Origin of the sequence: Jeotgalibacillus sp. R-1-5s-1 (assembly GCF_004405105.1) — a bacterium.
Taxonomy (GTDB): Bacteria; Bacillota; Bacilli; order Bacillales; family Jeotgalibacillaceae; genus Jeotgalibacillus.
On the sequence record NZ_SORW01000023.1, the window covers coordinates 66,304 to 123,974 of the forward strand.

The window sequence follows — 57,671 nt, forward strand, 5'->3', positions numbered from 1 at the left end:
TCCCCGGCGTTCGCCGGGATTCTTCACGAAAGTGTCCAAGTTCTGACGAAAAGTGTCCAAACTGCATTGGAAAGTGACCAAGCTCAGGCCGAATGTGTCCAAGCTCCGAAGTAAAGTGACCAAACCCCGCCCGAAAGTGACCAAACCCCCGCCGCCCGCCCAGCCGCGACACAACAAAAAACCGGAGCACAGCCCCGGCTTTCAATCAGACCTGCTTTCCAAGCAGAGTCTCCATATGGTCCAGACCTTTTTTCGTTAGGCGGTAATGCATTTGGCCTTCAAACTTAATCTTTTCCACCAGGGGACGGGAGCGGCTGAGTGCGATTTGAATCGCTTTGGCAGAATGCTCCGTGTTGAAATGCTGGCTCAGCACCTCATGTACATCCCGTGCTGATAAATGCTCCACATCGAATTCCTTACGATAAATATAAAGAATACTTAGCGCCTGGTCCTCAATTCGCTCCAATCGACGCGGATCAGGGTTGTTCTCAAGATTGAAATCTTCAATTGTTCGTTCAGGAGCCTGCTTTACATTTTCAACCGCAGCGTGGTCACCTGACGCTTTTACTTCGGCACTGCTATTCTGCAATGCCTGGATGTAAGCGATGCCGGACTCTGTGATTTCATAAGTCTTCTGAAGATCGGCCTGACCCGATTCCTGCAGATAGCCTTTTTTAACACACGTATGGACACTCAAATGGATATTGTTTGGGACGGTATGACGCGCTTCACGGAATTGTTTCCGGACGGTTTTCGCGGTGAATGAGGGCTGCAGCTTATGTTGAAATAAATAGTAGGCCATGGCAAGTGTGAATTGCCATTCAGAGTGCAGAGGTAATTCCTCCAGGTAGCGCTGAATGTCGGGCTTATTTGCAGGATCGGCTGTTGGAAGCGGTTTTGGAGCGGGAGACTGTTTTTCGATTTCAAATGTGCTTGAAATTCTTTCAAGTCCACGTGTGCTTTTTGGTTGGAGTTCGTCCCGCATTAGTTTTGACAAATAACTTTTAATCTCTTGATGGTGCTCATCAACATAAGCACGATCCCCTGATACGGTATACTCGAAATCTTTATAACGAACACTTAAATGATACGATTCCTGACCCATTTTAGAACCCTCCTAAAGGATTTTTTATCTATTTATCCTGTTTGTTAGTTTTTATTATAGTCCTTTCATCAGAGAAAGACAACCTTTTTTGTTCTTTATAAAGAACTTTTTTATAACCAATATGTTCTCAGTATGTTCTCATTAATATAATGTTATGCAGCATCTTGGAATGTTTAGCAAAACTAAAAACAGGTCATACACATAACAAGCAAAAGTGAAAGGGGATCTTATCATGCAACTGGACCCGATTGGAAAGATGTTATTCATGGAAATATGCAAAAAATTACGTGATCAGAAATGGACGGTGGATGACCATCGCTTTTATGATGATAAAGATATAACAGAGGCAGTTTTTTTGCTGCCGGATCATTTTGTCGAAACAGAAGACAATCCCGAGCTTGAGAAAGTTATTGCAAGTGTGAGCTATGCAGGGGAGATAGATAAAATGAAGGAGAATCATATAGACGGTGTCCATGTAACTTTTTATGCAAAAAGGCTTAAAGCATTGGACTTAACAAAGGCTATTGGTTCTGTCACACCTTTTCAACAAAAGAAAAACGCGACAACAATCGAGTACTTCATTGATCAGCCATTTGCTGATGAAAAAGTGCAAAAGTGGATCGAGGAACTATTTTCAGTACTGGAAAATAAAATGACGGAATTATACGGCGATGAGATAAAGCAAATTCCAATCGTTTTGTTACCTGCAAGACTTCAGGATTTACCGATTCATCACACATAAAAAAGATGGCAAAGCGCATGCAGCGCTTTGCCATCTTTTTAATAATCTTCTTCCTCAGCTTTCCAACTCCGAAAAGTATGTAAGCCGATCACCATAAAAATGAGAAGAAACTCCAGTATAAACGAGTCACTAAAAGCGGGTGAAAAGAGATCTGTGAAAAATTTCATAAATATATAAGAGACTAATAAGACCGTGGATAATAAAGTGGCGACATTTAGCAGTTTCACTGAAGTACACCTCCTGTAAATCTTTTGAAATAATGATTATTGTAAACGTATTTGGCTGTTGACTGATTTTTTCCAACGGGATCCTTCAGGTGAAATCTGAATCGGATGGTCAATACGTACGTGAGAAGGCTTGAGCGAATGGATAAAAGTGAACCGTTCTTCTAGGTGAAAAAGCGTTTCTTTATGCATAACCGCGCCTCCTTTTGACAATATCATACGACCGGGAAGGCCGCAGTTCAACAAAATCATCATTTTTTAATCACCCTGTTACACAAATAATATATGTAGACATTATTCGACAAAGTATGTGTTCTACCATGACATTCGGGTAACGAAAAAGATTCCCGAAACTGCCGTTTAACTCTATAATAAAAAGGGTAAAGTTTTTAAGAAATTTCATAATTTTCATGTTTGAAAGGGGTCGCCCATGGCTGAACAAATTGATCAGACATTAGAAAAGCTAACGGATTATATTCTGGACCGGAGAATACAGTTGGCTGAACAAATTACTGAAGAACAAAACAGACGATATTCCCGATTGCGAAGTATTTCTGAAAATTTATTACCATTAAGAGTCGAACTCGTCACCCTTTATGGAGAAGCACTTTCCATGGATCCGATAGAGAGAGCAATCCGCATTGAAAAATGGGGACTTGAAACAGGTAAACAATGTGCAGAAATGGGTACCACGCTCGATTCCATGCTAAAAGAGGTTCCTTTATATAGAAATACAATTGGGGAATTAATTAAAGAAATAGCGATTACATATGATTATTCAGTAGCAAAATTATACGATGTTATTTCCATTCTCGATCAGACCGTCAATGAAATAGTCTATTACTTCTGCTTACCGTTCGTAGAAGTCCAGACTAAGAGCCTGCAGGCTTCTCAGGAACAGATGCTTGAAATGTCCGTTCCGGTCGTACCTGTGGACAATGGAGTAGCAGTATTGCCGCTTGTCGGGACGATTGACACTCATCGTGCGAAGTTAATCATGGAAGAGTCGCTTACCAAATGCCTTGAACTGAACGTGGATCAATTTGTCATCGACTTATCAGGAGTCGCCATGGTTGATACATTTGTAGCTCAAAAGCTTTTCCAAGTCATTGACTCATTAAAATTAATCGGTGTTGTGCCGAAAATCAGTGGGATCTCACCGGAAATGGCGCAAACCATTGTACAGTTGGGACTTGATTTTAAAGATGTTCCTTCATATGCCACGCTTAAATCAGCACTTAGTGAAATCGGTTTTAAAAGATAAGAAAAAAGCCACTCCATTTTCGGAGTGGCTTTACCTATATGGTTAACCTGATTAGTCCAGGATTTTAACGTCGACTGTTTTAACGCCCCAGTTAAGAGCTGCATCCTGAGATGGGATGAATACGTCGATTTTGTTACCTTTAATAGCGCCGCCAGTATCTCCTGCGATCGCTTCACCATAACCTTCAACCCATACACGTGATCCTAATGGAATAACGTTAGGGTCTACTGCGATTACCTTCTGGTTAGGATTTGAACGAAGATCAATACCTGTAGCAGTGACACCTGAGCATCCTGCACAGTATGCAGTATAAGCTGTTGCAGTTACAGTCAATTCCTGAGTAGCTTCAGCAGATGGAGCTTCTCCACCAGTACCTTCAACGCCCTCAGCTGACTGAGTCATGCCTGTGTCTTCTGCTGGAGCTTCTTCAGCTGGTGCTGAAGTTTGTGCAGGGGCTGCTGCCTGAGCAGTTCCACCAGCTACAACGAATTCCTGTCCAGGGAAGATCAGGTCACTTGATAGACCGTTCCAGCTCATAAGCTGATCTACTGAAATTCCGTTTGCAGTGGCAATCTTGTATAGAGTGTCACCTTTTACAACAGTGTACGTTTCTTCAGAAGATGCTTCTTCAGAAACTGTAAGTGTTTGATTTGGATATATAAGTGTTGATGACAGGTCATTCCACTCTTGAATTTGTTCTACCGTGACATTGTTCTTTTGAGAGATGCTCCACAGTGTATCTCCTCTTTGTACTGTGTGCTCTGCTGCTGACGCCTGTGCGGCTGTTCCAGCTGATAATGCTGCGATTGCGGTTAGTGCAACGATTTGTTTTTTCATAAAATGAATACCCTCCTTCTCACTAACGAGACCAATCATAACATCTGTAGATTTCAGTGGAGTGTCATTCAAGTTAGAATGCAGTGACAATTAGATTACGAGGTTAATTGTCCTTGTCTCGTTGACATGTGTATACAGGAGGCATATACTATAACCTATCTTTTAGGAAAAATCTTTTATTGATTTAACGTGGAAGAGAGGAGCAATAGAAGAATGGATCGAGTCGTCAATTTCTCAGCAGGACCTTCGGCTATGCCGCTCGAAGTCTTGATACGAGCGAAGTCTGAGCTTATTAATACAAATGGTTCAGGCATGTCAGTTATGGAGATGAGTCACCGCTCACAACATTTTGAAGAAATTTTACAGCGAACCAAGGACCTTTTGAAAAAAAGTTTAAACATCCCGGAAAACTACAAAATTTTGTTTTTGCAGGGGGGCGCATCGTTACAATTCAGCATGATTCCTTTAAATTTATTACAAAAAGATCACGAGGCAGCCTATATTATTACAGGTTCATGGTCCCAAAAAGCATTTCAGGAGGCGACAAAAGCCGGAAATGCTTCGGTACTCGCAACATCTGAAGACACATCATTTACTTCTATTCCCGAACTATCAAATCTTACACTTAAAAACAACACATCCTACGTGCACGTCACGGGAAACAATACAATAGAAGGAACACGGATTACGAGATTACCTGATTTCGGCGTACCGGTTATCAATGACTGGTCATCCGGTATCCTGTCAGAGAAAATCAACGTCAGTGATTACGGTATGATTTACGCAGGAGCCCAGAAAAATCTCGGACCCTCAGGTGTAACCGTCGTGATCATCCGTGACGATCTCATCGGACAGGCTCCTGACTGGGTGCCAACAATGCTCAACTACAAAACACATGTAAAAGCCGATTCTCTCTATAATACACCGCCGACGTTCGGCATCTATATGATCGGTCTCATGCTTGAATGGCTGCAGGAGCTCGGTGGCGTGGAAGAGATCGAACGCCGCAACCTTGAAAAAGCTTCTCTATTATATAGCGTCATCGATGAATCACCGATTTTCAGTTCACCTGTCAAAAAAGAAGACCGTTCACTCATGAACATTCCATTTAAAACTGACAGCGAGGAACAGGATCGTGCCTTTCTTCATTTCGCTGCATCCAGACAGCTCGTGGAACTGAAAGGCCACCGTTCTGTAGGCGGCATGAGAGCGAGCATGTACAACGCCATGCCGCTTGAACACGTGGAACGCCTGGCAGACGCCATCAAAGAATTCGAGAAAATTGCTGTGGGAGGTACTTACCGTTGACGTATCAGATTAAAACCTATAACCAGATTGCCAAAAAAGGACTCGATTTACTCGACAGCCAGTATGAAATCAACTCAGATCAGGACCCGGACGCCATATTACTCCGCAGCCATAAGCTGCACGGACAGCCGATCCCGAACTCCGTCCAGGCAATCGCCCGCGCCGGAGCAGGCACCAACAATATCCCGATCGACCAATGCACCGAACAGGGTATCGTCGTCTTCAATACACCAGGAGCTAACGCCAACGCAGTAAAAGAGCTCGTCATCTCCTGTCTCATCGCAAGCGCACGAAACCTGTTCGACGCCATTAAATGGACCAGCACGCTAAACGGGGAACAAAACATCGCAGAAAAAGTAGAAGCCAACAAAAAAGCCTTTATCGGGCATGAAATCAGCGGTAAAAAACTCGGCGTCATCGGACTTGGCAACATCGGCTCCGTCGTAGCTAATGATGCACTCGCGCTCGACATGGACGTCATGGCGTACGATCCATTCGTCTCCGTCGACGTCGCCTGGACCATTTCACGAAACGTCCAGCGCGTTCATCAGCTTGAAGAACTGCTGGCAGTGTGCGATTACATCACCATCCACGTCCCGCTCAGCCCAAAAACAACCGGTCTGATCGACGCCAAAGCATTTAAAGCGATGAAAAAAGGCATCCAGTTCATCAACTTTGCCCGCGGAGAACTCGTTGATGAAGTCGCATTAAAAGAAGCACTCTTAGATGGAACCGTCGGGAAATACATTACCGACTTCCCGAACGACGAAATCTTCGGCCTTGATAACGTAGTGGCAACACCGCACCTCGGTGCATCCACCACCGAATCCGAAGAAAACTGCGCCGTCATGGCAGCGCGCCAGCTCAAAAACTATCTCGAAACCGGCAACATCAAAAACGCGGTCAACTTTCCAAACGTCAGCCTGCCACTCACATCACCCGGCCGCCTGACCATCATGCACCGCAACATCCCAAACATGGTTGGACAATTCTCCAACCTGCTGGCCGAACGCAACTTCAACATCGCCGACATGCTCAACCGAAGCCGCGGCGACTGGGCCTACACCCTGATCGACATCGACAACAAGCTCAACGACTCTGAAGCCAACGACATCATGGCACGGCTTCAGAATATTGAAGGTGTTGTGAAGGCAAGGCATATTGCAAACGGCTGGCATTGATGAAAAGCCCCTTTCTGCGGAGAGGGGTTTTTTGGTTTGTTAAGGTCTTTAAGAGCTCCGGCGTGCGCCGGATTGTTCATGAAAGTGTCCAAGTTGGGGCGGGAAGTGACCAAATAGAGTGGGGAAGTGTCCAAGCTCGGGCCGAATGTGGTTAAGCTACGGAGTGAAGTGTCCAAACCGCGGGTGAAAGTGACCAAGTGTCGTTCGGGTGCTACATTTGTTTTTTGTACAAGCGAAGCGTCCAGTCAAGCAGCCCTTAGGTACCTAAAGGCAACAAGAGCCCCGGCGTGCGCCGGATTGTTCATGAAAGTGTTCAAGTTGGGGCGGGAAGTTACCTAACAGAGTGGGGAAGTGTCCAAGCTGGGGTCGAATGTGGTTAAGCTACGGAGTAAAGTGTCCAAACCGCGGATGAAAGTGACCAAGTGTCGTTAGGGTGCTACATTTGTTTTTTGTACAAGCGAAGCGTCCAGTCAAGCAGCCCTTAGGTACCTAAAGGCAACAAGAGCCCCGGCGTGCGCCGGATTGTTCATGAAAGTGTCCAAGTTGGGGCGGGAAGTGACCAAACAGAGTGGAGAAGTGTCCAAGCTCGGGCCGAATGTGGTTAAGCTACGGAGTGAAGTGTCCAAACCGCGGGTGAAAGTGACCAAGTGTCGCCACTGCGCCTCACCAGTTTTCAGTCCAAGCGAAGCGTCCGGCCAAGCAGGTTTTGGGTACCTAAATGCACTGAGAGCCCCCGAGCTTCGCCGGGATCTTTCGTGAAAGTGTCCAAGTGTGGGGCGAAAGTGACCAAACAGCATTGGATTGTGTCCAAGCTCGGGCCGAATGTGGTTAAGCTACGGAGTAAACTGTTCAAACCGCGGGTGAAAGTGACCAAGTTCAGTCGCGACCTTGCGGTCCCGTACGATAAATTTTGTCTATCCTGTAAACACCTAAACACTTCCAGACAACAACATAAGCATTTTCCCTTTATCTTTTACATAAAATATACGATAATAATATTAAATAACTGAATATTTCAAATTTAAGTGACGGGGGGAGGGTCCAATGTTGCTGACAGTCAAGATGATGAAGCCGTTTTACACACTCCAGGAAGGCAACGAGCTAAAGCTTGTCTTTGCGTACCAGTATTTCTCCGTTGTCAAAGGTGAGGAAGTCTATCAGTTTATCCCGGTCGAATCGAATGAGATCCGCATCAATCTGAAAACAAAACAGATTGAAAATCTCACCGATATCTTTGTGTTCCAGCGAGGCACAAGAATTTTCAGAGTCCCATTATTTCAATTGCTGCAGATATCCGATCTGCTTGAACATCTTCAGGCCATCGCCCAATTTTACATCCAACAGATACAGTCAGAAGAGGAGGAAGAAGCCATGAATGAAGAAATTACGAACCTAGAACTGCAAAACCTCTACCGGCTGATTGACAAGGCGCTACTCGAAGGTGACCGTGATCTGTTTATGGAGTTGACTGAAAAACTCAAAACAGAGGAGGCGGCACAGTAATGGTTCCGCAGCGATGTCCATAAACCCGCATTTCATGAGCAAGAGATGAAATGCGGGTTTTCATATGGTTTTATATCCAAGTAATATACTTGGGAAAATTCTTAAAAAACATGCCAAACGACCCTCAAAAAAAATTTCTTCTATCCGAACTGGATCCTCAAATCCACTTATCTCGAATTAAAAACATTTTTCTAATCAAATAATTCATAAAAAAGTTCATCTGATTAAAGAACAAGTGTCTTTACATATGTAAAATGAAATAAATGATCTGTAAATCTTACAAATCCCGATCTACCGCCAAAAGCATAAAAAAAGACCACCTGATTGTTCAGGTGGTTAATGAGAGGGTATTGCTGGGTCATTTCATAATCTTATTTTAGTATAAAATCAGCTAAAAGTCTATTGGGAAAATTGAATTTACATTAATAGCCAGGTGGTCTGTAGATGTGTTCAGGAGATCTCATGATTTCATAAGTTGCCGGTGCTGCTAAATGATCTTCCAGGTTTACATCTTTTTCTACGTTTCCAGATGTTAAGTAAACGCCACTTACTAAAGTGCTGAAAGCGATTGTGCATGAAATCAGTAGTTTGCGTGATTTAGTCATATAATGTTCTCTCCTTTTCGATCAATGATCTCCATTGATCGTAATATTCCTTGGCTTGGACTGGATCGCCGACTTGATTGTAATAATCGATGATGGCTTCAATGACTTCCCGGGCGTCACTATAGTTTTTGCTTTTGATCAAGTAGGGATATAACCATTTTACAGCATACTTCACTCCATCAACTTGGGAAAATTCGAACTTTTCCAAATAAACAGAGTAATGATAGTAATACTTACTATCTATCATTTCAGAAATTTTTCTTAGCACATGAATCCTGCTATGCCATTGATCGTTAACTCTGTTTCTTTTTAGAGTGTTTTCAAGCCAGATGAGTAGAGAAGTTGCATGTGCAGGACTATACTGTTCGACGATTTCCAAAACCTCATCAATGTATCGTTGAACTTTAACGTATTCTTTTGAAAGGTAAAGACATCTTGAATAGTTGATCAATATACTAAAGTACAAACTATCCCTGTAATGCATACGAGTATTTCTTAATAAAGGTTTATATATACCTAAAGCTTCATTATACAACCCTAATCTCATGTAACATATGCCGATAATCATTTGTGAATGGATTTGACGTGTGAAATTGCATTCAGATACGTATATGTCGTATGCTTTTTTACTTGCGATGAGACCTGCTTCATTTTGATTGATACTGATGTGTGCATAGGAAAGCTGATAATAGGCTTCTGCAATCCAGTAATTCCCCAAAGGAAGAGGGTTTTCAAGGAAACTTTTAATCAATTTAATGGCGTCTTCATGCTTTTCTGTAACGGTAAAATAAATAGCCTGGAAAAAAGTATAGACATTACTTTCTATTGTGTTGAAAGTGTTTTTTATTTTGTGAAGGATCTTCGAATATTCCCTCGCTCCCTCCAGATCCTGATTCCAAATCCGGTAACGGTACATATACAAATGATAAAGGTTAACAAGTTCACTTGCTTCCATATAATCTTTATTCTCTAATACCTTTTCATAAAGACTTTTAGATAGCTCCCGATCCTGCGTAAAGATAGCCTCGATAAATTCCTGTAGTAATTCTTTCATTTCATTCAGGCGTTCTGAGACTTCTTCTAGCTTTAGTCCGAGTTTGTCGAGCAGCATGCCGACCGTTTCTTCGTTAGCTGCGTACATGTTTGTTTCGATCTTGCTGAGGTGTGAGGTCGAGCAGATGCCTTCTGAGAGTTCTGTCTGTGTCATCCCGCGCTTTGTCCGATAGTACTTGATAATGGATCCTACATTCATCGACTGTCACCCCGTAAAAATTCTTTCTTACTATAATACTATACCAAAAAATCACTCGTTTGTAGAGAATAGCATATCCGAAAGTTCTGAAAAAATAAACCGATAGTCTCAATAAAAAAACTTTATTAAGTCGATACTCATTGTGTATAGTGTAAAATAAGCAGTACATAACTATGACGAAAGGCTTGTTTTTGAGCCTAAAAAGGAGAGAAAGCGTTGAATCGAACAGTGAAGAGATCGTTGCTCGTTGTTTCTACAGCAGCTGTTTTTGCCGCGATGCCGTCTCCGGCCGATGGGAAGAGTCATGTGGTGAAGTCTGGCGATACATTATACAGAATTGCCAACACGTATCAGATGTCTGTCGCGGAATTGAAGAGTCTGAATAAGTTATCTTCAGACACGATTCGGGTTAACCAGGTGTTAACAGTAGGCGGGGATGTGAAGGTAACGCCTTCTGCACCTGCAGTACTCAGTGCGAAAGAGTATATCGTTGTCTCGGGGGATTCGTTGTCCAGAATTGCACAAAAAGAAAAAGTAACGGTTCTGCAGCTGAAGGAATGGAATAAGCTGACTGGAGACGTTATTTTTGTTGGACAGAAACTGCAGATTGGTCAGCAGACTTCCGTTCAGCCTGCTCCAAAACCGGTTACGCAGCCAAAACCTAATCCGCCTGCAGCAACGTCGGATTATACGGTGAAGTCCGGTGACAGTCTGTCAAAAATCGCCTTGAACCATGGGGTGACCGTTCAGCAGATCAGACAGTGGAATGCTCTCAGCGGGGATCTGATTTTTACGGGTCAGAAGCTGAAGCTGAATGCTGCACAGCCATCACAGCCATCACAGCCGGCACCTGCGCCAGCGCCAAAGCCGACTCCACCTACACCGGCTCTTGCCGTGTATAAAGTGCAGCCTGGTGACAGTCTGTCGAAAATTGCCGTTCAGTATGGTTTGACCATTAAAGAGCTGATGGATCTGAATCAGCTGTCTACGACCATTATTTTTGTAAATCAGGAACTGAAGGTAAAGGCAGGGGCTGCAAATGAGCAGGTGAAGCCGGTACCGCCGACTGCCGCTGATATGACTTATACGGTCAAATCGGGGGATAGTCTGTCGAAAATTGCTATCCAGTTTAATGTAACAGTGTCCAATTTGCGCCAGTGGAACCAGTTATCCTCTGATTCTATCAGAATTGGGCAAACCCTTGTGTTAAAAGGAGGATCACCTTCCGGGCCAGTGCAGACGGTGACACCAGCTCCCACAACAAACGTTGTAGCGGCTGCTTCTCAGCTGATGGGGATTCCTTATGTATGGGGAGGCGCGTCTCTGAGCGGTTTTGACTGCAGCGGGTTTATTCATTACGTTTATAACCTTGCAGGAAAGAAGCTTCCGCGTGTTACTGCTGAAGGTTATTATGACCGGTCGTTTTATGTCGATCAGCCTAAGGCTGGGGACCTTGTTTTCTTTGAAGGAACGTATAAGAGAGGGATTTCCCACGTCGGGATCTACATCGGGAATAACCAGATGATCCATGCGGCCGAGCAGGGTGGGGTCATGATCAGTTCTTTAGACACTTCATACTGGAAAAAACATTTCTCTTCCTTCAAACGATTGTACTAGTTGTAACATCATATAAACATTTCGCAATATTTTTGTAAAAAATCTAAAAAAATATGAATTTAGCCTAGATTTTGAAATTTAATTGGGTTATTATAGTACTCGTGGGGGACGAAAGTTATGTTTTGCTAACTAAAATCTCTCATTTCATTAGAAATTAATTCATTTTAAACCATGATGTTGGTAATGAGTTATTTCTAAAAGACTATGTGAAATTGTTTGTGTAATCGGTTTGTTACATATAGCCTTTTGCACTACATAATTTATAAGATTGAAAGGGGAACAACACAGAATGGATAAGAAAAAAGCCATCAAATTAGCTGCTGCATCTACCGTTGCTGCTTCTGCAGTATTCGCAGCTGCTCCTGCTCAACAGGCAGACGCATCGAATCACCTACAAACGGCGGTTAAGAACGCTGTAACACAAATGGATGCTGCATACCGCTCGTATGCGAACCCGCCACAACTTACTGGAGAGCTTGCTAACATTGCTGATGTATATGCTGCTTACAACTCTTCTGTAAAGAACTACCGTACAGTAAAGGCTCAGGTTGAAGCTTCTAACGCTTCAAACAAGACTCAGCTTCTAGCTGAACTTGAAGCTGGATACGATATGTACATCGCTAAGCGTGTAATTCCTTACATCGATGCTTACAACTATGCAACTAAGCGTCTTGCTCCAAAGGTTACACAAATGAACGAAGCAGTAGCACAAGGTAACTTCGATCTAGCTGAAGAGCTATATCACCAGGTTTCTTATGAGCTAAGCGCTGCTACGTCAATTTTCTACAAATTTTACGGCTTCCACGCTCGTGATCTAATGCTTGAGCAATTCAAGGCGATCGCTGACGATTCAGTAGTAGAAATCAAAGTAGAAGTAACTGTGAAAATGGCTCTTGATGCTGCTGAAGCTGCACTTGCAGAAGGCGATATCGAAACAGCTGTTGAGCAGTTCAACAAAGCTGCTGAGTTCGTAGATCAGCTTGACAATTCTTCTTTTGGAGATGCTCTTCTTACTCAGTTTGAAGCAGTTTCTGAAGAAATCGACGCTGCGCTTCTTCCTGCAGTAACAAACGTTGTTGCTAACAGCACAACTGACTTCACAGTAACTTTTGAAGAGGCTCTTGCTGAAGATGCAGACCTTACTCTTCTTGATGTAGCTGTTGAGCTTGCTGACGGTACAGTTGTTTACCCAACTCCTACTGATCTAACAGTCTCTGCAGACCGCACAATGGTTACTGTAGAGCATGCTGATGATGATCTTGACGGATTAGCTGGGACGCTATGGGTTGGAGATTTTGAATTGGCGTTTGATTATGTTGTACCATTTGTAGAGAGTGTTAAATCTGTCAATGCAAAACAAGTAGTTGTTGAATTCGACAAGCCAGTTCAATCTGGAGTTGCCGCGGGAGGAGCACAAACATTAACATATTACACTGTTGATGGTGTAAATCCTACTCGAGTTACTTTAAGTGCTGATAAGACTCAAGCAACACTAACATTTGCTGCTGGACTAGTTAGTAACTTAAATAAGTATGTAGAAGTGATTGTAGAAGATGTTAAAGATGTTAATGGTAAGACAATCGAAGATTATAAGGCTCCTTTATTGATTCAAGATAAAGTTTCACCGACTGCTTCAGCTTCTTACTCAGCTCCAAATGTAAAAGTTGATTTCTCAGAGCCGCTTGAAATTGATGGTGTTGAACTTGGTTCAACTTTAACTTCTAAGGCTATTGTTTCAGTTGATGGAGTTCCTACAACATCGTATTCACTAGTGAATGATAATACAGCTGGCGATGCCTTGACAGGGGCTTCAGGAATCACATTATCAGGCTTAAGTGCTGGTGAACATACGATTTCAATCGTTGGAGCTATGGACTTGTCTGGTAATTTCTTACCTGAATTTACAACTAAAGTAAATGTTTCTAGTGATACAGTTGCTCCAACAGTTACATCACTAACTGTTGAGGGTAACAATATCCGAGTTAAATTCAGTGAACCAGTTGTCGATACAACACTAAATGGTCAGGCATCAACACGTGTATGGCTTCAAAATGGAGCAGGTACAGTTGATGTTTATGGTACAAGTTCTGAAGCCGTTGATAGTGCTGGTACAGAGTACTTAATTGATGCGTCTGCCTTCGTAACTTCTGGTTCATTCCTAAATGTTCCTGTAATTGTTAAAGCAGGTAGTGAAGATGCGAGTGGTAACGCAATTACATCTGATTCTACTGCTAAAAATTTAGTTATTACAAAAGATACTAAAGCACCTTCAGTTGTTAGTACAACAACTAAAGACGATAAGATCATTGTGAAGTTTGACGAATCTATTCAAGCTGGATCAACTCCTATTACAACATTAGATGTAAGATATACAAACTCTGATGGAGTAGTTGTTGTTGACAGTACTGCGACTCAAAGTGGATTAGCATATTCTTATGATGCAAATAATGATGGTGATACAACTGATGCAGGTGAAGATAGATACCTAGTCATTACTGTAGATGACACCGATTTTGTATCTGGTGGTAAGCTGAAGAACGGTTCATACGTTGTTAATTTGGCAACTGACTTTGTAAGTGATAATGCTGCTACTGTAAATCAAATTGGGGCAACTACATTACAATTTAATGTTGCAAATGGTGCACAAGTTACAGATAACTTAACTTCGACACCAATTCAAGTTTCGGCTGGAGTGTTACAATACTCGTTTGATGCAGTTTTAACAACAAGTGCATTGAACAGAGAAAACTTCACTATTAACGGTGCGGCATTACCTGCTGGTACTAAGCTTTATTTCTTTGGAAACAAGCAAGTTGTAAGAGCAGAGTTACCTGCAAATACTATTTCTGTAAATGGAAATAGAACACTAGCTGTTAAAAACATTGTTGATGAAGACGGTAATACTTTAGACGCTGCATCAAAGCAAGGAACAGTTGTTTCCTTAACTGAAAATGTTAAGCCGACTGCTCAATCTGCTACATTACAAAGTGGTACGCAGTTAAATGTTGAAATGAGTGAGTCTTTAAGTTCTCCAGTAACAGCTACGGGTATCGAAGTTTATGTAAATGGTGTGAAAATCGACACTACTACTAATGCTTTATCATTCGCAGCACAGAATGGAGCAAAAGGTACTGATTCATTACTAACTATTACGGCTGCAAATGCAAATACATTTGCACTTGGTCAGACGATTGTTGTACGTTTTGTTGATGGAAATACTGTTCAGGATCTAAACAGCAATACAGTTGCTCCTCAACAAATTACAGTTTCAACAAACTAATTTCGGAGAAATACAGAAACATATATTTTGAATCATTCGGTAGTCGAAAGGCTGTTAGTGATCGGAATTAGTTCTTAAATAGGAAAGCTTCTGTTATCATATGATGACGGGGGCTTTTCTTTTTTTGTAAGAAACACGTCAACACGGGGGACGTATATTTTGAATCATTCGAGGGACGAAGGGTTGCGGGTGGTTGTGGTTAGTTTTTTGATAGTGAAGGCTATTGGAATGTGCGGGTGAGAGGATTAATTTCTAGATGGGTCTATTTCGCTTTTATCATTTTAATCTATGGTTTTTTTGGTGGATTTTAGATTTGTTTTATAGGTTTTATGAGATCGCATCTGATTGGGTAATAAGAATTGATCAACTTTTAAGTTCTATCTTTTTAAAAAGATAGACTCTGAGGAATGAGGAGGGTGAAACAGATAAAAAGACAGCCCATCTGAATAGACTGTCTTAAAATATTTTTATTGCATTCTATAAGTATACAATCCTCTTGCATCAGCTTTGATCCAGCCCATGCCTCCAAGGTTGTACCATTTTTTGTCCATCTGAAGTGAATCTGGTTCCGTAAGTTTTATAGCTATCACCAGCACCAAGTCCGCCTACTGAATGTTGTTCTGGACTTGTAGTTGCATCAACATATGTTGGCGTTGAATAACTTGCTGTTACAACATAAGGTGTTACTGTGCCGTTATCTCTTTGAACCCATGTGTCAGCAGCAACTTTGAAGTAATCTACACCATTATATGTTGCTTTTTCATATACCTTATATAGACTACCTGCTTGTAGTGGTAGGATTCCGTTTAGACCTACACCAGGACTGCAAAGGTATTTACGGTGTCATCTCCAGTAATACTAACGGTTCTTAACGTTGCCCATGATCCATCAAATGTGTGAAGAATTGATTCGGGATCAGGTTCAACGAAACACGGGGACGTATATTTTGAACCATTCGGTGGTCGAAAGGCTGATGAATGAAAAAGGTATGTTCTGATAAAGAAAACTCCTGCTGTCTCTTAGTTGAGATGGCAGGAGTTTTTTGATGTATTTGATCCTTAAAACCAGTCTTAAATTAACGAAAAAACCTTTACTTCTTTTGCTTTGGAAGAAAGATAGTCAAAGTCCAAGTCATTTTTATGAATGAGAAACATGCGATAGGCCCACTCGTAGTCTTCATCATTTTTCGGATAAACCAATGTAAATGCAATGCCTTCAAGGCGGTGAATGATGAGAAACACGGGGACGCATATTTTGAATCATTCGATGATCGAAAGGCTGTTGGTGATCTGGATTCGTTCATGAAAAGGTAAGATTTTGTTATCTTTGGATGACGAATGTATTCCTTTTGTAGCGGATTCTCTGTTGAATAAGGGGAATTTATTCATTAGTTATTGGAAGGGAATGCTTTTTTACAAAAAACGAGACAGAGGAAATCTCTCTCTGTCTCATTTCATTCATATTAAAGCTCGCGATATTCGTAGTTCTCTCCGTTGCTGTTGTTTTCGAATTTCACGAATTGATCGGCGTTCCATTCGAATTTAAAGCTTTCTACTCGGGAGTTGCTTCCTACTGTGTAGATTGAGTAGTTGAAGAGGTCTCCGATATAATCGTCGTTAATGGTTCTTGGCCATGTTTGTTTCCATGACTGTCTGTCGATGACAACTGCGTCTTTATATCGTGCTGTGTAGTTGATGGCCTGGTCACGAGTGTCAAATTCTGCGAAGTAGCCGTAGGCCGGATGGAACACAGCATATTGTTCCTGACCATTATAATTTACTTCCTGGTCGTTGGCGATGTTTCGGATCAGCAGATCGTTTTCTCTTGCGAATGCGTCTGCGTGTATCTTATATTTGAAGCTTTCTACTACCGGGAAATATCCTTCTTTACCATCTGCACCGTCCCAGCGTTCTTTATGAACACTGTACGTAAATGGATTAGCTACATTATCTTCATAACGGGGATAGACTTGTTTCTTATCCGACGTTCTGATGATGACAGCGCTTGGATAGCTTTCATTTACAAGCTCCAGCGCTTCGTCATAGGTCTCGAAATAAAGCTCTGTATTTGAGAATGAATCATGATATACCCAGTAGTTATTTTCTGGCTCTTGCTCAATCACTTCGTTTAAATATGGAAGTGGATTCACAGCATTTGATTGGAAACCATCGTAAGGGCCTACATGCAATTCAAAATGAAGGTGGTTACCAAATGAATAACCTGTATTCCCTACCCCTCCAACCAATGCACCTTGAGCAACATTCTGTCCAACTGAAACATTGATTGAACTTAAATGCGCATAAAGTGTTTCATATGTTTGACCATTCACTGTGTGCTGAAGCAGTACAGCATTCCCATAGCCGGTAAAAGGCGTCTGATTGGACCAGTAGTCTCTGTTAATCGCTTTAACAGTCCCACTCGCAGAAGCAACGACCGGTTCCCCCTCCGGAGCTGCCCAGTCAATTCCCGTATGGTATCTGTATTCTCCATTTAAATAATCGTCACCAAAAGGACTTGTAATGTTGTTACTGTTAACTGGTTTAATAAATGTGGCAGCCGATGCCTTATCACTAAACCCGGCTAAGCTGAATGAACTGATCAACAAAACTGCTGCTACAAGATATTTAACTAATTTCCCCATATGAACCTCCTAAAATTTTATTACGTGACAATTATATACATTTATTACAGGGGATTTACATAGGTAAGACCAACGAGTTTTAAATAACAAAATTTATCAAATAATAGCATTAATTTAATGGAAATATTTACATCTAAAACGAATAAATTTAATTCATACTTGATTACTAAGAATTAAAGTATTACAAAACTTTTATACAGAGAACCGCTGTGTAACAAGATATATAATAAACATGATAAAACATTTCACAATTAGATTAATGGTAAAGTATAAGATAAAAGCACTAGAAAGACATGGGGACGGGGGAATCGGGACTTATATTTTGAATAATTCGCTTATCGAAGGGGTGTTGGGTAAATACTGGACATAGATGCTGTTCAATTCGACAATCGAAAGGTTGTTGAAATTGATGCGTGTTCAATCACATAGTTGCTGAGCTACATCAATTAAATGATGAATAAAAAACCATAAAAAATAGAATAATTCCTATTTTAAATCTGTTATTAGTAGTTAATAAGTATTATATTTAAAGTATATAATTTAGGTATAAGATAACAGGAGGCGTTTTATATGAAAAAAGTTGTTGTATCAACAGTATTGGCCTCGTCACTACTATTTTCAGGTGTAGCGAGTTCTGTCCTGCCAATTTCAGGTCAGTTTATTAGTGAAGTAAAGGCAGCTCAGATGAAGGAATTGGGATCCAGTAAGATTCTTAATAAGGACATTGATCCTGACGCATACACAGGCGTATACACGTTGGTGCGTGATCTTAAACCTGGAACTTTGGTTGTTGAGATCCATCCTTCTAATACTTCAAGTTGGAATGGCAAAGATACTCTTAACTTTAATTTAACAGGCTTTCGAAGTGGAAATACTTATGAGATCAAGCGTGTGGACCAACTGACTGATGAGAAAGGAAGCTATTTAAAAGCATATATATACGTTTCTGAACCATTAAAGGATGACAGTGTAGATTTCACTTCAAACAAAGGGCAGTATGGATATGATGCGTTTGAGTACAAAGTTTTTTATGCAGAAGGTCAGGATCTTACAAAAGGTTCTGTAGTTACTTCCGCTCCAAGTGTTCTTAAAAAGGTTTATTGGGAAGGCGCTGAACTGCGTAAAGGGCAAAAAGGTAAGATTGTTGTCAAGAAGTCTATCAATCTGTGGAAACGCGACGTGAACAACAAGTTGACCCTCTCTCGTGTCTTGAATCCGGGAGAAGAGTATCGCGTTTACAGCTACGATAATTTGTATTTCGGACAATACGGATTAGGTGCTGGTCTATTTATTACTAAAATGGATGGATTTATTGAGTACCTTACACCATCAAAGGCGAAATATGATGAAGTAAATCGTCAGGGTAAATCCGGGACGTAGATGCTGTTTCATTCGACAATCGAAAGGTTGCTGTGTAAGGTAGGGTTGTCCTGAAAGTGAAGACTCCTGCTGTCTCTTTGTTGAGATGTGAAACACGGGGACGTATATTTTGAATCATTCGTTGGCCGAAAGGCAGTTGAAAATTCGGATTAGTTTTTGGATAGGGAAAGCTTCTGTTTTGTTGTCTCCGGGTGAACAGGGGCTTTTCTTTCTATGATTTTGAAAGAAAGGTCTTCACATTTCCGCCGGTTAAGGACTCTTAAAAAATAGAGCTTTAAGAAAACTCCTGCTATCCTTTCGTGGAGATGGCAGGAGTTTTTTGATGTGTATGATTCGTTTACAAGGCGGTTGCCCTTATAGTTAGAAAAGAGAATAGCTGCTCTGTAAATGATTTTTAAAACCACTCTTCAATTAACGGAAAAACCTTCACTTCTTTTGCTTTGGAAATAAGATAGTCAAGGTCTAAGTCATCTTTATGAATGAGAAACATGCGATAGGCCCACTCATAGTCTTCATCGTCTCTTGGATAAACTAATGTAAACGCAATGCCTTCAAGACGGTGAAGTATGATGTCCTCGATGCTGATCACGTATAACTTCTTCTGGTTCGGAAGGGTAATTTCATAGACTTTGTCCGGATTCCCTTCCAAATGATTAGAAGGGACTTCAACCGCAATTTCAGCAGCTACGTGATACCACTCTCTTTCGCTACGCTCAAATCCTAATTGGTTCATCAACAAGTCGTTAAATAAATGCCAGCCGTCACTGACAAAGTCAATATCATGAGTATGATAATCATTTCGCGTATAAATCTCTACAGCAAGTCCACCTACTACGATGGGCTTAATACCTTTTTGAAGAAAATAATCAGTCAGTAGGGAGGCAAATTCAAGCTGTCTTTCAAATTTCGGTTTATCCACAAGGTTAATAAGCGCTTGTTTTAAATCACTCACGGTAGTCATAATACATCGACCTCGTACCTGTTCGTATAATTTTTTTATTTTCAACCGCCTTCTGCCAGCGTGCAATGGAAATTTCATTCAAAGCTTTTACTTCGCCAGGCGTTCTCGTCCGGGATTTCTTTTTGCGACCATGAGAAGAAGATCTAATCGTTGCATTAGCTATTTTGCGATTTTTCTCAATTTTTTTATCCAGCTCGTGTAACGATATGGTTCGCATTAAAATCACTCCTGTTATCGGTATTTTACTCGATTTATTATTATTATATTCAAATGGCGGAGAGAAGGGAAGGAAACGCAAGAGAAACACGGGGACGTATATTTTGAATCACTCGATAGTCGAAAGGTTATTGATGGTTGGAATTCAATCTTAAATGGGAAGAGCTGTTCATGGCAATACACGTATTTCCAAAAGATGTTGGAGTAGGTCTGATTTTTATTTTATATGAATCCTTTTGCTATCCTAGAAGGATCAGAACGAAATACTTTAAATGGTAAGGTTGGAGAGGGATCTCTTTATGTGATGAATGGATGGAGTTTGAAATAATTGCTGGATAGTTCATTTTTCTGATCTAAAATATAGTAAATTTATCACTTTATATGGTATTATTATGAAGAATAAAAATATTTTGGAGGTACTTATCTATGAAAATGAAATTTTTGGTTAGTTTTCTAATGGTTATGGTCTTATTGATTTCCCCAGTTAATCCATCTGAAGCAGCTTCAGATGATAGACTGTTCGTTAAGTGGGATAATGGGACCCTGATCGAAGGACAAATTGGAAGAGTTAACATGGTTAAAAATGCAGTCCTTTTCAAACTTGAAAACGGTAAATTAATAAAAACAAATTTACTAAGAAAAGCTGGAAATACATATCGTATCTATTCTTTTATAGGTAGTGGAAATTCTCTATATATTGGCGTAGGTGGTGGTTATTATTTCCACAATACCACCGCTACTGTTTACCAGACTCCATCCCCTACGAAAAAGAAACAACTTGCTGCGTTAATTGAACAATTTGAAAAAGAAAAAGCTCAAAATGCCGCAACAGTGTCGCAAGCGCAAGCCATAAGAATGGCTAAAGAATATTTAGATTATATGCCTTTTTCAAAGATCGGATTGATTGAGCAATTAGAATATGAAGGTTTTAGTAACGCTGATGCTACGTACGCAGTAGAAAATATCAGTGTAAATTGGCGAGCGCAAGCAGTAAAAACCGCTGAGGATTATCTTGATTTTACTTCCTTCTCAAGAACCGGATTGATCGAACAATTGGAGTTTGAAGGTTTCAGCAATGCTGATGCTACGTATGCGGCAAATGCAGTAGGGCTTTAATAAGTAAAGTAAGCACCGGGACGCGTATTTTGGAAACGCGGGGACGTATATTTTGAATCATTCGATGGTCGAAAGGCTATTGATGGTTGGAATTAGGTCTTGAATAGGGAAGCTTCTGTTGTCTTAGGATGACAGGGGCTTTTTTTGTGGAGAAACACGGGGACGCATATTTTGAATTATTCGAAGGTCGAAGGTCTGTTGGTGATCCAAATATGTTCCTGAATAAAAAGCCTTCTTTTCGGACTGACGAGGGCATTTATTTTCTAAGATTATAATATAAAGGTTTTCATGTCTGTGAGGTTTAAGGAGTGTTAACAGACAGAAGTTAGTTCGTGAATAAGAAAACTCTTGCTGTTTCTTAGTTGAGATGGCAGGGGTTTTTGGCTGTTTGTAGCACATTTACTAGGCTGTGACCGATTGTTGTATCAAGAAGAATGAATGCCTACTCTGTAATTGATTATAAAACCAGTTTTCAATTAACGAAAAAACTTTTACTTCTTTTGCTTTGGAAGTCAGATAGTCAAGGCCTAAGTAATCTTTATGAATGAGAAACATGCGGTAGGCCCACTCGTAGTCTTCATCATTTTCCGGATAAACCAATGTAAGCGCAATGCCATCGAGACGGTGGATGATGATTTCTTCAATGCTTATCACAGATAGCTTTTTTTGATTGGGAAGGGTAATTTCATAAACTTTGAACGGGTTTCCTTCGGAAACGTGGGGACGTATATTCTGAATCACTTGTTTACCTAAGTTTTATTAATAATTTTGTTCAGTATCATTTAGCAACAATAGTAAGCTCACTTTAGAAGAAGATCATTTTTACATAGTGTGTTCTGTGGTTACTATATATCCTCCTCATATTTTTTAGTATCCAAATGTTTTTTCAGCCACAATTTATAGATCAATAAGTCGTTCTCATAACAATTTGGAAAGTTAGTTTATCAACATTATTTTTTAACAATTATTTTCCCTATCGAAAAGTCTACATTACTCTATGATTTAATCGGGTGTAAAAGTTGTTCTCAAACGCAAAAAGTAATATATAAATATACTCTATAAAAAATCAGAAAAAACAAAAAACAATTTTCCTTTTTATGAGATTAAATGTAAAATATTATTTAAGTGACCAAAAGGAGGAAGAAAATGAAAAGTAAATTAGCTGTAGCAATTCTATCTGGTGCCATTCTATTTAGTGGATTCGCTCCATCAATTGGGATGGCGGAATCAAGTCAGCATTTCAATATTAAAAGTCAGAAAAACATTATTGAACTTGCTGATATGAAAATACAGGAAAGGATCAATATTGGCGATCAGGATTTTTTAAATCTAGAAGTAAAGTCTGTTAAAAAGCTGAAAGATATCGAAAATAAGTATACCAAATCAATGATTGTTTTAAAGAATAAGGGGCTTGAAAATGTCGCAGGTTATATGATATTAGATCATTCATTGATGCTCGAAGATGCTTTAGTAGAGTTTTGATTGGGAGAAGTATACCCTGGACACGATGTTCCAAATAAAGAACTGTATTATTATGGACCGGTTACATATGGTTATATTTCTGAAGACCATAAAGTGAAAAACTTAAGAGACAATCGTGAATTTACCCAGGATGATTTGGAAGAGATTAAAGAAAGTGAAAAGGCAAAAAACAAGATTTATGAAGATTCTATCAATAATAGCGTTGAATCTAGTGGTGATTTTACAACTCAGGCAGTTGTTAATAGAGTTTTTAGAAAGGTTAGCGGTGTTCCAGACTATCAACAAAGCCATTATCCTGGGGCTAATGACTGTTCACCTGTAGCTGCTGCCAATATTATAATGTATTGGGATCAAAATGGTTACCCTTCTATGTCGTCAAGTAATGTACCGGCTAATGTTGTAGAAAGATTAGCTAACTTTATGAATACAACAGCTAACGGAACGACTGGCGCTAACTTAGAGATAGGATTAGACAGGTATTTACAAGAAAGATATCCAAGTGCTAATTCTGATCGCAGAGGAGATCCGTCATTTAGTAATTTATCTACTGAGATCTCGGCGGGCAGACCTGCATTAGTTCATGTGAAAGGTTACGGATATTCCACTGGTGATAGTAGTGTAGGGCATTCAGTTACACTTGTGGGAACTGAAAGTTACCAGGAATCTTCACAGAGTTTTAAAACTTACTATAACATTGTAGTTCACGATAATTGGACATCTACAGGCAAAGAAGTCTGGTTAGCATTTGAACGTGGTGGTGGTTCCGTATATGCGCACACAGTAGTGTTTCCTAAATAAATATCAGATAAAGGTAGGGAGTTAATTTGATAAGAAACCTGATTAAGTCATCTTTAGTAATTATCTTAGGTATCGGAATATTATCAGGTTGTTCGCAGAAGGAGCAAGTATTTGCTAAGAAAGAGACTGTAAGTTTTTCAAATGAAATGACGAATTACATGGAAGAAAAGTATGGTTATCCACTCAACTCAATATTAAATGATGGAACTATAATAGAAAGTGAGTCAGCCGTTAATTTGAGAAGTGAATACCTCAGTCAATATGAAGAAGTTGGAGTTGACCTCAAACCGTACGTGGGCGAATATCTTTTCGTATATGAATTTCCACTTAAGGAAAGCTGTTTAACACAAGATGGTGAAGAAATTCAATTCAGTCAGGTTTTTCTTGAGTCAAATGGAGAGTTAATCGGAGATTATTTGATTCAAAGTAATCCTCAAGGTGGACGTTTTAAAACTCAGACAATTGAAGATTTGTTTGAGGAATTGGGGTGTAGTTAGAAGGGAAACACCGGAAACGCGGGGACGTATATTTTGAATCATTTTTCTTCCGAAATGCTGATGTTATTGAATTAGCTTTTACATTGGGAACGCTTCTGTTGTCTTATGATGACAGAAGCGTTTCTAATTTTTGGGACAGTTCTTTGTTTAATAGATGCTGTGATAGTAAAAATGTCATTAGATGTTGTATCAACAACTTGACAAGTGTATTAAAATCTTTCATTGATTAGACAAAATAGGCCACCCGTATTCTAAGCGCCATCCTGTCTCATATAGCCTTTTATTCATAAGGTATTCATCTCTTTCCAACTCAACATATGTGTATCTCCATCTGTTTAAGTCATTTAAACTCGTCCCAAAATTTTTAATGAGCCTGTCTTTTGATGGTTTGAAAATTCCTGCACAATACGTGCTCGGAGATCATAAGAAGTTTTCGCGTCTACGCCACTACCTCCAATCCCGTTGTATACAACCCAGAATTCTTCTGCACTAGATGGCTTAATGACAGATCGTAATTCTTTTCTGCTTGATGAAAGTAAAGGTATATTAACGGAACCTCTTTGTCCAGATGCTACGGCATTGCAAAGGTCCTCCATAGTATAAGAGGTTAAAATCCAATACATTCCTCTACTCTTTTTGTTCGTTTTTTGCTCCAACTCAAATTTATCTTCATCGTTTTTAAAAATCCTTAATAATCCTCTCTCCTTTCGCTGTTTTTCGATTTGCTCGAGTTTCATTTTCATTTCAATAGTCTCCTCCGATACGTTTTTACGATTGACTGATACAGGTTATTGTAAATACCTGTTTTGATTCTTTATTTGTTTATGCCCGAAAAGCACAGGACTGAGCTCCAGTATTCATCCTCGTTAACAGTTAGGCAAAGGTAAGTACTCAATGCTGGTTAGTAAAATGCAATCACCTATTTATTCGAATTTATAACTTATTACCTTAAAATTTTAATGAATATACGTGAAATGCTGTTATTTATGATACAAAAGAATTATATTATAATTAAACCATTTATACTAAAAAATAGAAATAGGAGGAATAACAGATGGATATTGCTATCCTTATCGTGCTTAGTATTATTTCAATTTCTTTTTACACATTCCAAAGAAAAACCAATGAGAAAAACAACCAGCTTTACCGAGAGTTAGAGGAAAAGCTGAATTCGATTTCAAACAGTACACAGCAAGCATTTGCAAATTCTCAGGGCTATTTAGAAGAACAAGCCGATTTAGCATCTAGGGAACGCTCAGTTCAAAAGCAACAAATGTCTGAAATGGAAAAACGATTCCTGCTAGATCATGCTCGTGGGTTGAGACATTTATTAGAGAAGATTGAGACTTCCTCAAACGAGATAAAAGATCAATTTAGTCAGGAACTTAATAACCACAAAATAGAGTTCAGTCAACAATTAGATGAGGTGAAGGATATAAAGAATGATCTTCAAACGTTTGTGGAAAAAGAAATGGCTGTATCTGATGAAAAATTCTTTAGTCTAATTAAAGAAAGCACAGCAACGTTACAGAGGCAGGGAGATCAGAATTATAAAAGTGCGATCTCACATGCTGAAGAGTACACTGCAAAGATTTTCTCCTCTAATGAAGGCTTAACCAAGAATTACATGGATCAGCTCGAAAAATTGCAACGCGACTTAACGAATGAATTTCTAGTGCTTTCTGAAGATGTAGCAAGTCGAATTAAGAAACATGCAAATCATACAAATCTTTCTGAAGTACCATTTGAACAGAGGCAGAGTGGTTCTGCTGAAGAAATGTGGATTGCTGAAATAGAGAAAAAAGAAAATGAGACTCATGCCCTGAAACTGCTTGAATCGGCACTGATTCAATTACCAGGTAGCCGCCCGATTTTTAAAATGTTCTATGATCGTATGTTAAAAAAGATAAGGGAACAGAAGTCTGCAGAACAGAAGCTTTTTCTGGAGAGGCTTATGAAATTTACTCATGATCATCTTACATGGAGTCATCCGCAATCATGGCAAGATGCATTTAAGGATTATAAAACATTAAACGGACTCCGGTTACAGTATGCGGAGCGGTCGAGAACGCTTTTTCTAAAAGACTTTAATGAGAAATTCAGTGAATTGGAATTCTTGTTAAGATCACACGAAAACAATGACGTTTTGCAGTTACAGATGCAACAAATCGATCAAAATATCCAGCATAGCTTATTAAAACATTACCCTGATGAACAAAAGCGCTATGAAGATCTGGCGTCGAGGTTAATGGAAAAGCTTGCTTCAGTAAGTGATCCGAAGCGCATCACGTATAATAAATGGGCGATTAAAAAGCTAAGCGATATTCATTCTGAATTCAATGCACTAAGCGAAAGTGCACGTTCAGCAGATCACCACGTAAAGACCTTCTCTAAAAGCATGGCTGAAATTGACACCGCAATTCTTACAACTGAAGCACAGATATATTACCAAAGCATTTACCATGAAATTTTCAAAGTTGCAGCAGCGTCTTTTAAGCCACGGATGACAGAGATTGTTCTCGAAGCCAAAAAAGAATCGCTAGGTGCAGTATGAATCATTACCGGTACCGCAGAAACCGTGACATGTATACAGCAGGAAGCTCAGCGGTCGCAGCTACCTATGTAATAGATGAGTATTTTGTAAAACCCGGTGACGAACAATTTGCAGCTTATGAGGAGGACCTAGAAAAATCTTATGAAGCAGCACTGCAAAATCAGGCAGCGGGTGAGGATGTCAGAATGGAATATGCCAGATCCCAAGGTGTTGAAAATGCCTGGGAAATGAACAGTTTCTGGGCGTCTGAAGAAACGAACGCCCCTGATGAAGTATTTCAATATGTGAGTGACTCTGGTGAGGTTGTTTATTTTACAGATGAAGAACAGGCTTTAATGAGAGACTGGGAGTCTGGAGGTCCGGCACCAATTGATGGGATCGAAGGTCATCATTTGCAGACTATTAAAGAAAATCCGAACAATCCCGAGCTTGCGGCTGACTCTGATAACATTATGTTTGCGATAAGTGAAGGTCATCGTACACACCTGCATAGTGGGGATACTCAGAATCCAACTGATCCAGAGTATATGAATGCAGCGCTAACAAACGATCAGAAATACGCAATGACCCTTGAACATAATGAAGATATTTTGACACTCAGCATATTTGAAGAAGCAGGTGCTACCATTGCTTCTTCAGTCTTGGTAAGCATGACTATTTCCCAGATCATCAGAATGAACAGGTTGAAAAATGACCCGAGACCCTGGTCCATGAAAAAAAGGGAGCTCACATCAGGCATTCTTCCTGATCTAGGACGTGTAGGGATGATATCTGCTAGTGTATGGATGGCTCATGAAGCAGTCTCATCCATATCAGGTATATTTCTTGCTGAAACTTCCAGTGCGTTTTTGATTGATATACTTGCGATTAACGCATCATTTTTTGCAGTAAGTTTGATCCTTGCGGCAAAAGACTATTGGACAATCCGTCATCAGTCTGGCCTATCAGAAGAAGCAATAAATCAATTTAAAGCAAAAATGATGATAGCCACCGCAGAACTAATTAGTTTCACAGCACTAGGCGTCGCATTCGAATTTGGCCTTGGCATGCTTGGCGACCTTGCAGTAGATGCACTAATACCAGATCCAACAGGCGTTATAATCGCAGCAAGAATGATCTGGTCGGGTGTAAAAATATACAATAAACACCAGGCAAACAAAGTTAATATAGAAGCTTATTATGCATGTAACATGAAGAGATTTTCTTATCTGAGAAGTCAGGCAGATTTGTCTTTGGAGGCAGGGGATGAAACAGCGGGACGTGTATTCTGAATCATTCGGAAATCGGAAGGTCATGAAGTTTATTTTTGCAGACAGAATCTTTTTTGGTTTTTTCCGAGTTGGTAGTATAGTCATTTGAAGATGAAGAATGAAAAGAAGAAAATTTCCTTATATCATTTCGTCTATCAAATGATTCAAAATAACTGTCTACAAAATGAACACTAAAAGAAGAAGGTGAGAAGATGGACTCAACACAGCAAGGAAAACAATTTGTCAGAGATATTATAAAAAAGGCACACGTCAAGCTCTCTGATTTTTTAAATTACACTGATTTCCATTTAACGAGAGCACAGCAGCTGCTTGTTGCTTCAAAAAATGAACTTCAAAAGTATCTTGAGGACAGAAATAAATTGATAAATGAGATTGATCAGAAGGAATACGAAATTGATCAGCTGAGAAATAAAATGAACCAGTTAACCGGAAGTAATATGGACGAACTTTTTTCCTTGCAAAAACAAATCAATGATAAAATGAAGCTTTTGTCCCAATCAGAAAAGAAGCTTCGTCAAACAGAAAAGAAGCTCTCCCAGTTTGAGTATCAATCCCGACAAATCGAAAAAGAAAAAGTACGAGCTATTGAAGAGAGAAATCAAATCAAACATGAATTTGATGAGCTAAATAAGAATTTAACCAGCTTGAAAAAAGATATTCTCCTAAAAGAGGAAGAAATAAAAGAGTTACAAGATCATCAGGCTAATTCACAGGATATTCAAAAGGCTGAAAAGCTCCTGACCGATTTATTAGAAGAAAAACATATAGCAGAATCCGTATTGGAAACAGTTCAGTCCAATTTAAAAGATAAAATGCTGGAAGTCAGTAGTTTAACTACTAAACTAAATGAATTGAATGAAAAAATTAAATTGAAAGAACAAGAGGTCATTGTTCAGCTCGAGGAAATTCGTCAGCTCGAAGATAAAATTGAAAATCAGGACAAAGAACGGCACTTCCTTGAGAAACAATATGATGAGAGCATCCTGGAGCTGTCTCTTTATAAGGAAGATTATGAAAGAATGTCAATTGAGTTGAACAACATGAAAGAAAGGTCGGTTCTCAATGACGAAGAATTGAAAAATGCTATAAACGAGAAAAATTTAGAGATTGAAAACCTCAATGCCATCCTGGAAAACACTCAGGATAAACTCAATGCTGCTGAATCAATAAGATTAGACCTGACAGATCAGGAAAAAGAAATTATAAAAGTACTGCAGATTGAATACGAACCACGTTTCAGGTCACTCTACAGTCAATCTGATTTCCAACATGAATTCCTGAATGACTTCTATGTGCTAAACCCCTCAGATCGCCTAAAAGTTGAAGCTTGCATTGTAAACCTGAACTACAATTTTCAACAAAACAGCCATAAAGTTAGACCTAACCCAGTAAAAGCTGGGAACAAAAATATCTGGGAATACCCGTTTGCTGATACAGGCAGGATTTACTTTTTGCGTGAAAATGATCGCGTTCTGTTTTACAGAATTAGCAGAACTAAAAACGGCAAAGGAAGGTTGGATCAGAAGAGGGTTATTTCATGGCTGAAGGAGAAAGCTAATTAATTGATGGGGACGAATATTTCGAATGATTCGCCTGTCGAAATTATTCTGAAAACTTGAAGTGGATTTCATATTACTGGGCTTCTGTTCTTAACATATATGACAGAAGCTTTTTCACATGGTTAACGCCTCACATCTGTCCCTTTGATTCATTGTTACGGTTTATCGTATGTGGTAAATTTAAGTTACTTCAAAGATCCTCTGCATTTTTCTCCGCCGAAATTTCTTTTCTCACTGAAGGCATTTGTGACTCATTTTATAGAAATTATTGAGCATGAACGGTAGTAGAAAATCAACTTAAAAGGCCTTTCCCCTGACGTAAGGTTGATTGAATAATCTAAAACCTCTCCCTCTTAGATGTAGTAGCTGCAAAACAACCTCCATAACGAAATTAATAAGCTGCGAAACAAGCTGATCAAAATGGCAAGAACCATCTCTGATTTTTTGTTTTCATTAGTCTGAGAATGATTCCCTAATTTGACAATATCTAAAATAAAGGAGTGATCTTGATGCCCCGACATAAACGGGCAATCAGCAGGACAGATTTTTATCATGTCATCATCCGCGGTGCGAACAGGCAGGAAATTTTTCATGATGAAAATGACAGAACCGAATTTTTGAGTATTATCAAACGTAAGAAGAGTGACCATCCTCTTGAAATTTTCGCCTACTGCATGATGGGAAACCATGTTCATTTTCTGTTCAAATGCCCACTGGATCAGCTTTCCCTTTTTATGAAACGAGTGAGTATTAGTTATGTTAAGTACTATCATGGCAAATATCAAACATGTGGACACCTGCTCCAGAACCGATTTATTAGTGAAGGGGTTGAAACGCGAGAGTATTTGTTGAAGGTGATGCGGTATATTCACCAGAACCCTGTAAAAGCGGGAATGGTAAGGACTCCTGAAGAATGGAAATGGAGCAGTTGCAGTACTTATTACGACCAAAGTAGAAAAAATATATTAATAAATACCACGTTTATCTTAAGTTTCTTTAACTGTAATCTTTCCTTATTTAAAATATATAATGAGGAAAGTTCAGAACAGGAAGAGTGCAGATCTGCCTTTCCAAAGCCACGAAAATTCACTGATCATGAAGCTCGTCAGCTGATTGCTGAACAAATTGGCGAAAAAATGATCCCCCTGATCAAAACCTACCCAAAAGAACAACGGGACCCCATCCTCCGGAAAATCAAACAAATTCCCAATCTCACCATCCGTCAGGCAGCGAGACTGCTTGGAATATCTCCCAATTTAATCACCAGAGCATGAAAAGAATCCGGGGAAAAAATCAGTCAAAGATGAAAATAAACATGTGCTGGTCACCGAAAAAAGGTGATCAGCACATGTTTTTGAATAGCTTGTTAAAATAAGATAAAAAATATACTTCGGATGTGGAATGATTCAAAATATACGTCCCCACGAATCACCCGCAAATCACCGCGTCCGCTTATCAACAACCGCAATAAATCTCAGGCTTTTTCCTTCTTTGTCATCATAATGGAACCATAGCTGATAGTTGCCGATTTGGTAATTCAGGTGGTAGATTCCGTCTTTTTCGCTGATTCCGTCGTTGTAAAGGCCTGTTGTTCCGATTCGCTGTTTAATTTGAGCAGGTGTAATTACATAGTCTGGGTGGAACTCATATTGAATAGAGACTAGATCACCCGATTCACCGTTTCTAAAGTAGTTAGTTGAATAATTGAATTTTCCGTAGTCAAAGCCGTATGAGCCGAATGGGTTATATCCCTGTGACACAGGCTTACCAAACATTTCTCTCATGTCATACATGGTAGATGTATTCACATCCAGAGGTGTTCTTGGTAATTTACCTTTTTCAATCAATGTACGAAGCCCCGATGAAATGATGCTGTCATCAATCACCAGCTCAAGCTGACGTTTCTTTGCAGATGATGGCGTTTCATAAGTTGTCGCGGTAGTATTATGTAGATAATAACCACCACCCACCGCTAAATACTGATAATTCCCTGATCCGCTAAATCCGTAAATGCGATACTTGTTACCAGCCGTTCTAAGAAGATTCGTTTTCTTCAAGCTGCCATTCTCCATCTTAAAAAGCACAGCATCCTTCACAAGCGTTACGCGCCCAATCTGACCATCCACAAGCGTCGAATCATCCCACTTCACAAACAACCTCGAATCCGCAGCCTCCGTCGTACTCGAAATCGAAAAAAACACCAACAAAGCCATCAACATACCAACCAACTTCTTCACAACCACATTCCCCCTAAATAAAATTGACTTACAAAACATTAGACGCACAAACAATGGAAAAGTTACTAAAATGTTACGTTAATATTTCAAATATAACACATTTTGAAATAATTCATCCAGTGTTTGGTGGATGGTTTTTGGGGACGTATATTTTGAATCATTCGATAAACTAAGATGTTTCACATTTGTAGGAAGTGAGAAGGTCTTTTCTAGTTGTCTGTAAGCAACTATGCATATCAAAAAATATTTAATGGTTATATTCGTTATTATAGTAAAATAATACTATATTAAGTCGATATATTTGGTAGAATAAAAGTGACAATATAATCATGAATTTGATAAAAAATGAAAAAAGCGAAGGGGTTGTGAATGTGGTTACAAATATTAATGATATGGAGATTGTCAGGTTAAAGGAAGAAAATGAAATCCTTAAAAGAAAAATCAAAAAGTATAGGAAGGATTCGATCGGCAGAGCGGAAGCAGCCCAAGCTTTAGAAATGCTTATTCCTGAGCTGACGAAGACTGATCAATATGAAGTTCTCTTCGAATTAGATTGTCCTTTATTAAATTTTTCTCAATTTCTAAAACTGATCACAGCCCTGATGAAATTAAAAAGAACAGACTTAATCGATTTTCACAGTCAATATTACATAGAAGAAAAAAACCTGAAACTTGAAGATGAAATTGAAATGATTGAAGGTGAGCTAAACAGATTTATAAAAGAAATTTTAGCGGGTAAGCTCTCCGCTGAGTACCGTGCCACTTTAGGGTTGAAAGTTCTCTCATACAAAAGTAAAAATGACGTAAATCTTCTATTAAATAATGAACTTATTAAAAACCTGGATAAATTGATGACCCTAACGCTGGATGCCTCTACTGACAAAAGCTTATTAATGTTGCTCGAGCACCTGAATAACAGTAAAAATACGAAGCTGAAAAATCAGTATGCAGAAACACTTTTCATGCACTGGCCTCTTATTAATAAACGGTTTACAAATGAGAGTATCGCATCATGGAAAAACGCTGCAAAAGCCTCCGGACATCTGGCTTTACAAAACAGAGTGAAGGCAATGGAGGAATTTTTTGATGCAGAGCCCGGCTCAGAGGAGAAAAAAAGACTGGCTAATATTCATGAGCTTGGATTTATAGTGGCTAAAGAAGAACCAAAATACCAGGAATTTAGCGAACTAAGAAAGATGGGTTATCAAATAACGGGAAAAACAGATCAACAAAGAAGAGCTGTGTTGGATAAAGCAGTAAAGTCCATTCCTTTATCAAACATTAAATCACACATTAACTGGTTACTTGAAAGATCGTACAAAAATCACGGACAAAGAGGTGATTACAGCCGAGCCATTAATGCTTATGAGATAGATTTGGAGTATTTGAGGAGGAGATATGGATGAACTGACATTCTTGAAATAGGTTTTGGACTTTTTTGTTAATCGAATAAGGCTACGGGTTTTATTTACACATAACTTAATCATATGAATAGGGTCGTTTGTAGAAAAGAGTTTGATCATTCGGTATTAAGTTATTATTTTAGATGTCAAATTTTTAATCCAAGTAAAGACACTTTTTTAAAAGTAATTATTATCTTTTGAGGAGATGTAAAAAATGAAAAAAATAATTAACGTTTTTTTAAAAGCATTATAGCCAAAGATTAAAGAATTATTAATTAAATATGGTGATGAAATTATTGAATTCATGATACAAACTATAAAGAGTCAATTTAAAAAGAGACAAGATCAAAAAAGAGAAAAAGATGAACAAGACCTTTATGAAAAAAATAAACAATATCAAAATTCAACAAATGAAGACCATAAACAAGATCTATGGAATGAGATTCAAGAATTAAAAAAAGAAATAAAAATAAAAGAAAAAATGGTGGATGACTTAAATACAATGCTGGATTCTGTTAAAAATGAAGTAAGCAAAGATATTAAGGAAAGAACACGTAAATTAAAACTAAAAGACCTTCAAAAAAATAAAAGTAAGGAAAACCTAGAAGATTTTCTTAATCAACTACCTGACAATATATTAAGATTGCCGGGGCCGGAAGAAGAAAATAAACAAAAACATGATTCAGTGAGTTGATGTAAAGGTGATTCGTAGGGACGCACATTACGAATCATCCCAAAACAAAAAATCCTGCCGGTTATTTTCGCCGACAGGGTCTTTTTTGGTTATTTGATAGTAGTTATGTTGATTCGTTCGAAGCACAATAAATTGAATAATAGTGGAAGAGTTCCCTTTTCATTTATTTTAAGCAAAAAGGGTAGACTCTTTTCGACTACCGATGATTCAAAATAACTGTCCCAAATTACTAATTACTGAACTGCGATATCCCACTTAACTTCTACATCATCCCAAGAGAAGAATGGTGTATAAATCAATTCATAGTTAGTGCCTTCCGGAACGTCAAAGTATAATTTTCCGGTTGCTTTTTTTCCTGCGTTTAAATCGCTGCTGATGGACATTTCGTCATAACCGTAATATTCATTAAGCTGATTTCCATCAGCGTCGTATAATGAAAAGTCTGTGGAGTCTACAAATGCACTTTCAGTGTTTGTGTTTTCTACAGCAAGTTCCATTGTTAAAACTTTACCATTTGCTGCTTCTGAATACTCAGCTGGTTCAGTAAAGGTTGCACTCGTAATCGTTACATTTACTCCATCGACTGAAACTGTGTCGCCAACGCTAAAAAATTCTGGTGCTGCTTCTTCAGCAGGTTCTGTTTCTTCAGTTGTAGCCGCTTCTTCGGTAACTTCTCCTTCAGCTGCAGCTGTTTCCGTTTCTACCTTTTCTACAGTTGTTTCACTGCATGCGGCCATTAATAAAACAACCATTAATACAGCTATTAATGAAAAATAATTCTTCATTGCGTAATTCCTCCTAAAAATAATATCGGTATAACTTTACTATATAATATTACACTTATGTAATATTATCGTTCGACAATTTACGACATAAAATAGTGTTTTAATCTATGTAAACGCTTGATAATTGATAATTTTAAATTATTTAATATTTTTTTGAGATAATTTTTGGGAGTGTCGAATCTTATTATGTGAAAACTGAAAGATCCTGTCTACTTATATAGCAGACAGGATCTTTCGGTAGAATTTTGTTACAGCTTGTTTGAAAATTTGGAACCAAATGAATTTAAAAGAGGGGAAATCCTTATTCTATTTACTAATAACAAAAGTTATCGTCATTTTAAATCATAACGATAAACTTTATTATCATCTAAAGTGTAGCTAATCGTATATAAAGAACCTTTATTAAAGCCTAAAAATTCTTGCCCTTTTTTGAGCTCATGCACAATTTCTGCTTCGCCTTTTTCATTCAGTTTAAAAATCGTGTAATTCTTCCAGTTGAAATAATAAAGTTGATTTTCATACTCGTGTATCACATTTAGTAAAGGATTCACATTTAAGGAATATAATAGCTTGCCCTCATAATTATAAATTTTTGTAGGGGCAGGTTTCTCAAACGATGTGAATTCAGTGACTACAATATACTTTTCATGTAGATCTACGAATGCTTGTTCTTTAAAAGAAATGCCTGGAATTTTACTTTCTTCTAGCGTCTTTAGATCAACTCTAATTACACTATCATGAGCGAGGTAGTAAAAGAAGTTGTCATCTGCCTGTAAAACAAATGGTCCTCCGCCTGACAATTTAATTTTATTTGAAAGTAATTCTTTATTTTGTCCCTTAAGGTTATATTTAAATAATGATACTTGATAATAACCCTGTGAATCTTGGCCGATTTCAAGAGTGAATAAATTTTTATTGTTAATTGTGAAATACTCGATTTCTCCAACATCAATTCTTTCCGACGGTTCATTTATAGAATGGATAAACAAATTGTAATGGTCATTAGGACCGTTAGCACTTGCACTGTATATATATTTATCATTTTTGACAGTTGTAAAAGGAATACTGGAATGATACAGCTCTGGATGTGCTTTTATCAGTCGGAAAGTATTCGCATTTGGATCTAGTACATACCATGTAGAGTAATTACGCCTCCCGTGGTATATAAGTGTTTCCGACCCATTCATTATTTCATTACTCGTTAACTCTCTTAACTCTATACTTTCATCTTTTATAACTGGTTCTTGAGGAGTGGGTTTCGGTTCAAGTAAGTGCGGATTATGTACACACATCGCTGCTGTTAATTTTGCTCTACTAGGTGTCTCATACTTTACCTTATTATCACGATCTACGAAGAATCCGCCCCCAACGCTTAACATGCCGGGTTTAAACGCATAAATTCTATAACCTTCACCAGCCTTGAGTGTTTTTGAAAATACTTTTTTCTCTCCATCCAATTTAAATAATGGAGTATCATTTACGATTGAAAGTCTTCCAATTTGACCTCCCTTTAACTCAACGCCATCCCACCACACCTTCTTAACACCTTTGTACTTCTCGCAAACTTCTGCCCCACTAACATGTACAGACAATAAAACTGAAAGCAACATCAAAACAAACAACGATTTAAACACCTTCATCATTCAACAACCTCCGCTTCGTTATTAAGTAAAATAGAATTACTACTTTTATCATAGTCTAATAGTTGATTTAAGTATACAAAATTATGTATAAATAACTATTTATTGGTATGTTTTATGTGGTTTATGGGGACGTATATTTTGAATCATTGGAAACACGAAAGATCCTGTCAGCTAAAGCAGACAGGGTCTTTTCTGTTTTAGTAGTTAATTTTATTGGCTAAACAAAAACAAGTTGAATAATAGAAGAATTTCCATTCATTTAATTTTGGTGAAAAGGAAAGGCTTTTTCGTATACCGAATGATTCAAAATATACGTCCCCAACAATCGAAAAATATTTCAAAAATGTTGTAACTATTACAAAATTGTTACGTCTAACTTACCGAGACGTCTTGATAGCAATTATTTATATTTAAGGTTTTATTTAGAAAATTAATGGAATTTCAGGAGGAATTATTTTATGAAGAAGTATGTATTATTAATGACAGCAGCACTTGCATTGGCAGCTTGCTCGGATGACCAGGCGCAACCAAAGGAAAAAAAGGTTGTGGAGGCCGCAGAGGTAGAAGAAGTGAAAGAGAATAATAAAGCTGCTGGATCAGTTGAAAATACAAATAATACAGAAGAAACGAATATCGACGTTTCTGAGGAAGTTGAAAATACGGTGGGTAATGAAGCGCCACTGGAATGGCATGCTGAATGGACAAATGATCAAACGATCGTAATCGAAGAATTAGTCGATTTTAATCAGGATGGTACGGATGAAATGGTTATTGGTACTGCTACGCACCTCCTTGTTGGCGCTCAGACAGGAAATGAGTGGGAAGCGGTTTATGTTGAAGAAGCAGAGGTTACGGGATTCAGTGGTGTTATGGAAAATGAATCTGTTGGACAAATGGCAGCTGTGACGACGGTATATGAAGGTAAACAGGAAGCTGGAGCAGACACACTCAGACTGCTTCGATATACAGAAAATGATGGTGAATTTGGTATTATCGAAGCTTACCGATTTGAAGGTATTGATGCGGCTCTGAAAAATGCGGATTTCCAGGTTACAACTAATACCCTTGATATCATTATGGAAGATCCGAATGCCGGTCACAGGAGTTATTTGCTTGAAGGAGAACAATTGGTGAACATGGACTACGATCTTAATTTATTTGATGGTGAACCACTCACAAATGACCCGGCTTTTCAGGCACTCTTCCCTGAATTTTTCTCAACAGGTATTGTCATGGGGGATTCAATTGACACTGTGATCCAAAAAGCAGGTGAAGGTCAAAAAGGAGGCTTCTATGGTAGCTCAGCATTACATTACGATGGATTTACCGTCCTATACCGTGATGACACACGCGTAGTCCAAAACCTACTGTTAACAGGGAATGGCGAACTAACAGTAGAGGACTTGAGAAAAGCAACAGGAAAAGAAATGGAAATCTATCATTACGAAACTGGAATATCAGGAACAGTCTACCACACACCACTCTACTTCGATCAAATTGCCTATAGTATAGAATATTTTGATATGGATGGTGAGTTGACATACGTTTATGTTAAGTGATGCGTGGGGACGTATATTTTGAATCATTGGAAACACGAAAGATCCTGTCAGCTAAAGCAGACAGGGTCTTTCGTGTTTTATTTTACTGAGTATGTAATTAATTCTTAATGAAAAGCATAATGGAAGTTAAAAGGTTTCTATTTTCTTTTTGATTATCGAATGATTCAGAACAACTGTCCTCACGTGTCACATGGTCATAGTCAACGTAATATTAAATGAGAATTTTTTCTTATTTTCTATTTCTAAAATGATACAAAAGTTTTATAATCGTCTTATAACATTAATTTGAATAGGAGGAAAGTTTTGATTGAATCTTTAAAATTGAATGGAGGAATAGTTACATGGAAAATGTTGCATTAGAAAAAGAATCATTGATTGAAAACATTAAGTTCACACACAATAATTTGATCATAATTGAGAAAAATGAACAGACATACGAACAAATGTTCAAAAAACCTCTCAAAGTAAATAATTTTATTCATGCAGTTATTATCATACTTACCTTCTTGCCATTTGTAATATCTGTTGAAGCGATTCTCATTTTTTTATTGGATTTATTTACGTTTAATACTAGTAGAGGGAATAGCAATTCATTTATAGAACTATTTGGTTTTTTTATAGCAGTAGGTTTATACTTTTACGGATACAGGTTGATGTGGAGGCTTATAAATAAATTAGTGACATTACCAAATGTTACGAATGCTTCAAAATTAAATGCTTTGCAAGAAGAGATCAATCAGCTTGAAAAGATAGTTGACGAACAATCATTAGTACCACACAAATTTAGAACTTCATTTTGCACTATAAGGCTACATGGATATTTAACAGATTTAGAAGCCGACACCCTTAAAGAAGCCTTAAACCTTTTAAAAAGTGAAATCATGCATATAGAAAGAATGGAAAGTGATGCTGAAACTCAGCGTTTGCAACGCATAGCAAATAATGAATTGGATAGTATTAATTTGAAAATGAGAATGAAAGATTAGTAATTGTTGAAACTTGATACGTGGGGACGCATATTTTGAATCATTCACAAAACGAAAGATCTTGCCGGTTACTGTTTTCGGCAGGATCTTTTTTCTAAAAATGATATTCAGAACTCTCAAAAAGCTAATATTTTCCTGGGAAATACTTTTCAATGGAGTGGTTTACATGGTGAAACATTTAGCGAGAGAGCATTTCGTTTATAAAATGGATAAAGGCAATGCGCAGGTGCTGACTGTTCAGTCCGGTGATCAGGCTGAGGTTGTTACGTATGACTGTTTTGAGAATCAAGTAAAGTCGGTGATGACTTAATTTAGCGCGATTGACTGGGATAAGGTGAATCCGGCGACGTGTCCGGGGCTTGGTGTGATGGGGCATCGATTAGAGGAGTTTCAGGTGAAGATCATTCCGATTCAGGATGAAAAAGCGGTTTTCAATAACCGGATGGCATTGCCATTGAACCAAATGATTGGGTGTTATTGGGGTGGCGCTGGAAAATGAAGGCGTTTCATGCGGGACGCCGGGTGCAAAAGGTGGAAATATGGATACGAAGGAAGTAACCACTAGTGCGACTCTCTATTTCCAGGTCTTCCATGAAGGTGCGCTCTTGTCACTTGGCGATCTGCACGCTGCAATGGGTGACGGTGAGATCAGCTTCCGAACTGACCATGCTGATGAGCGCAGTCGGCGAGATTCTTTGTGCCGCGATATGTGCTGAAGGCTCATGGTATAAAGGCGTTTAGGTAGAGAGAACAAGGTAACGGTTCTTCTTTCTCATGAAAAAGAAGAGCGATCCCCTTGCGCACTCAATAAAAATTGAGAAAAATACGTAGTCTAATCTAAATCATCTTATTTGGGAGGAATTATTAATGGATCGCACTTATATGACTTTTTTACATGTAGGTATGACAATCTTTCTTTCGATTACTATTTTTTATGCCCTTGCAATTTTCATGAAAACCGATTCGCCCGTTACTGATTTTGTATTGCTCACAATTTGTGTTCATTTAATTTACAGGAGTTGTGTGTCTGGTTATACCAGTGTTCGGACTATTAAATAAAAATAGTGGTTTGTGAAGTTTTGTTCGAAAATACCTAAATGATTCAATACATTATCCTTTCAAAACTTTTTTGAATGATTGAATAGAAAAAAAAGAGACCAGGCAAAATGCCCAGTTCTCTTTTTCTCTTACAAAAAGACCGTACTCTGTAACCTAGTTTTTTCCTGATTAATTCTATCAGCACTTTTATAAGCATCGTAAAGTCCCCAAACCCAGACGAGCGGATAAGTAATCATTCCAATAAATAAAATAACTAGAAATGCATTAACGATCTGAAGTACGATCATAAGGACGCCTTTCAAAATATGACCATTGTATATTTGTCCAAGTCCGGTCAAAAAGAAACTAAGAAGTACTGCGATACCCGGATTTTTCACAACCATCCCTCCTTGAAATTATATTTTTAAGACATAATACCTATAAATTAGAATAGCTCTTTTTTACAGAAAAAGATAATAAAAAATCATTTATATGAAGGAATCTTAGATGCGTGGGATGCGTGGGGACGTATATTTTGAATCATTCACAAAACGAAAGATCTTACCGATAAGGATTGTCGGCAAGATCTTTTTTTAAAAGAATAACATTCGGAACTTTCAAAAAACTAATCATTTCCTGTAAACTACTCTTAAAAGGAGTGATTCACATGACAAAACATCTTGCCAGGGAGCATTTCGTTTACAAAATGGATCAAGACAATGCGCCGGTGCTGACTGTTCAGTCCGGCGATCAGGTTGAGGTTGATACATATGACTGTTTTGAGAATCAGATTAAGTCGGAGATGACGGAGTTTAGTGCGATTGATTGGGATAAGGTGAATCCTGCGACGGGTCCGATTTTTGTGGAGGGTGCGCAGAAGGGGGATATTCTGAAGGTTCGGATTGATGATATTGAGCTTGGCGATCGCGGTGTGATGGTGACGGGTCCGGGGCTTGGTGTGATGGGCCACCGGATGGAGGATTTTCAGGTGAAGATCATTCCGATTCAGGATGGAAGAGCGGTTTTTAATGACCGGTTGGCATTGCCGCTGAACCCGATGATTGGGGTGATTGGTGTAGCGCCGGAAAATGAGGGGATTTCATGCGGGACGCCGGGTGCACACGGTGGAAATATGGATACGAAGGAAGTAACGACTGGTGCGACCCTGTATTTCCCGGTTTTCCATGAAGGTGCGCTATTGTCACTTGGCGATTTGCATGCGGCGATGGGTGATGGTGAGATCAGCGTTTCAGGGATTGAAATCCAGGCAAAGGTGAAAATCACGGTTGAAGTGATCAAGGGGTATGAGATTTCCTACCCGTTTCTCGAAAATGGAGATGGTCTTTCCGTGCTTGTTTCCAAAGAAACGCTGGATGAATCGGCTGATACGGCAGTGGAGCTGATGATTGATTACCTTCAACCTCAGACTGATCTGACACTTTCCGAGCTGACCATGCTGATGAGCGCAGTCGGCCAGGTTCAGGTCAGCCAGATTGTGGATCCGCTAAAGACGGCGAGATTCTTTGTGCCGCGGTATGTGCTGGAGGCTTATGGGATAAAGGCGTTTAGATAAATAGAACATGAGGCGGGTTCTGCTTTCTCCTGAAAAAAAGGAACCGTAACCCGTATTTCTTAGATGAAAATCAAGCAATATATGTATTCTAAATTTAAATCACATTATTTAGGGGGAAGTGCTAATGAATCGCACTTATATGACTTTTTTACATGTAGGAATGACCATCTTTCTTTCGGCTACGATTTTTTATGCTCTTGCTATTTTTATGAAAACCGATTCGCCCGTTACTGATTTTGTATTGACCACCATTTGTGTGCATTTAATTTACAGGAGTTGTGTGTCTGGCTATACGAGTGTTCAGACTGTCAAATAAAAGGACGTGTACGAAGTTTCATTTAAACATACCTGAATCATACGACACATAATCCGTTCAAAATCTTCTTAAATGACTATATAAAAAAAGAGAACAGATATACAAATTGAGCGACCTGGAGCTTCTTATATTTTATGACGTATCTTCCGCCTAACATGACGCAGATGAAGAAATAGGGGTATTTTCTGTAAGCATGTTTGAAGCATCTTATTCTATATAATTCAAACGACGTAATAGAAGAAAGTAATGGGTAGTAGAATCATCGTAAAATCCCTTGTTGGGAACAATTATACTTTTTTCGAAAGTTACAGATTAAATCTGTTGATTATTGAGATTGGTTTTGGTATATTATTTTTATAAGTTATAAAAGGAGGACGAATCATGATAGTAGAAAAATATCGGCTTCACAATGGTTGCCGGGATAGAGTTGATTTGAGAGGATATGAAAAGGAAATAAAAAAATCTGTAGATTTAATCTGTGTAACGAGGGGATTTCATGTAGAAATAGACGTATATGAAAAATTTTATCAAATTAAAACTGAAAGAAAATTAGATCATGGAACAAAAAGCTTAATTGGAAAAGAAATAGTTAAAAATAGCAGTGAGCTCAATGCTCTAAAGAAAGGACAAAGAAACGGAAACACCTTATTTGAACATTTTTAATATGGCATTACTATTTTCGCGAGAGGAGTCTAGAAATGAAACCAGTTTTTGAAGTGCAAAAAGGATTTGATAATCCTTCAGAAGCTTTGAACTCTTCAGCTTATAAGATATATAGATCTAGAACTAGAATATCCAGTTTGAAATTTTATGTCGGAGCTGCAAAAGATCACATAGAGAAATCAAATACAATACCAGTAGATTTTCAAAAAGAATTATCAAAATTTGAAGGTATTGTCAGTATAGGTAGAACTAAAGTAACTGAAAAGCAGAACAGTTATGAATTTAAGAATGTACACTTGTACGTATCTAATTGTGAGACATTAGACGGGTTTAGTCGAATTTGCTACGTCTATGGGCTTAGAGGTGAAAGAGAAAATTGTATTATGGTTAAAGAGTGTGCGAGATCCAGAGGTGACAATTATTCTGCATATTATAAAATATTGTCAAGCTTATTAAAGAAAGAAGAATTTCTTGAAGAAAACAATGAGTTCGTCATTACAAAGGAGAATATTTCTACTTTTATTTCTCTAGTCAATAAAATATCAAATAATTCGCAAAAAAAAATATATAGTCAACAATTCACTGACGAGATTCAGAAAGTTAATGGATCATACTTCAATACATTCTATTGGGATGGTGGTACGAACGTTAAATATTCCAATGGAACTTCTCTAAAAGAATATAAAGACCCAACTGATAATATCGATTCTTACCTTGAAAAGATATTCAATGAGATTGATAATACATCCGATGCTGAACGGTTGAGGGTGATTGGAAATAAATTAGTTGAATTTGGTAGATTTGCAGAAATGAAAGCAAATTTAATGCAAAAAAATAATGTAAAACACAAGATCGAAAAATTCGAGTCATTTAGTGAGAAGCATTCGGAAACATCTGGGACGTAGATCGAGTTTCATTCGACTTCTGAAAGGTGTTGGGGAATAAGCGTTTATCCTGAAGAAGAAAGTTCCTGCCATCTCTTAATTTAGATAGCAGGAGCTCTTTTATTATCATGACGTATATTCCCCCTGATGTAACGAAGAGGAAGTGCATTATTCATATCTGGAAACATGTTTTTAGGGAGTGATTGTGACGCCTCTTATTCCGAATACGCAAAAAGTGAAGATGTCGATTCATTTTCTTCCATCCTTTAAAAAAATACAGCAATATTCAAACAATACGCAGCCTTTCTTCCACAGCAGCTCTTCTTTTGTCATCACCACGAATGCAATGATCACTGTTAGGTTGAATTTGTAGGATCGGTTTATACTTTCTAATAGCATTTAGTTCTTTCTCATTTAAACTAATTTTGTCGTCACCAACCTCCTTAATCTCAACAATACTGATCCTCATCCTCCCACTTTTTAATTCAGAAGGCAATAGCCCGAATTTTTTCGATTTCGTTGACAAGTTCCCTATATGATCCCATATTCTCTTAAACATAGAAGTATTAGATATTCCAATATACAGGTATTCTGTTTCATTTAGAATGAGACCGTACACGCCTGGTCTGTCAAAGTCCGATAGTTTCAGCTCGGAAAACCCATTTAATAATTCTCCAGGTACGTCGAGTGGACTAGAATTGTTATTCATTGACTAACATCCTTTCCTTTAAATTGTTAATTAAGTCCCAAAGTTTCACTAACATCACAATGCTCCTTACTTATCATATCGACTAAGTATGAGTCATGGTTAGGAAACATGGGGACGTATATGTTGAAACACTCGGGAATCGGAATATACCTTCTGCCATAAGGCGATTTTTGAGGTGTATGCTAAATATACCTTCCCAATTTTTTCTTCATATGTTAAAATGATAAGGAAGTAATTCCCGTAATCCTTCCTAATCAGTTGGATTATCTTTTGTGTTCAGCCCTGCAATGTTCCTTTCGGTTCATTGCGGGGCTGGTGTGTTTTTTGAGGGAAATTAGGATATCGGAAACAAGGGCACAGATTAATTGAATCACTCGAAGTCTAAAAGCTGAAGGTGAATGGTCAATACTTATAATAGGTAAGGTATCTAAATAGATATAGTAAGAGGACTTCTTAGAGATGAAGTCCTTTTTATTATTCAGATGATTCATTGAACAAAGTGAAGGTCTTTCACCATTAGACAGTACGGCAAAATCTACGGGATGCAGATCGTGTTTGATCTAATGATTGATAGATTAAACAATCTGAGGGCTTGTCTCTTGAAACTAGCGCTCAATAGCTCTTGGTTGAGTTTGCTGGTATCTTTTAAGTACTTGTGATGTATCCTCTGTAAAAATTGTGATTTGAGTATTCTTATGTTTTAAACGAGTAAAACCCAATTGGAATGGTGTACGCTGACTACTCTTTCTACTTTTCAATTAAACCTAAATGAAGCAACTGCTCCTTCATATGATTGGGATATTCTAGTTTTATAGATTGATCATTTTGAACCCAGAAACGAATAAATCCTAAAGCATCTAAAGATTTATCTACTTTTTGAACTCTTTTTCTTATTCTAGGGATATCTGGGTTAGCCATAACAAAAATACTTTTCTCGCTGTGAACGTTTTTATATTCCATCAGTTTCCCAATTTGATTATAAGTATGAACTTTAATTTGCCCTTGGCCAAAAACTGTATCAACATCATGATTATTTGCATGTGAACCTTTAGATTCTATATAGATTTTCCAACCGTCTTTTTCTCCTTGTACATCAATTCCTCTCTCCCTTCCTGTCAAAGGATGAGGACATACAAACTCATTTTCGTTAAGAAAGCGCCAGACTGAAAAATTCACAGTGTCTTCATTCATCAAAAAAGGGTCAGGTACTTTCATTTTACTTAATGGTTTTGGCATTAAAATACACCCTTTCATTAAAATTCGGGGGGACGGAGCGACTGTGCTATTCAGCTCGCTCTGTCCCCCTGTTTTGTTTTGGCACAAGGGTACAGAGCTGGACAAAAGGAACGGTTGCTCTGTCTCGCCATCTAGTACAAGTAATCTGCAATAACTACTGGCATTTGATCCGTGTTTTCAAAACCACTAGTTGAAAAGCTTGATGCGCCACCTAGGTAGTTGGAAATTAAATACTCTTCATTAGTTTGAAGATAATTCCCCTTCATCATGCCGGAGAAGTTTAAGATGTCACCTTCCATAAGTTCGGTATGTTCAGGATAGAGTACTAGGACATCACCGCCGTAGTATTCGTAATATTCGTCCATGATCTCAGTACCTATGATCATCATTGTTTTGTTATTCACTTCCAGGATATCGATGATCGTTCCGCTAAAGCCAACAACTGATCCAGTGTATTTTTCAGGGCTTTTTGTAATTTCATCATACGTAGGATAGAGAACCTGACTCCAATACAACTTCACATGAATGTCTTTAATCAATTCTTGCGACTGTGTATAAAAGGATGAAGAATCTGTTATGGCTTCCAGTGAAGTTAGAGCTTCTTCAAACTGCTCTTCGTGATATGAGGCAAGTCCCGATTCATAAGCTTCCTGATCTGCCTTTTCCTTCTCGACAGTAGCATCTTGTTGATCTAAAGGATTAGATGCGATCTCTTCAACAATAGGAGACGTACTTGCAGTATTCGCATCAGCAAGATGATCATTAGTTGAATTTACTTGTGTATCAATGATCAAAAAAAGAAGTGTGATAAAACCGACGAGCATACCTGCTGATAATGCAACAAACTTGAAGATAAGCAGACTTTGCTTCAAAAACCTCAAAAAAACACCGGAAGACAGATGCTTGATTTCTCTATCCACCATATACTCTAATCTTTCACGAGAAACACTTTTCAATCGTCCCTGTAGATTTATCAGACTGTGATAAGCCAATTGATTATGTAAATGATAGTTACTCTCATCATTTGATTGCCTCAGCTGATTAAATAAAAAAACATTTTTCCTAATTGCAGCTCGCACAACAGACCTTTTGACTACAGAAGTAATAGACGCCACCATAAACAAAACAAAGATAGCCAAAATCACAAAAGTAACGAGAACAGCTTGCATGAATTTCCCTCCTTTATCATAGATATACATCTATAATATTACTTTTTTCATTAAGATAAAACAAAATATGTTAATATTGGGGACGGAGAGACTGTTCCATTTGCTGCGCTCTGTCCCTCTGTTTTGTTTTGAAACGGGGCACAGTGGAGAAGAAAAAGATGGACGCTCTGCATTTTATATACATTTTTTAGAAAAAATAAGGTATTATTATCTTATTAATAATTCTTTTTATTGGTTAATAAGACCTGTTATACATGAGAGCGAATTTCTAAGGAGAATGTGGAATGGACCAGCAGGGTGTAGTATTACAATTTCCAGCATTAAAGATTCATTCTGAAGAGTATGAAGTGATGATGGAAGCTGAGGTGATTTGCGATTCTGGAATGGATCGAGAATCGGAGAGCATAAGAGATGGTCTGGATGAAGTTAATGAAGCGTTGCGGTCTAATCAAAGCCATTTAGACCGTGTTAATCAGGAAATTGACAGGCTCACGAACCATGCCGATCAATTGGATAACATGATTGCTGTCGGGAGTGGAATTTTAGCAGGCTTTATTGATGTATTTTGGGTTGGGGAGTTTAACTTTAAACGTGGCGAAGCTTGGAGTAATGAAAAGGTGAATCGGTTTGTAGAAGGGGTGGCTAGAAGTAAAGGGTGGAAAGGGAAAAATGATTTAAAGGGAGCAATTAGCTTCTTAGAAAAAGAGTTCAAGATTCCGAGTGATAGTATTTACAGTGGGAATGCTAAGAATATTACTCATAAGAGTCACCGTTTAGACGACTTGGCTCATCATCCTACGTTACTAGGGCTTTTTGCTTCGATCCTGACCCAATTTACAAAGAAAGGATACTTTCAAGATAGAAACGGAGAGTTTTTATCAATACCAGTTCCAATTTCGATAGATCCGAAAGATAAAACATTGATCGGGCATGACTTACTTTCGAAAATTTCATGTGGAACGATTAATTGGTTTTTCCATTTGGTGAGTGATATGTCCGGTAGCAACAAAACAGCTGGAGCAGGCATGGGGATACCTGGGCCATTTATTTCTTTATTAAAAGAAATTTCCCTAATCCCCGGGATCAGTGATTCTGGTTTACCTCAAAAACTCTATGATGCATTTGTTAAGCAAAAATTCGACTTTAGAAGTGAACTGGCAGTTGGTCATGAAATTAGCAGACAGGCCATGCCAGTCATTTTGAACGAAGTGATTGTCAGGAGTTTTTATTTGATCAGAAGGCTGTTTCTTGAGTTGAGGGAGAGCGATGTTGAATCTCTTAATTGGGACAAAATATTGCCATATAAGAATAGAACGATTGTCAGAATGCTTACGATTGCAACAGGGACGTTTACTTTAATTGATATCAGTGATGCAGCGATTAGAGGCGGCATTAAATCTGGAGGACAAGCGCCTCTATTTGCAAAGGAGTTTTTGTTGCATTTGAATGTTGTGGGTGTAGGCAGGTTTACGGTTGCTGTGTCTACTGATGTCATTTATGGCGTGAAGAAGAACCAAAATCGGGATGAACGGATTGTGCTGATGAATGAGCGATTACACTTGTTGAATGCGAAAGCATTTTACATGGAGGCCGGAATGTGGCAGGCAGCGAAGCAGACTGACAGATCCATTAGTGAGGCAATCATGAAAATGCAGGAGGCCAAGGTGGTGTCGATAAAAGCTTGGGAAGCCAATGCTCATTCAATGAAACAAATTGAGAAGTATCAGGATGAGATTGAAAAGCATAATCCCGGCTTAATCGATGAGATCGACGACTTATTAAAATGGGGGTAGGGATAGATGGTGAAGGATATTCAGGATGTACGTGTTGTGAAAAGGCGCAATCAAAAGGTTGATCGAGCAGATGAAGATACGTTACCGGTCATTATAGAAGGACAAGTGCGTAAGCTGGACGAATTGGATCAAAAAGTGAAATCAGCCATTAAAGCAGCTAAAAAAGCGAAAAATATATCAGAAGATGCAAAAAATAAAAGTGCCGGTTTTGGTAAGAAGAGATCTGCGATCGAATCACTACAGGAAGCAGGCGTTTCACTTGCTGTAGCGATTCAATCCAGTACGGAGGCGCAAAAAATCTCCTTTGAATTCCAAACAAAACTGGCTGAGATTACAAAATACTTATTTGAGCTGGGCGTCAGTAACATTGCGAGTAATCGTTTTGTGGTACGTGAACTCGAGATGAGAATGAAGGGTGCGTCAGAGAAAGAATTATCTGACCTTGCGAAAAAAGAAATCCTTGCTGTGATTAAGCAGTTAAAGGATCAGGAAGACATCCTGATGAAACAGGAAAACTTTAATCAAACACTCAAGGAACATCATCAGAAAATTGCGCAGCACTCAAAGAACAATACAGAGATCAACGCTATCCTCGAAGCTCAATTTGAAATTGACCAATTACATAGCCAAAAGCTTGAGGACCAGGAGAAAATTGATCAGTTGCATTCAAAGCAACTTCAGCATCACGCTGAAACCGACCTTAAGCTCGAAGCAATGTTGCGAGAACAGGCTGAGACAGACCTTCTGCATACGGAAAAACTAAGTGTGCAAAGTGGAAAAATCACCGCAATCGAAATGAAGCTGCAGGAGCAATCCAAGCTGAACAAATTGTATGGAGAGCAATTAAAGTCTCAGGAAGAAATTGACCAGCTGCACGAAGAACAAATCAAAATCCAGGCAGAAGTCGACGAAAAACTGGAACAGGCACTATTCTCACAAATTAACATTGTCAGAAACCAAAAAGAACAAATCATACAACACGAACAAAACATTCAAGAAATCGACAGCCAGCTTCTATCCCAGTCAGACATCAACCAACAATTCATCACAGAACTAAAAAACCAGTCCGATCTATTCAAAGATCACTTAAATACACACAACCAAGAACTCAACAACTTGAAAAACGAACTAACTTCACTCCAGCAAACCACAAAGAAAATCGAAGAAACCAACCTGAAACAACAAGAAACCATCCAATCACTCGTAAAGGAACTAAACAGCACAAACCAATCACTCCAAACCAAATCCAGTACCAACTTTGTAAAAAGCACATTGGCCGTAGCAGGCGTCGGAGTGTTGATTTCGATGGTTCAGTTTTTTGTGTGAGGAGAACAGGGGGACGGAGCGGTTGTGACATTGGGCGTGCTCTGTCCCTCTGTTTTGTTTTGATCCAGGGGGACAGAGCTTTCAAGAAAGAACGGCCGCTCCGTCCCCCCTTTCTATAATTTAATATAAAATTTGATCAATATAAACTAATGGAATAGTTATTTCAGCACCGGACGTGGCTTCGTATGAGAAAAGGCCACCTGAGGTTCCCATTATCGTTAATAAATCATCTTCAAGGACACGACCATTTATATCTATCATTGATGAATCGAATACAGCAAATAGAATCGTATCATAATCATCATTTACAGCAAATCTAATTTGAATAAATGTTCCATCCTCAATCACTTGCACGACTTTCCCATAAAACTTCACTTTCTTTCCGGTAAAATCATCTGGTGTTCTGGCTAATTGTTCGAAAGTGATTCCAGTTTCATATCCTTTGCGTTCTTCCTCTAATGCTTTTTGTCTCTCTGCTTCTGCAGCTGCAACTTTTTCAGCTTCTTCAGCGAGTTTTCGCTCTTTTTCCTCATTTATTTTTCTTTCTCGCTCTGCCTCGGTTAATTCAAACCATGGAGCGGCTTCCTCTAACTTTTTCTCAAGTTTTTCTATTTCCCTTTCTTGTTTTAAAATTTCTCTCTTTTCACTTGCCAATTCTTCATCGTAATCTGCAATGGTTTGTCGATAGTTTTCAATTTCTCCATTTTGCCTCTCGATATTTGTCTCTAGTTCCTCAATAGACGACTCCCTGGCTTGAAGTTCATTTGAAGACGACATTAAACTGTTTAAAAGTACAATAAGAATGGCTATGAAGAGAATCATACTGATACTGGGGAGAAACCACTTTTTCATTTTCAATAGAAAAGCCCCTTCCGTTCTTAATAAAGAACAAAAAATCTGAACGAAGATTAATGATATAGTTAATTATACACTTTTGTAAGTTTTGTGGAAAGTATTAATTTGAATGTTTTCTTTTTTAAGAACGCTTAAGAAGGTCATGGAAAAAGGAACACCGGCTCCGTCCCCCCTGTTATAATAAATCTAAAAAGGAGGCTAACTCTATGATTCTAGAACTAAGGGTAACGTTGCTATATGAAGAAAAACCTGTCTGGAGAAGGCTTCGTGTTGATGATCGGATGAGTTTTCTTGGGTTGCATGAGGTGTTGCAGGTGGCGTTTGATTGGACGAATTCGCATTTGCATCATTTTATGATTTATCAATCGGGTGGGCTGGAGGATGAAACGTCTATTGGGATGGAGGACGATGATTCTTTATATGAGGGTTCTTTTGAGCGTAAGGAAAAGGATGAGAGTGTTGGAGATTGGTTAAATCGGGTGAATGATCACGCTGTTTATGTTTATGATTTTGGTGATAACTGGGCGCATGAAATTGTGGTCGAGAATGTATATGAACATGATGAAGAAACAGTAGTGCCATATTGTGTAGAAGTGATGGGAACGGCTCCAGATGAGGATTCCCGGGGAGAAGTAAATGATGCTGGACGAATATCAAATGATGAATTATTAAAAAAGATTAATCATTTGTTCTCTGAAGGATATCACCAAACACTAGGCAGCTACGATACCTTTTTTGATCCTGAAATTGAAGATGAAGAAGAGATGGAGCCAAGTTATGATCTCATTCAGTTGATGAAGGACTTACATAATGCTGCTCCTTGGGAAGTGCTGCATTCTGACCAGGTGTTCGCAATTGATCAGCAGGGATTTATGGTGTTTGTCTCTGTCATGGGTGCGGCAGAAATGGAAAAAGGTCTTGCTATTTATCCTTCGATGGAGGGATGGCGCACGTTGAGTTCGCTATTTAGAGAAGAAGATGAGGAGTATAGGTATAAGCAGTTTGCGATTACTGCAACATTTAACGATCGAAACGAACTTGATCCGATTGATTATGGCTTGGTGAAAGATACGGGCATTCCGTTTAGAGGGAAAGGGAGATGGCCGATGTTCCGCAGTTATGAGCCTGGCTATATTCCGTGGTACTTAAATGAACATGAAAAGTCCCTGGTGACATTTGTTGTGCGGCATGTGCTGGATGTGACGAAAAGAATTCGTGAGGGCCTTGAAGTCATCGCCCCTTTTGAAACAGGTTATATGTACACTCGTGTGGCGGGCGATGGTTTCTACGAAGAACACGGCGTTGAAATAACAGAGTTTGACCGGATGCTTGAAGAGGAACAGCAAAGTATTGAAAATGAACTCCTCATTAAGCAGCTGCAGGCGATCCCTGTGGTGGATGACCAAATCGAATTTGTCGGGACTTACACCAGTCAGCCAATTGTCGAAAAGCCAGGTGATCGGCCATTCTTCGGACTAATCGTTGCAGGCTATTCGAAAAAAAACGGACTGTTTTTAGTCAACGAGACATACGGTCCCATTCCGAAAACACTTGCCCTGCAAGACGCCTTCTGCAAAATGGTCATCGAACAAAACGCCATGCCAGCCCAAGTCACCATTACACATACAGACTATAAATATCTCGAACGGTTTTTTAATGCACTGCCTGTGAAAGTGCGGAAAGTGAAGGAGATTGGACGGTTTAGGATGTTTGGGGTTTTGTGATTGTGATTGGTGGGGACGTATATTTTGAATCATTCGCCAGCATAAATATCATAAGCTCTGTCTGAGTATTTCCGGTATAATTTAATTTAACAGTGTCAGTACTTCGTTCACAATTTATAAATAAATCCCGTCAGCCCACAGCTGGCGGGATTTTAACATTTCTATAATCTTTAGAGACAGGTTAAGCTTTTTTTATTTCGTGAGGCTAGTGATTCAAAATATCTGTCCCCAAAAAACCAAAACCATCTCCCAAAAATCATACTTACCTCACTTTAACCACAACAGTGCTTTTCACTCCATTTTTCTGTATGGTGAGTGTAGCTGTTCCGCGGTTTTTTAGGGTGATTTCGCCTTTGCGGTCTGTGGTGAAGATGGCTGGATTGGATGTGGTCCAGAGTGAGTTGTCGGGTGTTAGTGTGATGGTTGTCCCATTTTTTCGGATGGCTTGTATTTTTATTTTCATGCGCTGTCCTTTTTGACCGGTTAGTTCTTTTGGTGCTGTGATGGTTATTATTGGGTTGCTTTCGGTTACAGTGACGGTTGATGTTTTTGAGATACCTGAGAATGTTGCAGTAACGGTTGTTTTGCCGGCTTTTAGGTATTTGAGCGTGTTTGCCTCAACGGATACGATATTAGAGTTGTTTGAGGTCCAAACTGCTTCTTTGGATACGTCTTTTTTAGTACCGTCCTGATAAACAGCGGTTACTTTGAGCTGTTGAGATGTTCCGGCAATGCCTTTATAGCTTGTGAATGTTTCAATTGATTTCACTTCATTGATCTGGGCATTGGCGAATGCAAATGATTGGACTAGACCCTGACCAAAAAGCGGGTCACGTCCTGAAGCCCCAAGATCTTTTGCGTTCTTTTGTAAGAGGTCCCGAATTTCTGTGGCAGTAGCCTGTGGTTTTGCTTCCATTAAAAGAGCGGCCATTGCGCTTACGTATGGTGTAGCCATGGATGTTCCACTCATTTTGGCATATTGATTTTGAAAATAGGTGCTGCTGACTAAAACGCCTGGTGCAGTGAGATCGACTGCAGCGCCGGTCGATGAGAAAGGGGCAAGACGTAACTGCTGATCGACTGCGCCTACTGCAATGGTTTGAGGATATGCGGCAGGGTAATCAACAGTATTGCCAGAACCCGTGCCATCATTGCCCGCTGCTGAAACCAAAAGTAAACCTTCTTTTGATGCCTGTTCAATTGCAAGACGTAATGCCGTTGAATCGGCTTGTGCACCGAGGCTCATATTGATGATGTCCAATTCGTGATCAATCGCCCATTGGATAGCATGAACTAGTCCGGAAATATTCCCTCCGCCATCAGCATCGAAAACCTTTAGAGCGTATAATTCAGCATTCGGTGCGATCCCGCGATAACCGACAGAATTATTTAAGGCTGCCACAATCCCGGCTACATGGGTGCCGTGTCCATTATCATCGTGATAACTTGTTGTGTAATCTACGAAAGAAGCGCCTCCTGTTACTTTCAAGTCAAAGTGTTTCGTGTCAATTCCGGAATCTATAATACCAATTTTGATTCCTTTTCCAGTCAGGTTAGAATCCCAATATCTTTTTGCTCCGATCAAACCTGCTCCATAATCTTCCTGCTGAGCTTCTAATTCTACTTCAGCATCTGCTTCGATCTTTAATACATTCGGGTGAAGGCGTAATGCTTCATATGCACTTGTATCCAATGAGGCCGAAACTAAATCAAAAGAATCAAAAGTCTCGTAAATGACACCACCAAATGAAGAAACAAGTTCACTGTCTGTACCGCTAGTCAACAGAATCAAGTAATCCTTACTTAGTGAATTGCCCACTCCCTGAACAGAGTGAGGAATCATAAGCGCTATTGCCAGTGCCAGCGATGCCGAAATACCAGTCAATCTCCCTCTCATTGAAAATCGCCTCGCCCTCTCCTTGTATTCGACAGAGTATGTCTATTGATGTCGAATAAAGTATTTTTATGTAAATAGTATACAACCAAAAGTTAAATATTATCAGTGTAAAAAGAACTATTATTAGTGTTTTGATGTGTTTAATGGACTAGTTTATGGGGACGTATATTTTGAATCATTCGCTATACTAAATACTGTAAGTTCCGTCTGAGCGCTTTCTATCATGATTTTATTGAACAGAATCACCATTTAGCTCATAAACTATAAAAGTATCCTTTCGACTTGGAAGTTTGCGGAGTTTTTATCATGTTTAAGAATCTAAAGTGCCAGACTGAATTTTATTGTTACGAGAGTCGTATGATTCAGAATATCTGTCCCCAATAATCTGTGTATTGTATAATACAATTAATTGGTGGAAAAACCATCAATTAGATAATAGAGACAGGGGTAATTGAAGGATGACGAAGGTAGTGCAGGGGTTTGTGTTTGGGGTTATGTTTTTTGTGTTGTTGTCTTCTGCTGGTTATGCAGCTGCAGTTGATGTGGAGCAGAGTGGAAATAGTAATGTTTTTGATATAGAGGATTGGAATGGTGGAAATGTTCCTTTGATAAATGGGGATGGTCAGAATGTTGTAAAAGGTTTTTATAGCTCTGTGGAAGCATTTGACCGTTTGAATCATATTCACTTTAATGTTTTGGGTAAGGCGATTACTACTTTTAATATGAAGGTTTCTTCTACGCAAAATACGGCCGGTACGGATTATGGTAAAACTACTTTTTCGGTTTATGCTGATGATCGCCTTTTGGTAGAGCGCTTTGTGCCGGCGTCTGGTACTCAACGGGTTCAGACTGCTATTCCGAGGGATACTAAAAAGATATCTGTTTACGTTTCTCATAGCCGGGGAGCAAATGGTTTTAAGACAGTGCTTCTTGAGGAACCGGCATTTCTGAACAGTGGAACCTACTTACCAGTAACGGATAATGTATATTCACTGACTAGCCTGGCATCCAATGAACATATGCCATTTAACGATGAAGGATTTATGAATGCAAGCGGGACACCTGTTTCTACAAAATCGTACAGCATCAAACATTTTAAAGCTAGAATGGAAGCTGTATTTCCTGTCAGTGGCTTGAATGTAAACGAGTTCGAGGCATATCTTTCAGCTGAGCCTATAAAAACAAATGAAAGAGTTGGAAAAAAAGCGTTAGCCATTTATGCTGACGATACTTTACTTTTTGAAAGACAAGTTAAATTAGGGGCAGCACCTGAAAAAATTTCCATTAAGCTTCCTGCTTCGACTAAAAACATTCGAATTGTTTCTGTAAAAGACGATGGAACTTACGGAGTGATTAACACCGTTCTTCAAAACCCGATCGTTAAACGGAACAGTGCAGGATATTTAGCAAACTTTCCAGAAAAGCATGCTTTAAATCGCCAGCCATTTACAACGAATAGCTTAACGAAGGTGTCTAATCATGTATTTAGTCAAATGGATCCCTTAATTTACAGTAATCAGACACTATTGGCATCCGGAGTTGCTATTGGAGAAAGTTCGGTTTCACCAATTTTAAATAATCATACTGTAACCTATAACATCAGTGGTGTGAATAAAAACGCTTTTATGGCCAATCTTTCAGTAGATGGTCTGCATGCTGCAAGACAATTTGGAAAAACGTCTGTAGCGATTTATGCGGATACTACGTTATTGCATACGCAACGTGTATCAGGGACATCCGGAATCATCCCTTTGACCCTTAAAATCCCTGCAGGTGCCTCCACATTAAAAGTAGTCACTGCGCTCATGGACGCAACATCTTATGATAAAGGACAACAGCTGATCCTTGGCGAAGCAGCATTCGCCAACTTGCAAACATCCGGAACCATTGCACCAGCCCAGGTAACGGTTCAAAACAACCGCAACACAACAGACTATGTCATCGTAAAAAACCTTAAAAAATACGATACCATTCGCGTCTATGACGCCAACAAAAAACTAATTGTCATGGCCCCAAGAACCACCAGCACAACCGGGACCGCCGCCATCGCCCAACTAGGCAAAACAGCAGGCACCCTATACATCTCAGTCGCCCACAACCAAATGGTAGAAGGGCCGTTGACGAAGGTGAGTTTTAAGGGGGAGTGATTGGTGGGGATTCATGGGGACGTATATTTTGAATCATTTGGTAGACTAAATATACTTATGTGAATGATCTTTATTACTTACAAATTTAGAAAAATAAGTTTATAATTAATGTATAAATAAACAGTTTGTCATTTGTGTATTTTAGAGAGGTGTTTTATGGAAAAAGAGTGTCTTGTTTGCGGGGCTGAACTGGTGGATGATGCATGGGAGATTATTGAGCAAGGGGATCAGGGAGAAATTGAATTAAACTCATTTCCTGCCTGGGTCTGTTCTGAACGATGCGGATATTATAAGAAGCAGTTGGAATAGCAATAAATGTATTTATAAATAACATATTGACGATCGGTTGAGTTTTCCTTAAAAAAGAAGACATTTGTTCTTAATAAGAGCTATTGGATTGGAGGATTTAAATGATTTTTAATTTCAGGATCGACCGGACACAAAGAGATTTCTTAAAAACAAAATTGATCAGCGAAAACATAATTTATCAGGGCTGGGGAAAGAATGATCTGGCTGATAAACAATTTTCAGTTGAAACTGAAAGTTACTATAATCTAAAGACAAAACGGATTCCGAACAATTTAAAGAAGATCCGCACTTTTGTGCAGGGAGATATATTGATTGTCCCTCATTTTCCATCAGATGGGTGTATGTCAATATTAGTTGTTGAAGGTAATTATCCAAATAACTATACATGGCAACCTGGTCAGGTTCGAGATTTGAACCATGGAATCAAGATTAAAGAAGCTTATGGCTTAAACGGAACGATCAGCATCTATCATTATCTGCTTGTCAAATGGTACGGTAAATTATCAGGGATGCGCCTGCCAATTACTGAAATGAGGCAGATGGATGACATTGTACATAAATTACTAGGGATTTTAAGACAAGATCCGGATCATCAATTTGAAAAATCAACAATGACCGATTATCTAGAAAATCAGACCTCGTTGTTATTGAAAACTCTTCAAGACCAGCTCTATCATTTAGATGCCAGCAGAAGTGACCTCTCATTTGAAAAGGTATGTGAAAACCTGATTGAGCAATACGGCTATGAATGTGTGGACCGGAATTGTTACGACGGAAAAGGCGGCGATGCAGATCTCATTTTCCTGAAAAAATCAGATCAGGGCTCACCATTTGAAACCGGGGATTCATACCTATTCGTGCAAATCAAAAAACATAGAGGCGAGACAGACGAACAGGCTATCAGACAATTAACTCAAATCATGCAGTCCAAGCTGGAATACGCACCAGCCAATGCCTGTGCCATCACCCTCGCAGACACTTTCAGCCCAGCCGCTCAATCCCTTGCAGACGACACAGGGATCAAAACAATCACCGGGCCCGAATTGTGCAGATTGTTGATTAGTGGGTGATGGTGGTTGGTGGGGACGTATATTTTGAATCATTCGCCAAGCTAAATAGTTTCACCATGAAATCGTTTATAACTAGAAGGTAAAAAGTGAGACTCTAATGAGTCTCACTTTTTACATCTGGTATTTATAAATTTTTACATCATTTATTAAATATTCGATTGTATAAATAAAACCATTTTTAAATCCTAAAAATTGTTCTGACGCATTAAGCTTCTTATAAATAATATCATTGCCATCCGAATTAAGCTTATAAACAGAATCA

General features: G+C 38.8%; 52 protein-coding genes (1 of these 52 running past the window's edge). 32 read left to right on the top strand and 20 right to left on the bottom strand.

Going from position 1 to position 57,671, the window contains the following annotated elements; translation table 11 throughout:
- Window positions 1–205: 205 nt before the first annotated feature.
- Window positions 206–1,105: a hypothetical protein gene (locus E2491_RS10060; RefSeq protein WP_134375516.1), complete on the bottom strand. Its 900-nt coding sequence runs from the start codon at window positions 1,103–1,105 to the stop codon at window positions 206–208.
- A gap of 232 nt (window positions 1,106–1,337) precedes the next feature.
- Here E2491_RS10060 and E2491_RS10065 point away from each other — a divergent pair, with 232 nt between their 5' ends.
- Window positions 1,338–1,847, top strand: a complete 510-nt coding sequence (locus tag E2491_RS10065) for a hypothetical protein (protein WP_134375517.1) — start codon at window positions 1,338–1,340, stop codon at window positions 1,845–1,847.
- Window positions 1,848–2,110: 263 nt separating this feature from the next.
- Here the strand turns inward: E2491_RS10065 and E2491_RS17475 are convergent, their stop codons facing one another.
- Window positions 2,111–2,263 (bottom strand): hypothetical protein, encoded by a 153-nt coding sequence (locus tag E2491_RS17475; RefSeq protein ID WP_166805845.1) that lies wholly within the window; start codon window positions 2,261–2,263, stop codon window positions 2,111–2,113.
- A 238-nt stretch (window positions 2,264–2,501) separates the two neighbouring features.
- On the opposite strand from E2491_RS17475, the gene E2491_RS10070 reads away from it, so the two are divergent.
- Window positions 2,502–3,335: an STAS domain-containing protein gene (locus E2491_RS10070; RefSeq protein ID WP_134375518.1), complete on the top strand. Its 834-nt coding sequence runs from the start codon at window positions 2,502–2,504 to the stop codon at window positions 3,333–3,335.
- A 51-nt stretch (window positions 3,336–3,386) separates the two neighbouring features.
- On the opposite strand, the gene E2491_RS10075 is transcribed toward E2491_RS10070, so the two are convergent.
- On the bottom strand, window positions 3,387–4,172 hold the full coding sequence (locus E2491_RS10075; RefSeq protein ID WP_134375519.1) for a 3D domain-containing protein: 786 nt from the start codon (window positions 4,170–4,172) through the stop codon (window positions 3,387–3,389).
- Window positions 4,173–4,385: 213 nt separating this feature from the next.
- Here E2491_RS10075 and serC point away from each other — a divergent pair, with 213 nt between their 5' ends.
- The 3 genes from serC to E2491_RS10090 all read left to right on the top strand — a co-directional run bounded on the left by serC (window position 4,386) and on the right by E2491_RS10090 (window position 8,164).
- A complete protein-coding gene (serC, locus tag E2491_RS10080; RefSeq protein ID WP_134375520.1) occupies window positions 4,386–5,480 on the top strand; it encodes a 3-phosphoserine/phosphohydroxythreonine transaminase in 1,095 nt (364 codons plus the stop codon).
- The gene (locus E2491_RS10085) at window positions 5,477–6,661 is read left to right on the top strand and encodes a phosphoglycerate dehydrogenase (RefSeq protein WP_134375521.1); all 1,185 of its coding nucleotides are present in this window, start codon (window positions 5,477–5,479) and stop codon (window positions 6,659–6,661) included. Before serC ends, E2491_RS10085 begins: the two co-directional genes overlap by 4 nt.
- 1,044 nt (window positions 6,662–7,705) lie before the next feature.
- Window positions 7,706–8,164: an IDEAL domain-containing protein gene (locus E2491_RS10090; RefSeq protein ID WP_371414470.1), complete on the top strand. Its 459-nt coding sequence runs from the start codon at window positions 7,706–7,708 to the stop codon at window positions 8,162–8,164.
- Between the two features lie 422 nt (window positions 8,165–8,586).
- Here the strand turns inward: E2491_RS10090 and E2491_RS10095 are convergent, their stop codons facing one another.
- Window positions 8,587–8,769: a hypothetical protein gene (locus E2491_RS10095; protein ID WP_134375522.1), complete on the bottom strand. Its 183-nt coding sequence runs from the start codon at window positions 8,767–8,769 to the stop codon at window positions 8,587–8,589.
- Window positions 8,762–10,021: a helix-turn-helix domain-containing protein gene (locus E2491_RS10100; RefSeq protein WP_134375523.1), complete on the bottom strand. Its 1,260-nt coding sequence runs from the start codon at window positions 10,019–10,021 to the stop codon at window positions 8,762–8,764. Before E2491_RS10100 ends, E2491_RS10095 begins: the two co-directional genes overlap by 8 nt.
- Before the next feature lie 216 nt (window positions 10,022–10,237).
- Here E2491_RS10100 and E2491_RS10105 point away from each other — a divergent pair, with 216 nt between their 5' ends.
- The gene (locus E2491_RS10105) at window positions 10,238–11,638 is read left to right on the top strand and encodes a C40 family peptidase (RefSeq protein ID WP_134375524.1); all 1,401 of its coding nucleotides are present in this window, start codon (window positions 10,238–10,240) and stop codon (window positions 11,636–11,638) included.
- A gap of 289 nt (window positions 11,639–11,927) precedes the next feature.
- Window positions 11,928–14,918, top strand: a complete 2,991-nt coding sequence (locus E2491_RS10110; protein WP_134375525.1) for a hypothetical protein — start codon at window positions 11,928–11,930, stop codon at window positions 14,916–14,918.
- A gap of 1,462 nt (window positions 14,919–16,380) precedes the next feature.
- On the opposite strand, the gene E2491_RS10115 is transcribed toward E2491_RS10110, so the two are convergent.
- On the bottom strand, window positions 16,381–17,559 hold the full coding sequence (locus E2491_RS10115) for a M23 family metallopeptidase (protein ID WP_134375526.1): 1,179 nt from the start codon (window positions 17,557–17,559) through the stop codon (window positions 16,381–16,383).
- A 570-nt stretch (window positions 17,560–18,129) separates the two neighbouring features.
- Between E2491_RS10115 and E2491_RS10120 the strand changes: the two genes are divergently transcribed.
- A complete protein-coding gene (locus E2491_RS10120) occupies window positions 18,130–18,939 on the top strand; it encodes a hypothetical protein (protein ID WP_134375527.1) in 810 nt (269 codons plus the stop codon).
- A gap of 394 nt (window positions 18,940–19,333) precedes the next feature.
- Here the strand turns inward: E2491_RS10120 and E2491_RS10125 are convergent, their stop codons facing one another.
- Both E2491_RS10125 and E2491_RS10130 read right to left on the bottom strand, forming a co-directional pair.
- Window positions 19,334–19,900 carry a hypothetical protein gene (locus E2491_RS10125; protein ID WP_134375528.1) on the bottom strand — a complete coding sequence of 189 codons (567 nt, stop codon included), beginning with the start codon at window positions 19,898–19,900 and terminating at the stop codon, window positions 19,334–19,336.
- Window positions 19,884–20,117, bottom strand: coding sequence for a hypothetical protein (locus E2491_RS10130; RefSeq protein WP_134375529.1), 234 nt, complete (start codon window positions 20,115–20,117; stop codon window positions 19,884–19,886). The genes E2491_RS10125 and E2491_RS10130 overlap by 17 nt, the downstream gene beginning before the upstream one ends.
- A gap of 425 nt (window positions 20,118–20,542) precedes the next feature.
- Here E2491_RS10130 and E2491_RS10135 point away from each other — a divergent pair, with 425 nt between their 5' ends.
- Window positions 20,543–21,232 (top strand): Ltp family lipoprotein, encoded by a 690-nt coding sequence (locus tag E2491_RS10135; RefSeq protein WP_244093930.1) that lies wholly within the window; start codon window positions 20,543–20,545, stop codon window positions 21,230–21,232.
- 402 nt (window positions 21,233–21,634) lie between these two features.
- Here E2491_RS10135 and E2491_RS10140 read toward each other — a convergent pair whose 3' ends face one another.
- Window positions 21,635–21,973: a hypothetical protein gene (locus tag E2491_RS10140; protein ID WP_134375530.1), complete on the bottom strand. Its 339-nt coding sequence runs from the start codon at window positions 21,971–21,973 to the stop codon at window positions 21,635–21,637.
- Window positions 21,974–22,378: 405 nt separating this feature from the next.
- Between E2491_RS10140 and E2491_RS10145 the strand changes: the two genes are divergently transcribed.
- The 3 genes from E2491_RS10145 to E2491_RS10155 are packed head-to-tail and all read left to right on the top strand — an operon-like array spanning window position 22,379 to window position 24,009.
- Window positions 22,379–22,714, top strand: a complete 336-nt coding sequence (locus E2491_RS10145) for a hypothetical protein (protein WP_134375531.1) — start codon at window positions 22,379–22,381, stop codon at window positions 22,712–22,714.
- Window positions 22,715–23,512 carry a C39 family peptidase gene (locus E2491_RS10150; RefSeq protein WP_134375532.1) on the top strand — a complete coding sequence of 266 codons (798 nt, stop codon included), beginning with the start codon at window positions 22,715–22,717 and terminating at the stop codon, window positions 23,510–23,512.
- Window positions 23,513–23,538: 26 nt separating this feature from the next.
- On the top strand, window positions 23,539–24,009 hold the full coding sequence (locus tag E2491_RS10155; protein ID WP_134375533.1) for a hypothetical protein: 471 nt from the start codon (window positions 23,539–23,541) through the stop codon (window positions 24,007–24,009).
- 344 nt (window positions 24,010–24,353) lie between these two features.
- On the opposite strand, the gene E2491_RS10160 is transcribed toward E2491_RS10155, so the two are convergent.
- Window positions 24,354–24,752, bottom strand: coding sequence for a hypothetical protein (locus E2491_RS10160; RefSeq protein ID WP_208528065.1), 399 nt, complete (start codon window positions 24,750–24,752; stop codon window positions 24,354–24,356).
- A gap of 311 nt (window positions 24,753–25,063) precedes the next feature.
- Here E2491_RS10160 and E2491_RS10165 point away from each other — a divergent pair, with 311 nt between their 5' ends.
- The 4 genes from E2491_RS10165 to E2491_RS10180 all read left to right on the top strand — a co-directional run bounded on the left by E2491_RS10165 (window position 25,064) and on the right by E2491_RS10180 (window position 30,667).
- On the top strand, window positions 25,064–26,563 hold the full coding sequence (locus E2491_RS10165; protein ID WP_134375534.1) for a hypothetical protein: 1,500 nt from the start codon (window positions 25,064–25,066) through the stop codon (window positions 26,561–26,563).
- Entirely contained in the window at window positions 26,560–27,834 is a 1,275-nt protein-coding gene (locus E2491_RS10170; protein WP_134375535.1) for a DEAD/DEAH box helicase family protein, read from the top strand. Before E2491_RS10165 ends, E2491_RS10170 begins: the two co-directional genes overlap by 4 nt.
- 191 nt (window positions 27,835–28,025) lie before the next feature.
- On the top strand, window positions 28,026–29,396 hold the full coding sequence (locus tag E2491_RS10175) for a coiled-coil domain-containing protein (RefSeq protein WP_134375536.1): 1,371 nt from the start codon (window positions 28,026–28,028) through the stop codon (window positions 29,394–29,396).
- 506 nt (window positions 29,397–29,902) lie between these two features.
- Complete coding sequence (locus E2491_RS10180; protein ID WP_134375537.1) at window positions 29,903–30,667, top strand: transposase; 765 nt, start codon at window positions 29,903–29,905, stop codon at window positions 30,665–30,667.
- A 165-nt stretch (window positions 30,668–30,832) separates the two neighbouring features.
- Here E2491_RS10180 and E2491_RS10185 read toward each other — a convergent pair whose 3' ends face one another.
- A complete protein-coding gene (locus E2491_RS10185; protein WP_166805846.1) occupies window positions 30,833–31,630 on the bottom strand; it encodes a DUF4309 domain-containing protein in 798 nt (265 codons plus the stop codon).
- A gap of 371 nt (window positions 31,631–32,001) precedes the next feature.
- On the opposite strand from E2491_RS10185, the gene E2491_RS10190 reads away from it, so the two are divergent.
- Both E2491_RS10190 and E2491_RS10195 read left to right on the top strand, forming a co-directional pair.
- On the top strand, window positions 32,002–33,036 hold the full coding sequence (locus E2491_RS10190) for a hypothetical protein (protein ID WP_134375539.1): 1,035 nt from the start codon (window positions 32,002–32,004) through the stop codon (window positions 33,034–33,036).
- Window positions 33,037–33,337: 301 nt separating this feature from the next.
- Window positions 33,338–33,727 carry a hypothetical protein gene (locus E2491_RS10195; protein ID WP_134375540.1) on the top strand — a complete coding sequence of 130 codons (390 nt, stop codon included), beginning with the start codon at window positions 33,338–33,340 and terminating at the stop codon, window positions 33,725–33,727.
- Window positions 33,728–33,960: 233 nt separating this feature from the next.
- Here E2491_RS10195 and E2491_RS10200 read toward each other — a convergent pair whose 3' ends face one another.
- On the bottom strand, window positions 33,961–34,512 hold the full coding sequence (locus E2491_RS10200) for a DUF4352 domain-containing protein (RefSeq protein ID WP_134375541.1): 552 nt from the start codon (window positions 34,510–34,512) through the stop codon (window positions 33,961–33,963).
- Between the two features lie 332 nt (window positions 34,513–34,844).
- Window positions 34,845–36,155 (bottom strand): hypothetical protein, encoded by a 1,311-nt coding sequence (locus E2491_RS17615; protein WP_208528066.1) that lies wholly within the window; start codon window positions 36,153–36,155, stop codon window positions 34,845–34,847.
- A 458-nt stretch (window positions 36,156–36,613) separates the two neighbouring features.
- Between E2491_RS17615 and E2491_RS10210 the strand changes: the two genes are divergently transcribed.
- The 5 genes from E2491_RS10210 (at window position 36,614) to E2491_RS17640 (ending at window position 39,416) form a co-directional block, all read left to right on the top strand.
- Window positions 36,614–37,714, top strand: coding sequence for a hypothetical protein (locus E2491_RS10210; RefSeq protein ID WP_134375542.1), 1,101 nt, complete (start codon window positions 36,614–36,616; stop codon window positions 37,712–37,714).
- 341 nt (window positions 37,715–38,055) lie between these two features.
- On the top strand, window positions 38,056–38,700 hold the full coding sequence (locus E2491_RS10215) for a hypothetical protein (protein WP_134375543.1): 645 nt from the start codon (window positions 38,056–38,058) through the stop codon (window positions 38,698–38,700).
- A 166-nt stretch (window positions 38,701–38,866) separates the two neighbouring features.
- On the top strand, window positions 38,867–39,010 hold the full coding sequence (locus tag E2491_RS17635) for a hypothetical protein (protein WP_244093931.1): 144 nt from the start codon (window positions 38,867–38,869) through the stop codon (window positions 39,008–39,010).
- 57 nt (window positions 39,011–39,067) lie between these two features.
- Window positions 39,068–39,199, top strand: a complete 132-nt coding sequence (locus E2491_RS17735) for a hypothetical protein (RefSeq protein WP_256369353.1) — start codon at window positions 39,068–39,070, stop codon at window positions 39,197–39,199.
- A complete protein-coding gene (locus tag E2491_RS17640; RefSeq protein WP_244093932.1) occupies window positions 39,183–39,416 on the top strand; it encodes an acetamidase/formamidase family protein in 234 nt (77 codons plus the stop codon). The genes E2491_RS17735 and E2491_RS17640 overlap by 17 nt, the downstream gene beginning before the upstream one ends.
- A gap of 471 nt (window positions 39,417–39,887) precedes the next feature.
- Here E2491_RS17640 and E2491_RS10225 read toward each other — a convergent pair whose 3' ends face one another.
- Window positions 39,888–40,142: a DUF5683 domain-containing protein gene (locus E2491_RS10225; protein WP_134375544.1), complete on the bottom strand. Its 255-nt coding sequence runs from the start codon at window positions 40,140–40,142 to the stop codon at window positions 39,888–39,890.
- 263 nt (window positions 40,143–40,405) lie between these two features.
- Between E2491_RS10225 and E2491_RS10230 the strand changes: the two genes are divergently transcribed.
- The 3 genes from E2491_RS10230 (at window position 40,406) to E2491_RS10240 (ending at window position 43,195) form a co-directional block, all read left to right on the top strand.
- Window positions 40,406–41,311: an acetamidase/formamidase family protein gene (locus tag E2491_RS10230; RefSeq protein WP_134375545.1), complete on the top strand. Its 906-nt coding sequence runs from the start codon at window positions 40,406–40,408 to the stop codon at window positions 41,309–41,311.
- 697 nt (window positions 41,312–42,008) lie between these two features.
- Window positions 42,009–42,290, top strand: coding sequence for a hypothetical protein (locus E2491_RS10235; protein ID WP_134375546.1), 282 nt, complete (start codon window positions 42,009–42,011; stop codon window positions 42,288–42,290).
- A gap of 35 nt (window positions 42,291–42,325) precedes the next feature.
- Complete coding sequence (locus E2491_RS10240; protein ID WP_134375547.1) at window positions 42,326–43,195, top strand: hypothetical protein; 870 nt, start codon at window positions 42,326–42,328, stop codon at window positions 43,193–43,195.
- Window positions 43,196–43,460: 265 nt separating this feature from the next.
- Here the strand turns inward: E2491_RS10240 and E2491_RS10245 are convergent, their stop codons facing one another.
- The 3 genes from E2491_RS10245 to E2491_RS10255 all read right to left on the bottom strand — a co-directional run bounded on the left by E2491_RS10245 (window position 43,461) and on the right by E2491_RS10255 (window position 46,288).
- Window positions 43,461–43,883 (bottom strand): GIY-YIG nuclease family protein, encoded by a 423-nt coding sequence (locus E2491_RS10245; protein ID WP_134375548.1) that lies wholly within the window; start codon window positions 43,881–43,883, stop codon window positions 43,461–43,463.
- A gap of 747 nt (window positions 43,884–44,630) precedes the next feature.
- Window positions 44,631–45,119: a hypothetical protein gene (locus tag E2491_RS10250; protein ID WP_134375549.1), complete on the bottom strand. Its 489-nt coding sequence runs from the start codon at window positions 45,117–45,119 to the stop codon at window positions 44,631–44,633.
- 131 nt (window positions 45,120–45,250) lie between these two features.
- Window positions 45,251–46,288 (bottom strand): hypothetical protein, encoded by a 1,038-nt coding sequence (locus tag E2491_RS10255; protein ID WP_134375550.1) that lies wholly within the window; start codon window positions 46,286–46,288, stop codon window positions 45,251–45,253.
- Window positions 46,289–46,572: 284 nt separating this feature from the next.
- Here E2491_RS10255 and E2491_RS10260 point away from each other — a divergent pair, with 284 nt between their 5' ends.
- Together E2491_RS10260 and E2491_RS10265 are read left to right on the top strand one after the other, a co-directional pair.
- Window positions 46,573–48,081 (top strand): hypothetical protein, encoded by a 1,509-nt coding sequence (locus tag E2491_RS10260; protein ID WP_134375551.1) that lies wholly within the window; start codon window positions 46,573–46,575, stop codon window positions 48,079–48,081.
- 6 nt (window positions 48,082–48,087) lie between these two features.
- Entirely contained in the window at window positions 48,088–49,407 is a 1,320-nt protein-coding gene (locus tag E2491_RS10265) for a coiled-coil domain-containing protein (RefSeq protein ID WP_134375552.1), read from the top strand.
- A 120-nt stretch (window positions 49,408–49,527) separates the two neighbouring features.
- On the opposite strand, the gene E2491_RS10270 is transcribed toward E2491_RS10265, so the two are convergent.
- Complete coding sequence (locus E2491_RS10270) at window positions 49,528–50,265, bottom strand: toxin regulator (RefSeq protein WP_208528067.1); 738 nt, start codon at window positions 50,263–50,265, stop codon at window positions 49,528–49,530.
- 203 nt (window positions 50,266–50,468) lie between these two features.
- On the opposite strand from E2491_RS10270, the gene E2491_RS10275 reads away from it, so the two are divergent.
- The gene (locus tag E2491_RS10275; RefSeq protein WP_134375553.1) at window positions 50,469–51,986 is read left to right on the top strand and encodes a plasmid pRiA4b ORF-3 family protein; all 1,518 of its coding nucleotides are present in this window, start codon (window positions 50,469–50,471) and stop codon (window positions 51,984–51,986) included.
- A gap of 262 nt (window positions 51,987–52,248) precedes the next feature.
- Here the strand turns inward: E2491_RS10275 and E2491_RS10280 are convergent, their stop codons facing one another.
- The gene (locus E2491_RS10280; RefSeq protein WP_134375554.1) at window positions 52,249–53,883 is read right to left on the bottom strand and encodes a S8 family serine peptidase; all 1,635 of its coding nucleotides are present in this window, start codon (window positions 53,881–53,883) and stop codon (window positions 52,249–52,251) included.
- A 458-nt stretch (window positions 53,884–54,341) separates the two neighbouring features.
- Here E2491_RS10280 and E2491_RS10285 point away from each other — a divergent pair, with 458 nt between their 5' ends.
- From E2491_RS10285 to E2491_RS10290, 3 genes are all read left to right on the top strand, one after another.
- Complete coding sequence (locus E2491_RS10285) at window positions 54,342–56,030, top strand: hypothetical protein (protein ID WP_134375555.1); 1,689 nt, start codon at window positions 54,342–54,344, stop codon at window positions 56,028–56,030.
- 156 nt (window positions 56,031–56,186) lie between these two features.
- A complete protein-coding gene (locus E2491_RS17480) occupies window positions 56,187–56,339 on the top strand; it encodes a hypothetical protein (RefSeq protein WP_166805847.1) in 153 nt (50 codons plus the stop codon).
- A 101-nt stretch (window positions 56,340–56,440) separates the two neighbouring features.
- Window positions 56,441–57,409, top strand: a complete 969-nt coding sequence (locus E2491_RS10290) for a restriction endonuclease (RefSeq protein ID WP_134375556.1) — start codon at window positions 56,441–56,443, stop codon at window positions 57,407–57,409.
- Window positions 57,410–57,520: 111 nt separating this feature from the next.
- Here the strand turns inward: E2491_RS10290 and E2491_RS17645 are convergent, their stop codons facing one another.
- A protein-coding gene (locus tag E2491_RS17645) for a hypothetical protein (RefSeq protein WP_244093933.1) crosses the window boundary here: on the bottom strand, window positions 57,521–57,671 show its 3' portion. It continues 1,169 nt past the right edge of the window; the window shows 151 of its 1,320 coding nt (coding positions 1,170–1,320); its start codon lies off the right edge, out of view — the gene reads right to left on this strand; it ends in the stop codon at window positions 57,521–57,523.

What these genes read in the sequence shown, in the direction of transcription:
- E2491_RS10060 (WP_134375516.1), bottom strand. Translation starts at nt 1,105, where the DNA reads ATGGGTCAGGAATCGTATCATTTAAGTGTTCGTTATAAAGATTTCGAG.
- E2491_RS10065 (WP_134375517.1), top strand. Translation starts at nt 1,338, where the DNA reads ATGCAACTGGACCCGATTGGAAAGATGTTATTCATGGAAATATGCAAA.
- E2491_RS17475 (WP_166805845.1), bottom strand. Translation starts at nt 2,263, where the DNA reads ATGCATAAAGAAACGCTTTTTCACCTAGAAGAACGGTTCACTTTTATC.
- E2491_RS10070 (WP_134375518.1), top strand. Translation starts at nt 2,502, where the DNA reads ATGGCTGAACAAATTGATCAGACATTAGAAAAGCTAACGGATTATATT.
- E2491_RS10075 (WP_134375519.1), bottom strand. Translation starts at nt 4,172, where the DNA reads ATGAAAAAACAAATCGTTGCACTAACCGCAATCGCAGCATTATCAGCT.
- serC (WP_134375520.1), top strand. Translation starts at nt 4,386, where the DNA reads ATGGATCGAGTCGTCAATTTCTCAGCAGGACCTTCGGCTATGCCGCTC.
- E2491_RS10090 (WP_371414470.1), top strand. Translation starts at nt 7,706, where the DNA reads ATGTTGCTGACAGTCAAGATGATGAAGCCGTTTTACACACTCCAGGAA.
- E2491_RS10095 (WP_134375522.1), bottom strand. Translation starts at nt 8,769, where the DNA reads ATGACTAAATCACGCAAACTACTGATTTCATGCACAATCGCTTTCAGC.
- E2491_RS10100 (WP_134375523.1), bottom strand. Translation starts at nt 10,021, where the DNA reads ATGAATGTAGGATCCATTATCAAGTACTATCGGACAAAGCGCGGGATG.
- E2491_RS10110 (WP_134375525.1), top strand. Translation starts at nt 11,928, where the DNA reads ATGGATAAGAAAAAAGCCATCAAATTAGCTGCTGCATCTACCGTTGCT.
- E2491_RS10115 (WP_134375526.1), bottom strand. Translation starts at nt 17,559, where the DNA reads ATGGGGAAATTAGTTAAATATCTTGTAGCAGCAGTTTTGTTGATCAGT.
- E2491_RS10120 (WP_134375527.1), top strand. Translation starts at nt 18,130, where the DNA reads ATGAAAAAAGTTGTTGTATCAACAGTATTGGCCTCGTCACTACTATTT.
- E2491_RS10125 (WP_134375528.1), bottom strand. Translation starts at nt 19,900, where the DNA reads ATGACTACCGTGAGTGATTTAAAACAAGCGCTTATTAACCTTGTGGAT.
- E2491_RS10130 (WP_134375529.1), bottom strand. Translation starts at nt 20,117, where the DNA reads ATGCGAACCATATCGTTACACGAGCTGGATAAAAAAATTGAGAAAAAT.
- E2491_RS10135 (WP_244093930.1), top strand. Translation starts at nt 20,543, where the DNA reads ATGAAAATGAAATTTTTGGTTAGTTTTCTAATGGTTATGGTCTTATTG.
- E2491_RS10145 (WP_134375531.1), top strand. Translation starts at nt 22,379, where the DNA reads ATGAAAAGTAAATTAGCTGTAGCAATTCTATCTGGTGCCATTCTATTT.
- E2491_RS10160 (WP_208528065.1), bottom strand. Translation starts at nt 24,752, where the DNA reads ATGAAAATGAAACTCGAGCAAATCGAAAAACAGCGAAAGGAGAGAGGA.
- E2491_RS10165 (WP_134375534.1), top strand. Translation starts at nt 25,064, where the DNA reads ATGGATATTGCTATCCTTATCGTGCTTAGTATTATTTCAATTTCTTTT.
- E2491_RS10170 (WP_134375535.1), top strand. Translation starts at nt 26,560, where the DNA reads ATGAATCATTACCGGTACCGCAGAAACCGTGACATGTATACAGCAGGA.
- E2491_RS10175 (WP_134375536.1), top strand. Translation starts at nt 28,026, where the DNA reads ATGGACTCAACACAGCAAGGAAAACAATTTGTCAGAGATATTATAAAA.
- E2491_RS10180 (WP_134375537.1), top strand. Translation starts at nt 29,903, where the DNA reads ATGCCCCGACATAAACGGGCAATCAGCAGGACAGATTTTTATCATGTC.
- E2491_RS10195 (WP_134375540.1), top strand. Translation starts at nt 33,338, where the DNA reads ATGATACAAACTATAAAGAGTCAATTTAAAAAGAGACAAGATCAAAAA.
- E2491_RS10200 (WP_134375541.1), bottom strand. Translation starts at nt 34,512, where the DNA reads ATGAAGAATTATTTTTCATTAATAGCTGTATTAATGGTTGTTTTATTA.
- E2491_RS17615 (WP_208528066.1), bottom strand. Translation starts at nt 36,155, where the DNA reads ATGATGAAGGTGTTTAAATCGTTGTTTGTTTTGATGTTGCTTTCAGTT.
- E2491_RS10210 (WP_134375542.1), top strand. Translation starts at nt 36,614, where the DNA reads ATGAAGAAGTATGTATTATTAATGACAGCAGCACTTGCATTGGCAGCT.
- E2491_RS10215 (WP_134375543.1), top strand. Translation starts at nt 38,056, where the DNA reads ATGGAAAATGTTGCATTAGAAAAAGAATCATTGATTGAAAACATTAAG.
- E2491_RS17635 (WP_244093931.1), top strand. Translation starts at nt 38,867, where the DNA reads ATGGTGAAACATTTAGCGAGAGAGCATTTCGTTTATAAAATGGATAAA.
- E2491_RS17735 (WP_256369353.1), top strand. Translation starts at nt 39,068, where the DNA reads ATGGGGCATCGATTAGAGGAGTTTCAGGTGAAGATCATTCCGATTCAG.
- E2491_RS10225 (WP_134375544.1), bottom strand. Translation starts at nt 40,142, where the DNA reads ATGGTTGTGAAAAATCCGGGTATCGCAGTACTTCTTAGTTTCTTTTTG.
- E2491_RS10230 (WP_134375545.1), top strand. Translation starts at nt 40,406, where the DNA reads ATGACAAAACATCTTGCCAGGGAGCATTTCGTTTACAAAATGGATCAA.
- E2491_RS10235 (WP_134375546.1), top strand. Translation starts at nt 42,009, where the DNA reads ATGATAGTAGAAAAATATCGGCTTCACAATGGTTGCCGGGATAGAGTT.
- E2491_RS10240 (WP_134375547.1), top strand. Translation starts at nt 42,326, where the DNA reads ATGAAACCAGTTTTTGAAGTGCAAAAAGGATTTGATAATCCTTCAGAA.
- E2491_RS10245 (WP_134375548.1), bottom strand. Translation starts at nt 43,883, where the DNA reads ATGAATAACAATTCTAGTCCACTCGACGTACCTGGAGAATTATTAAAT.
- E2491_RS10250 (WP_134375549.1), bottom strand. Translation starts at nt 45,119, where the DNA reads ATGCCAAAACCATTAAGTAAAATGAAAGTACCTGACCCTTTTTTGATG.
- E2491_RS10255 (WP_134375550.1), bottom strand. Translation starts at nt 46,288, where the DNA reads ATGCAAGCTGTTCTCGTTACTTTTGTGATTTTGGCTATCTTTGTTTTG.
- E2491_RS10260 (WP_134375551.1), top strand. Translation starts at nt 46,573, where the DNA reads ATGGACCAGCAGGGTGTAGTATTACAATTTCCAGCATTAAAGATTCAT.
- E2491_RS10265 (WP_134375552.1), top strand. Translation starts at nt 48,088, where the DNA reads ATGGTGAAGGATATTCAGGATGTACGTGTTGTGAAAAGGCGCAATCAA.
- E2491_RS10275 (WP_134375553.1), top strand. Translation starts at nt 50,469, where the DNA reads ATGATTCTAGAACTAAGGGTAACGTTGCTATATGAAGAAAAACCTGTC.
- E2491_RS10280 (WP_134375554.1), bottom strand. Translation starts at nt 53,883, where the DNA reads ATGAGAGGGAGATTGACTGGTATTTCGGCATCGCTGGCACTGGCAATA.
- E2491_RS10285 (WP_134375555.1), top strand. Translation starts at nt 54,342, where the DNA reads ATGACGAAGGTAGTGCAGGGGTTTGTGTTTGGGGTTATGTTTTTTGTG.
- E2491_RS17480 (WP_166805847.1), top strand. Translation starts at nt 56,187, where the DNA reads ATGGAAAAAGAGTGTCTTGTTTGCGGGGCTGAACTGGTGGATGATGCA.
- E2491_RS10290 (WP_134375556.1), top strand. Translation starts at nt 56,441, where the DNA reads ATGATTTTTAATTTCAGGATCGACCGGACACAAAGAGATTTCTTAAAA.